Origin of the sequence: Pseudomonas sp. B5(2017), assembly GCF_002112825.1 — a bacterium.
Taxonomy (GTDB): domain Bacteria; phylum Pseudomonadota; class Gammaproteobacteria; order Pseudomonadales; family Pseudomonadaceae; genus Aquipseudomonas; species Aquipseudomonas putida_Z.
Genome location: NZ_NEIR01000024.1, coordinates 1 through 56,764, shown reverse-complemented (window position 1 = coordinate 56,764; position 56,764 = coordinate 1). Strand labels below are relative to the sequence as shown.

The window sequence follows — 56,764 nt, the reverse complement described above, 5'->3', positions numbered from 1 at the left end:
TTTACGGCCGGCGCCTGACGGTGGAGTTCCACCACAAGCTGCGTGAAGAGCAGCGATTCGCCTCCCTGGAGGCGCTGAAGTCGGCGATCGATGCGGATATCGCCGCCGCACGTGCACATTGGCACGCTCAACCGTTAACGAAGAGCCTGAAATGACCGACTACAAAGCCACGCTTAACCTTCCGGACACCGCCTTCCCCATGAAGGCCGGCCTGCCTCAGCGCGAACCGCAGATCCTGCAGCGCTGGGACAGCATTGGCCTGTACCAGAAGCTGCGCGAAATTGGCAAGGATCGTCCCAAGTTCGTCCTGCACGACGGCCCGCCCTATGCCAACGGCAAGATTCACATCGGTCATGCGCTGAACAAGATCCTCAAGGACATGATCGTCCGTTCCAAGACGCTGTCCGGCTTCGATGCGCCGTATGTGCCGGGCTGGGACTGCCATGGCCTGCCGATCGAGCACAAGGTCGAGGTCACCCACGGCAAGCACCTGTCCGCCGACCGCACCCGCGAGCTGTGCCGCGAGTACGCCGCCGAGCAGATCGAAGGGCAGAAGACCGAGTTCATCCGCCTGGGCGTGCTGGGTGACTGGGACAACCCGTACAAGACCATGAACTTTGCCAACGAGGCCGGCGAAATCCGCGCCCTGGCCGAAATGGTCAAGCAAGGCTTCGTGTTCAAGGGCCTGAAGCCGGTGAACTGGTGCTTCGATTGCGGTTCGGCCCTGGCCGAGGCCGAAGTCGAGTACGCCGACAAGAAATCGCAGACCATCGACGTTGCCTTCCCGGTTGCCGACGAGGCCAAGCTGGCTGCTGCCTTCGGCCTGGCTTCGCTGGCCAAACCGGCCGCCATTGTGATCTGGACCACCACCCCGTGGACCATCCCGGCCAACCAGGCGCTGAACATCCACCCGGAGTTCAAGTACGCCCTGGTCGACACCGGCGAGCGTCTGCTGGTACTGGCCGAAGAGCTGGTGGAGTCGTGCCTCAAACGCTACAGCCTGGAAGGCTCGGTCATCGCTACCGCCCAGGGTTCGGCGCTGGAACTGATCAACTTCCGCCACCCGTTCTACGACCGCCTGTCGCCAGTCTACCTGGCCGACTACGTCGAATTGGGCGCCGGTACCGGCGTGGTGCACTCCTCGCCAGCCTACGGTGAAGACGACTTCGTCACCTGCAAGCGCTACGGCATGGTCAACGACGACATCCTCACCCCGGTGCAGAGCAACGGCGTGTACGTCGACTCGCTGCCATTCTTCGGCGGCCAGTTCATCTGGAAGGCCAACCCGGCCATCGTCGAGAAGCTGAGCGAAGTCGGTGCGCTGATGCACACCGAAACCATCAGCCACAGCTACATGCACTGCTGGCGCCACAAGACCCCGCTGATCTACCGCGCCACTGCGCAGTGGTTCGTGGGTATGGACAAGCAGCCGACCACCGGCGAGCCGCTGCGCGAGCGTGCACTGAAAGCCATCGAGGACACCAAGTTCGTGCCGGCCTGGGGCCAGGCGCGCCTGCATTCGATGATCGCCAACCGCCCGGACTGGTGCATCTCGCGTCAGCGCAACTGGGGCGTACCGATCCCGTTCTTCCTGCACAAGCAGACCGGCGAGCTGCACCCACGCACCGTCGAGCTGATGGAAGCGGTGGCCAAGCGCGTCGAACAGGAAGGCATCGAGGCCTGGTTCAAGCTGGACGCCGCCGAACTGCTGGGCGCTGAAGCCGAGCAGTACGACAAGATCACCGACACCCTCGACGTGTGGTTCGACTCGGGTACCACCCACTGGCACGTGCTGCGTGGCTCGCATGACATCGGCCACGCCACCGGCCCGCGTGCCGACCTGTACCTGGAAGGTTCCGACCAGCACCGCGGCTGGTTCCACTCGTCGTTGCTGACCGGTTGCGCCATTGACGGCCACGCGCCGTACCGCGAGCTGCTGACCCACGGCTTCACCGTGGACGAGAACGGCCGCAAGATGTCCAAGTCGCTGGGCAACACCATCGAGCCGGAGAAGGTCAACAACACCCTGGGTGCCGATATCCTGCGCCTGTGGGTTGCCGCTACCGACTATTCCGGTGAAATGGCCGTTTCCGAGCAGATCCTGCAACGCAGCGCCGACGCCTACCGCCGTATCCGCAACACTGCACGCTTCCTGCTCTCCAACCTGTCCGGCTTCGACCCGGCCCGCGACCTGCTGGCCCCGGAAGACATGCTGGCGCTGGACCGCTGGGCCGTAGACCGCACCCTGCTGCTGCAACGCGAGCTGGAAGAGCACTACAGCGAGTACCGTTTCTGGAACGTCTACTCCAAGGTGCACAACTTCTGCGTGCAGGAGCTGGGCGGCTTCTACCTCGACATCATCAAGGACCGCCAGTACACCACCGGCGCCAACAGTGTCGCCCGCCGTTCCTGCCAGACCGCGCTGTACCACATCAGCGAGGCGCTGGTGCGCTGGATCGCGCCTATCCTGGCGTTCACCGCCGACGAAATCTGGCAGTACCTGCCAGGCGAGCGCAACGAGTCGGTAATGCTCAACGGCTGGTACCAGGGCCTGAGCGAACTGCCGGAAGGCACCGAACTGGACCGCGCTTACTGGGACCGCGTGATGGCCGTCAAGGCATCGGTCAACAAGGAGCTGGAAAACCAGCGTACCGCCAAGGTCATCGGCGGCAACCTGCAGGCTGAAGTCACCCTGTACGCCGACGAAGGCCTGAGCGCCGACCTGGGCAAGCTGGGCGACGAACTGCGCTTCGTGCTGATCACCTCGGCTGCCAGCGTGGTGCCGTTCGTGCAGGCGCCAGCCGAAGCCGTGGCCACCGAAGTCGAAGGCCTCAAGCTGCAAGTGGTCAAGTCCGGCCACGCCAAGTGCGGCCGTTGCTGGCACTTCCGCGCTGACGTCGGCCGCCACCCGGAGCACCCGGAAATCTGCGGCCGTTGCGTCGACAACCTGAGCGGTTCCGGCGAGGTGCGCCACTATGCCTAACCCTGCAGCGGGGCGCTTCGGGCGCCTTGCATGGCTTTGGCTGAGCCTGGTGGTACTGGTCCTTGACCAGGCCACCAAGCTGTATTTCAACAATGCCCTGACCATGTACCAGCAGGTTGTCGTCATCCCTGACTACTTCAGCTGGACCCTGGCCTACAACACCGGCGCGGCGTTCAGCTTCCTGGCGGAAAGCTCCGGCTGGCAGCGCTGGCTGTTCGCCCTGATCGCCGTGGTGGTCAGTGCCGTGCTGGTGGTGTGGCTCAAGCGCCTGGGGCGCAACGAGACCTGGCTGGCCGTGGCGCTGGCGCTGGTGCTGGGTGGCGCGATCGGCAACCTGTACGACCGCGTCGTGCTCGGCCATGTGGTCGACTTCATCCTGGTGCACTGGCAGAACCGCCATTACTTCCCGGCCTTCAACCTGGCCGACAGCGCCATTACCGTTGGTGCGGTGATGCTGGCGCTGGATATGTTCAAGAGCAAGAAGTCCGAGGATCCGGTCCATGACTGACACCCGTATCGGCCAGAACACCGAAGTCACCCTGCACTTCGCGCTGCACCTGGAAAACGGCGACACCGTCGACAGCACGTTCGACAAGGCCCCGGCCACCTTCAAGGTTGGCGATGGCAACCTGCTGCCAGGTTTCGAGAACGCCCTGTTCGGCTTCAAGGGCGGTGACAAGCGTACCGTCGTGGTGGCCCCGGAGAACGCCTTCGGCCAGCCCAACCCGCAGAACGTGCAAGTCATGCCGCGGTCCCAGTTCGAGGGCATGGAGTTGTCCGAAGGGCTGTTGATCATCTTCAACGACGCCGCCAACACCGAGCTGCCAGGTGTGGTCAAAGCGTTCGATGACGACCAGGTGACCATCGACTTCAATCACCCATTGGCTGGCAAGACCCTGACCTTCGAGGTGGAGATCCTCGAGGTGAAGGCCCTGTAAGCCTGGAGCCGAGCATGCAAATCAAACTCGCCAACCCTCGCGGCTTCTGCGCGGGGGTCGACCGGGCGATCGAGATCGTCAACCGCGCGCTGGAAGTCTTCGGCCCGCCGATCTATGTGCGTCACGAAGTGGTGCACAACAAGTTCGTGGTGGAAGACCTGCGTAACCGCGGCGCCATCTTCGTCGAAGAGCTGGACCAGGTACCGGACGATGTCATCGTTATCTTCAGTGCCCACGGTGTTTCCCAGGCCGTGCGCCAGGAAGCCGCTGGCCGTGGCCTGAAAGTGTTCGATGCCACCTGCCCGCTGGTGACCAAGGTGCACATCGAAGTGGCCAAGTACAGCCGCGACGGCCGTGAGTGCATCCTCATCGGCCACGAAGGGCACCCGGAAGTCGAAGGCACCATGGGCCAGTACGACGCCAGCAACGGTGGCGCCATCTACCTCGTCGAAGACGAGGAGGATGTTGCCAACCTGCAGGTGAAGGACCCGGACCACCTGGCGTTCGTCACCCAGACCACGCTGTCGATGGACGACACCAGCCGCGTCATCGACGCCCTGCGTGCGCGCTTCCCGAACATTGGCGGCCCGCGCAAGGACGACATCTGCTACGCCACCCAGAACCGCCAGGACGCGGTCAAGCAACTGGCGGACGAGTGCGACGTGGTACTGGTAGTCGGCAGCCCGAACAGCTCCAACTCCAACCGCCTGCGCGAGCTGGCCGAGCGCATGGGCACCCCGGCCTACCTGATCGACGGAGCCGAGGACCTGCAGCGTGGCTGGTTCGAGCAGACGGCGCGGGTCGGCATCACCGCCGGTGCTTCGGCCCCCGAAGTGCTGGTGCGTGGTGTGATCGAGCAGCTCAAGGCCTGGGGCGCCAGCGGTGCTGAAGAGCTGGATGGGCGGGAAGAGAACATCACCTTCTCAATGCCCAAGGAATTGCGGGTTCGGTCGCTGATCTGACCGCAGTTTGCGCGATCCCCATGTAGGAGCGGCCTTGTGTCGCGAACGGGCTGCAAAGCAGCCCCAGGATTTCAGCGTTAGCGCTGATATTTCCGGGGCCGCTTTGCGGCCCGTTCGCGACACAAGGCCGCTCCTACATTGACCGCGCTGATCTGCTAGTGGTGTCTTTGCATCGGGATTTTTTTGGCTCTCCCATATCTACCCTGACCCTGCCAGTCGATGCCATCACCACTTGATACTGGCTAGTTGCGGTCAAGCGCTCGCAAATCTCCATCGTTGAACCTAACCAATTACTGGTTGCCCCAAGCGGAACCCCTTGCGCACTGAATTTCAGCTGCTCACCGCGATTGCTCGTGATCTTCAGTGGCCGCGAAAGACGCTGCTCACGCAGCACCTGCTGGTTATGCTCCAGCATCACCCGCCAACCATTCCCCCAATTACCGTCCAACGCCTGCACCAGCACCGGCTGGCTTTGCAACATGGCATGGCTGCGCGCACTGCGCAGCGCCTGCGCCAGGTCTCGCGCAGCTGCCGCCCTGTGTAGGTCGTCGCTCAATCTGGCGTAGGCCGGCATGCCGAGCTGTGTCAGCAATACGGCCACCGCCAGGGCCGACAACATTTGTATCAGTGTTACACCTCGTTGCTTCACCGTGCATTCCTCCCTGGAAGTGCTTGGCTGTAGCTTCACGGTCGTTGGACCGGCGGTCCAGTCGCCCGGGTTCAATGCAATTGCAGGAAAAGTCGCAGGAGGTGCAGGGATGCACGCAAGACAACGGGGCATGACGCTTCTGGAAGTGTTGTTGGCGGTGGGTGTGGTGGCCGTGGGTATGTTCGCAGCGGCAGGCCTGCAACTGCAGGCATTGCAGGCTGCGGAGGATGCGCGTCGCGATGGGAAGGCGGCAATGGCGGCGCACAGCGAGCATGAAAGGGGGCGGCCATGAGCCGCGTCCAGCGTGGTTTCGGCTTGCTTGAGCTGATGCTGGCGCTGACCATCGGGTTGCTGCTGTTGGCGGCGGCCAGCCAGCTATTCACCTCGGCCCACCATACCTGGCGGCTGCAAAGCACGGCAGTACGCATGCAGGATGAAGCTCGCCTGGCATTGCTGCGAATGGCCCAGGATATCCGAATGACCGGGATGTTCGGCTGCTTGCGACTGCAGCCAAAGCACTTCGGCAGTTCGAGCGCAGAGCACGCATTCGCCCGGCCGATGGAAGTCGAAGCATCCACCCTTAGCCTGGTCGTGGCGGAGTTACCTGGGCAAGCCGGTGGGCCGCAGTGGTTCCTGCACACGGACTGTACTAGCAAAGTGTCTGTGGACGATGAGTTGAAGGAGGGCTACCCACAGGTTCACCCCATCAGCAGATATGTCTACCAACTCGAGGGCAATACGCTGAGATTCAAACGCAACAACAGCAATTTCCAGCCGCTGGTTGAAAATGTGCGGTCAATGCGTTTGCAGCGTGTGCAAATGGCACAGGGTGAGGGGGTGGATATTGCCCTGACGCTTTACGAACCCACGCTCGAACTTGAACAGCACCATGAACTGAGCGTCGCAATCCGCAACCCGGTGCCGGCCTCATGAGTCGTCAGCGTGGCATCGTCCTGTTGTTGGCCTTGGTCCTGAGCATGCTGCTGGGGCTGCTTGCGGCGTCGGCCCTGCGAGATGCGCTGGCGCAAACGCAGATGACCGGCTATCTGAGCGAAGGCCTGCTGGCGCTGGAGCAGGCCGAGGCCACGCTGCTGGCTGGGGCAGGCGAGCTCGAGCGGGCTCCCCCCGACCCTTGCGAGGCGTGCCCGCCACCCGCTCGACCGCATGACCTGAGCGGGCAGTGGCAGCGCACGCCAACCGGCTATTTCCATTTGCAGAATCTGGGTACCAGCGAATACGCCGCGCATATGCCGGAAGGGCAGCAGGTCACCCTGTACCGCATCACCGCCGTCAGCCTGCAAACCCAGTCACGGCATGTGCTGGAAGCGGTCTATGCCATGGGCGAGGACACGACCCGGCGCATTGCCTGGCGGCAGAGATTGCGAGGAGACTGACATGCAGCAAGGCTTGAGCCTGATCGAGTTGTTGATTGTGCTGGCCGTGACCGGCATTCTGGCAGCCATTGCCTACCCCAGTTACAGCGACCAGCTACGGCGAGCCGCGCGCAGCGAAGTGGTTGGCCTGCTGCATGATGCCGCCCTGCGCCTGGAGCGCCACCGCGTACGCACTGGCCAATACGCCGAGGGCGACCCGGCCTTGCCCGACGGTACCCGCTATTACAGCCTGCAGGCCCAGCGCGACAGCGACACCTTCACGCTGCGCGCCCGGCGGCTGCCGAGTGGGCTGATGGCGCAGGACCGCTGTGGCGATTTCCAGCTCGACCAGGCCGGCGTGCAGCGCAATCCGGGTGCCGTCGAAGACAGCGTGCACTGCTGGGGAAGCTGAAGGTTGAATGATGCCCGGTGCATCGCGGATTTACTTCAGGTGTTGGATCGACAGATGAGCAAGCAAGTAGTGGTGGTCGGTGGCGGGGTGATCGGCCTGCTGACGGCATTCAACCTGGCGGCGAAGGTCGGGCAGGTGGTGGTGTGTGATCAGGGTGAGGTCGGCCGTGAGTCGTCCTGGGCCGGCGGTGGCATCGTCTCGCCGCTGTACCCGTGGCGCTACAGCCCGGCCGTGACCGCCTTGGCACACTGGTCGCAAGACTTTTATCCACAGCTGGGCGAGCGTTTGTTCGCCAGCACCGGCGTCGACCCCGAAGTGCACACCACCGGCCTGTACTGGCTTGACCTGGACGACGAGGCCGAAGCGCTGGCCTGGGCCGAGCGTGAGCAGCGGCCGCTGAGTGCCGTGGATATTTCGGCGGCCTATGACGCGGTGCCGGTGTTGGGCCCAGGCTTCAAGCGTGCCATCTACATGGCCGGCGTGGCCAACGTGCGCAACCCGCGCCTGGTGAAGTCGCTCAAGGCGGCGTTGCTGGCGTTGCCCAACGTGACCTTGCGTGAGCACTGCCAGATTACCGGTTTTGTCCAGCAAGGCGGTCGCGTGACCGGTGTGCAGACGGCAGACGGCGTGCTGGCGGCGGATGAGGTGGTGCTCAGTGCCGGCGCCTGGAGTGGCGACCTGCTGCGTACGCTCGGCCTGGAGTTGCCGGTGGAGCCGGTGAAGGGCCAGATGATTCTGTTCAAATGTGCCGAAGACTTCCTGCCGAGCATGGTGTTGGCCAAGGGGCGCTATGCGATCCCTCGGCGTGATGGGCATATTCTGGTGGGTAGCACGCTGGAGCATGCCGGGTACGACAAGACCCCGACCGAGGAGGCGTTGGAGAGCCTGAAGGCCTCGGCGGTGGAGTTGCTGCCTGAGCTAGAGGGGGCCACGGTGGTGGCGCACTGGGCCGGGCTGCGGCCGGGGTCGCCGGAAGGTATTCCGTATATCGGGCCGGTGCCGGGGCATGCGGGGTTGTGGTTGAACTGCGGGCATTACCGCAACGGGCTGGTGCTGGCGCCGGCTTCGTGCCAGCTGTTTACCGACCTGTTGACCGGGGCAGAGCCGATCATTGACCCGGCGCCGTATGCGCCAGCCGGGCGGTTGAGCTGAGGGCCTCTTCGCGGGTAAACCCGCTCCCACAGGTACATCACAGGTTTCGAAAACCGTGCGATCCCTGTGGGAGCGGGTTTACCCGCGAAAGGGCCGGAGAGGCCAGTAGACATTTCAGCCGGTAATCGGTGCCTGCAAGTGCCGGCTAGGGTAATGCTGCTCATACACCTTGCACACCCGCAGCACCTGCTCATCGGCAAAGCGCCCGGCCACCACCTGCAGCCCCACCGGCAACCCCTCGCGGGTGAACCCGCACGGCACCGAAGCCGCCGGCTGCTGGGTCAGGTTGAAGGGATAGCTGAACGGCGTCCATTCCATCCACTGCGTCATCCCCGACCCCGGCGGCACATTGTGCCCGGCCTCGAATGCCACCAGCGGTAGCATCGGCGATACCAGCACGTCATGGCGCTGGTGGAAGGCATTCATCTTCGCGATCAACTCTGCCCGTGCCTCCAGGGCCTGGGTGTATTCGGCCAGACTGATTCGCGCTCCCTGTTCGGCGATCCAGCGCAGCCCTGGGTCAAGCAGCGCTCGCTGTTCATCGCTGAACGCACTCGCCAACCGCGCCGCCCCGGCAAACCACAGGGTATTGAACGTCTCCAGCGGGTCACCGAACCCTGGGTCGACTTCCTCAACCTGTGCGCCCAGCCGTGCCAGGCGCTGCACGGCCTGGGCCACCAGTGCCTGGACCTGCGGGTCGACCTGCACGTAACCGAAGTTGGCACTGTAGGCGATGCGCAGGCCGCTCAGGTCCTGTTCCTGGCCCAGCCACGGCGCCTGCCTGGGTGCGCCGGCCAACCCGTCACGGGCATCGGGGCGGGCGACGCAGTCGAGCATCAGTACCGAATCGTCGACGGTGCGCGTCATCGGCCCCAGGTGCGACAGCACGGTCATGGCACTGGCCGGCCATTGCGGTACGTAGCCGAAGGTCGGCTTGATGCCGAAGGTGCCGGTAAAGGCGCAAGGGATGCGAATAGAGCCGCCGGCATCGCTGCCCTGGTGCAGCACGCCCAGGTTCAGCGCGGCTGCCGCCGCGGCGCCACCGGACGAGCCGCCGGCGGTCAGCCGGGTATCCCAGGGGTTGCGGGTGATGCCGTACAGCGGGTTGTCGGTCACCCCCTTCCAACCGAACTCCGGCGTGGTGGTCTTGCCCACCAACACAGCGCTGGCTTCGCGCATGAAGGCCGTGAAGGGCGCATCGACTTCCCACGGGCCTGCGCCCGAGGTAGTGCGCGAGCCCTTGCGTGTGGGCATGCCCCGGGTCAGGGTCAGGTCCTTGATCGAGGCGGGTACGCCATCCAGCCGGCCGCAGGGCTCGCCACGCTGCCAGCGCTGTTCGCTGGCGCGGGCGGCGGCGCGGGCACCTTCGCCGTCGACATGGCAATAGGCGTTGACCGCCGGGTTGTGCAGGTCGATGCGCGCCAGCACATCGTCGATCACCTCGACCGGTGACAGTTGGCGGCGCTGGTACAACTCGAGCAGTTCGAGGGCGGTGAACTCGCCAATCGCGGTTTTCTGGGTCATCTCAACGGGCTCCCGGGTTGGCGGCCTGGAACATGGCGCGCAGCAGCACGTCGCAGCCATCGGCCAGGTCCTGTGGCGCGGCATTTTCGATTTCGTTGTGGCTGATGCCGCCCTCGCAAGGCACGAAGATCATCCCGGCCGGGCCCAGCTCGGCGAGGAAGATCGCGTCGTGGCCGGCGCCGCTGACGATATCCATGTGGCTCAGGCCCAGCTCCCGCGCGCCTTGGCGCACGGCGTCCACGCACTGCTCGGCGAAGTACAGCGGCGGGAAGTCGGCGGTTGGCGTCAGCTCGAAACTCAACCCGTGTCTTGCCGTGCTGGTTTCAATGGCCGCGCGTACTTCGCTGACCATGGCGGCGAGGTGCTCGGGGTCGAGGTGGCGCAGGTCGATGGTCATCTGCACCTGGCCGGGGATGACATTGCGCGAGCCCGGGTGCAGGTTCAGGCAGCCGACGGTGCCGCAGGCATGCGGCTGGTGGGCGTGGGCCACGCGGTTGACCGCAGCCACCACCTCGGCTGCACCGACCAGGGCATCCTTGCGCAGGTGCATCGGGGTCGGGCCGGCATGGGCCTCGACGCCGGTCAGTATCAGGTCGAACCATTTCTGCCCCAGGCAGCCCTGGACCACGCCAATGGTGGTGCGCTGGTCTTCCAGCACCGGGCCTTGTTCGATATGGGCTTCGAAGTAGGCGCCGACGGCATGCCCGGTGGGCACGCGCGGGCCGGCGTAACCGATGCGCTGGAGTTCCGCGCCTACCGACAGGCCCTGATCGTCGACCTTGGCCAGGGTCTCCTGCAGGCCGAACTTACCGGCGAACACCCCCGAGCCCATCATGCACGGCGGGAAGCGCGAGCCTTCCTCGTTGGTCCATACCACCACTTCCAGCGGGGCCTCGGTGGTCAGGTCCAGGTCGTTCAGGGTGCGCAGCACCTCGAGGCCGGCCATGACCCCGTAGCAGCCGTCGAACTTACCGCCGGTGGGTTGGGTGTCGATGTGGCTGCCGGTCATCACTGGTGGCAGGGCCGGGTTGCGCCCCGGGCGGCGGGCGAAGATGTTGCCGATGGCGTCGATGCTGACCGTGCAGCCAGCGTCTTCGCACCAGCGCACGAACAGGTCGCGGGCCTGGCGGTCGAGGTCGGTCAGGGCCAGGCGGCATACGCCACCCTTGGCGGTGGCGCCGAGCCGGGCCAGGTCCATCAGCGATTGCCAGAGGCGATCGCGGTTGACCAGCGGGCCTTGGTCGAGCAGGTGCTGCGAGGGATCGATGCGGGTGTTCATGGTTCATCTCTCCTGAAATGACTGGGTTGCTTGTACTGGCCTCTTCGCGGGTGAACCCGCTCCCACAGGGACATCACTGCCTTCAGGTCTGCGGGCCCCTACCACCAGGACGACGCGTTCACTGTGGGAGCGGGTTTACCCGCGAAGAGGCCAGTACAGGTAAACGAGGCCTGTATCAGGCGCTAAGGGCCAGGTAACGGTTCTTGATGCTCGGGTCCTCGCGGAACTGCGCCGCACTGCCCTGGTAGGCGACGCGGCCCTGTTCCAGCACGTAGTGGCGGTCAGCGAGGGCGTCGCAGACCATCAGGTTCTGTTCCACCAGCAGGATCGACAGGCCTTCGTCCTTGATCCGCCGCAGAATCCTCACCAGTTCGTCGACGATCACCGGGGCCAGGCCTTCGGTGGGCTCGTCGAGGATCAGCAGCTTGGGGCCGTTGAGCAGGGCGCGGGCGATGGCCAGCATCTGCTGCTCGCCGCCGGACAGGGCGAAACCGCCGTTGCGGCGCCGTTCCTTCAGCCGCGGGAACATGCTGTACACGTCTTCCAGCTGCCAGCGGCTGTCCTTGCGAACGGCAATCCTCAGGTTCTCCTCCACGCTGAGCTGGCGAAAGATGCCGCGGTGCTCCGGCACCAGGGCAATGCCGAGCCGGGCGATATCGAAGATTTCGCGGCCGACCAGCTGCTGGCCGTTGAAGCTGATCTGCCCTTGCCGTGGGCGGACGATGCCGAGGATGCTGCGCAGGGTGGTGGTCTTGCCGGCGCCGTTGCGCCCCAGCAGGGTCACCAGTTCGCCAGCCTCGACCTTGAGCGAGACGCCTTCGAGCACATGGCTCTTGTCGTAGTAGGAGTGGATCGAATCGACATTGAGCATCAGGCGGCCTCTCCAAGGTAGGCGGTGCGGACACGCTCGTCGTTGCGCACCTGTTCAGGGGTACCCTCGACCAGGATCTGGCCGTGGCTCATCACCGTGATGCGCTGGCTGATCGACATGACGATGCTCATGTTGTGCTCGATCAGCAGCACGGTGTGGTCGCGGCCGAGGTCGCTGATCAAGTCGGTCATCACCGGGATGTCGTCGATGCCCATGCCCGAAGTGGGTTCGTCGAGCATCAGCAGGGTGGGTTTGGCGCAGATCGACATGCCCACCTCCAGCACCCGTTGCTGGCCGTGCGACAGCTCGCCGGCCAGGGTCTCGGCGCGGGCGGCAAGCTTCAGGCGCTCCAGCACCTGGTCGGCGGTGTCCCAGTGGCTGCGCTTGTGCTCGACGCTGCGCCAGAAGTTCAGCGCACCCAGGCCATCGCGGCCCTGGGCGGCCAGGCGCAGGTTCTCGCGCACCGACAGGTTCTGGAACAGGCTGGTGAGCTGGAACGAACGGGCCATGCCCAGCGCCACGCGCCCGTGGGACGGCTTGTGGATGATGTCCTGGCCGTTGAACAGGATCTTGCCCGCGGTGGCCTGGCGCTCGCCGGTCAGGCAGTGGAACAGGCTGGTCTTGCCGGCGCCGTTGGGGCCGATGATGGTGTGGATGGAGCCGGCGCGAACCTTGAGGTCGACACCCGCAACCGCCTTGAACGGCCCGTAGGCCAGCTCCAGCTGGCGGGTTTCCAGGAGGTAGTCGCTCATCACAGAGTCTCCTTGGTCTTGGCCTGGGGTTTGTCATTGGCATTGCGGTTAGCCAGCAGGCGCTTGCCCAGTTCTGCCAGGCCGCCCCACAAGCCGCCACGCATGAACACCACCACCAGGATCAGGATCACCCCCAGCAGCATCAGCCAGCGCGGCCACAGCTCCGACAGCACGTCGCCCAGCAGCACGATGGCGCCGGCCCCCAGCAGCGAGCCGAACAGCGAGCCGGTGCCACCGACGATGGTCATGATCAGGATGTTCTCGCTCATCATCAGGTCGATGTTCGACAGCGGCGCAAAGTGCAGCAGCATGGCGTACAGCGCCCCGGCGATACCGGTGATGGCGCCCGACAGCATGAACACCAGGATCTTGAAGTGGCGGGTGTCGTAGCCGATGGCTGCGGCGCGGGTCTCGTTTTCGCGGATGGCCAGCAGGGTGCTGCCGAATGGCGAACGGATCACCCGCAGGGCGCCGGCAAAGATCAGCAGGAACAGCACCGCGACGAACACATAGAAGTGCCGTGGGTCGGCCAGGTCGACCAGCACATGGCCGGCGATTTCGATGTTGGGCCGGGGCACATCGAGCAGGCCGTTGTCACCGCCGGTCCAGCCGCTGAGGGTGTAGGCCAGGAAGTATGCCATCTGGCTGAAGGCCAGGGTCAGCATGACGAAGTAGATACCCGTGCGGCGGATCGCCAAGGCGCCTACCAGCAGCGCCAGGAAGGCACCGAACACGGCTGCGCCAAGCAGCGCGGCGAACATGCCCCACTGCAGGTGGATCATCAGCAGCGCCGCGCCATAGGCGCCTACGCCAAAGAAGATGCCCTGGCCGAACGACAGCAGGCCGGTGTAGCCGAGCAGCAGGTTGCAGGCCAGCGCCGCCAGGGCAAAGATCAGGATCTCGGTGGCCAGGGTGGCCGATGGCAGCAGCAGCGGCAGCGCCACCAGGCTGGCGACCACCAGCAACAGCAGGGCCGGGGCGCGGCCCTTGGCGACTGGCAATGGGTTTTTCTCGCTCATCTCAGGCTCTCCCGAACAGGCCATAGGGACGGACCAGGATCACTGCGGCCATGGCACCGTAGATCATCAGGCTGGCGCCTTGCGGCCAGAGGCTGGTCATCATGCTTTGCACCACACCCACCAGCAGGCCGCCGACCAGGGCGCCGCCGAACGAGCCCATGCCGCCGATCACCACCACCACGAAGGCGATGCCAAGGATTTCCGGGCCGACGAAGGGCTGGGCGCCACGCAGCGGTGCGAACAGCACGCCCGCCACGCCGGCCAGGCCCACCCCCAGGGCGAAGGTCAGGGAGAACAGGCGGAAGATGTTGGTGCCCAGCAGCGACACGGTTTCGGTGCTTTCGCTGCCGGCCCGCACCAGGGCGCCGAAGCGGGTGCGCTCCAGCAGCAGCCACAGGCCAAGGCCGATCAGCGCGGCGAAACCGATCAGGAACAGCCGGTAGTAGGGGTAGATGAAGTCACCGACGATCAGCACCCCGCGCAGCTCCGGCGGCACGGCGATGTTCTTGCCCACCGGGCCCCAGATCAGTACCGAGGCTTCCTGGATGATCAGCGCAATACCGAGGGTGACGAGGATCTGGAAGGTGTGCGGCAGGTGGTAGATGCGTTTGATCAGAAGACGCTCGACCGCCCAGGCCAGCGCCGCCACCACCAGCGGTGCGATCAGCAGGGCCAGCCAGAAGTTGCCAGTAATGGCCACGGCGGTGTAGCACAGGTAGGCGCCCAGCAAGAAGAACGCGCCGTGGGCGAAGTTGACGAAGTTGAGCAGGCCGAAAATGATCGTCAGGCCCACGGCGATGAGAAAGTAGATCATCCCCAGGCCCAGGCCGTTGAGCAGTTGGAACAGGTACAAATCGAGCATGAGCGTGCCCTCGACAGCGCGCGATGCGGCTGCCTGTACGAGTGTTTGTGACTGACGCCGCGGCTTCAGGCCAGGGCGCAACCGGTGTGGTCGACTTCGACGAACGAGCGGCCCGAGCTGATGACTTCGGCCAGGTCGTCCTCGTCGCGCATCTGCCCCTGGGGCTTGCCGCGCAGCAGGTAGTAATCCTTGAGCACCTGGTGGTCGCCCGGGCGGATCAGTTCTTCGCCGGTCGGGCCCTGGAAGCGCATGCCCTGCAATGCCGCGGACACGGCGGCGCCATCCAGGCTGCCGGCCTTGATGATGGCTTCGAGCATGACCTTGGTGCCGATGTAGTCGGCCGCCAGCGGGTAGTTGGGGTTGATGCCATAGGCCTTGCGGGTGGCAGCGACCAGCTGCTTGTTCAGTGGGGTATCGACCTGGTGCCAGTACTGCGCGCCCAGGTACACGCCTTCGAGCACGTCGCTGCCCAGCTCCTGGAACTGGTCGAGCCCGGCGGACCACACAATCAGCACTTTCATGCGCTCCTTGATGCCGAAGTTCACTGCCTGGCGCAGGGCGTTGGACGCCTGGCTGCCGAAGTTGAGCAGCACCAGCACGTCGGGCTTGGCGGCGATGGCGTTGGTCAGGTAGCCGGAAAACTCCTGCTCCTGCAGCGAGTGGTAGCTGTTGCCGATGTGTTCCACACCGAGCTCGGCGAACACCTTGCGGGCGTTGTCCAGCAGGGCATCGCCGAACACGTATTGCGGCGTGATGGTGTACCAGCGCTTGGCCTGTGGCAGCTGGCGGATCATCGGCACCAGCGTTTCGCGGATGGCGCCGTAGGTGGGCACCGACCAGCGGAAGGTCGAGGCATTGCAGTCCTTGCCGGTGATTTCGTCAGCGCCGACCGGGGTCATGAACACGCCGCCGGCCTTGTGGATTTCCTTCGACACCGCCAGTGCCGAGGACGACAGGGTGCAGCCCTGGAAGAAGCGAGCGCCATCCTGGCCGATGGCTTCCTGCACCTTGCGCACCGCCTTGCCGGCGTTGCCTTCGGTGTCGATGACCTTGTACTTGAGCGGGTGGCCGAGCAGTTGCGGGTATTCGGCGATGGCCAGGCGTGAACCCATGTCGGCGTACTTGCCGTAGCTGGCGAAGGCGCCAGACATGGACTTGAGCCCATAGAAGGTCAATGGTTGCTCGGCGAATGCCCGGTGCGCCCCCAAGGGGAGGCTACCTAAGGCACCCAGGGCAAGGCCTGCCTTGAGCAGGGTACGTCTTTGCATGAGTAACTCCTTGGTTGTGGTTATTAGGCAGGAGTGGCAATGACAAAGCGGGTACGGCCGGGCCTGTGTGCAGGCCTCTTTCCAGGCGGATCAGTGGTGGTGTTCGAACTCCAGCAGGAAGTTGCGGGCAACCTCGCCTTCCAGCGCGGTCATGTGGTGTTCGGCGTCGCACATGTGTTCGTGCATTAGCCGGCGTACGGCAGGCTCGTCGCTGGCGCGCAGGGCGGTCAGCAATTGCTTGTGGTAGGCGATGTTGGCAGCGGCGAACTGCTGGCGCTTGGGCAGGTAGGCCTTTTTCAGCACCACCAGGTCGCGCAGCAGGTCGTTGAGGAACACCGCCATGAAACGCAGCAACGGGTTGGGGCAGCGGTCGGCCAGCAGGGTGTGGAATTCCAGCTCCGCCAGGCGCTGTTCGCGCTGGCCTTCCTCGCTGTCTTCCGGTGCGCTGCAGAAATCGATGTTGGCCTGCAGCGCGGCGTAGTCGGCTTCGCTCAGCTTGCCCATTACCGATACCGCCAGCTCCACCTCGATGACCTTGCGCAACTGGTACACCTGTTCGCCGTCCAGGTGCTGGAAGTGCAGGTAGTTGCGCAGCGCGCGGCTGGCAGGTTCGGTGCCCACTTCATTGAGGTAGGCGCCGCCGCTCGGGCCTGTGCGGGTGCTGACCAGGCCCTCGACCTCCAGGGCCTTGAGCGCTTCGCGGGCGGTTCCCTTGGAGCACTCGAAATGCTCCATCAACTCACGCTCGGTGGGCAGGCGGTCGCCGGGGTGCAGCGCTTCGGTGACGATCGAGCGCTTGACCGATTCGACGATCACATCGGACAGCTTCTGGCGCTTGCGTTTGGGTTTGAGCATTTCGCTATTTTTCATATTTATGCGGATAAATAGGATTTAGCGAGTTTTGCCGGGGTGGGTCAATGCTGGTGGCGGGGGAGGGGTCGCAAATGGTGCGAAAGGGTCGGGGAGGGATAAGTGATGTTGGGATTCACCGCACAACCTGTGGGAGCGGGTTTACCCGCGAATGCTGCAGTGAAGCTACCGACGCATTCGCGGGTGAACCCGCTCCCACAGGGTACTTGTTCAGTTCTGGCGGCCTGGGCCCTGTTGCAGGTGCGCCTGGCTGCAATACCACTCGGTGCCCTGCTGCAGCGCCCGGTCATTGGGCAGGTGCACGCCGCAATGGGCGCAGCGCACCATCTTCAGCGGCGCATCCAGCTTGGCCTCGGGGTGCGACTGTTGGCTGGCTTTGAACTTGCGCCACAGCCAGAACGCGGCGGCGATCAGGGCGATCCAGAAAAGTAGGCGAACCATGGTGTCCAGCTTGTCGGTTGAAGAAGCCGACAGTCTAGGACGCGGCCAATAAAAAAGGGAGGCCCAAGGCCTCCCTTTCATGTACCGCTGCGTATCAGTCGAACAGACCAAAGGTCATGTAGCTGAACCAGGAGCGGTCTTTCTCGGCTTCCTTCGGCCCTTCCGGCACGATCGGGTCACCGTTTTCGTCAGTTGGCAGCAACTCACGTGGCATCTCGTCACGTGCGTCCTGGAACTGCTTGACCACGTCCTGGTTGGCGCGGGTTTCACCCGGCGGCAGCGGGGTTTCGGTTTCGATCAGGCCCAAGGTCGCCTTGGACAGCCAGCCGCGGCCGTCAGACTCGGTCTGCTTTGGCTGGAACTCGCCATCTGCCAGGCTCGGGTGGTCCGGGTAGTTGAGCTTGAGGGTTTCCAGGCTGGTGGCGGCCAGTTCGTCCAGGTGCATCTTCTGGTACGCCTCGACCATCACCGCCAGGCCGTCGCCGACCGATGGGGTTTCCTGGAAGTTCTCCACCACGTAGCGGCCACGGTTGGCGGCGGCTACATAGGCCTGGCGGCTCAGGTAGTAGTCGGCCACGTGGATTTCGTACGAGGCCAGCAGGTTGCGCAGGTAGATCATGCGCTGCTTGGCGTCGGGCGCGTAGCGGCTGTTGGGGAAGCGGCTGGTCAGCTGGGCGAACTCGTTGTACGAGTCGCGGGCAGCACCCGGGTCACGCTTGGTCATGTCCAGCGGCAGGAAGCGCGCCACCAGGCCACGGTCCTGGTCGAACGAGGTCAGGCCCTTGAGGTAGTAGGCGTAGTCGACGTTCGGGTGCTGCGGGTGCAGGCGGATGAAGCGCTCGGCAGCCGACTTGGCAGCCTCGGGCTCGGAGTTCTTGTAGTTGGCGTAGATCAGCTCGAGCTGCGCCTGGTCGGCATAGCGGCCGAACGGGTAGCGCGACTCCAGGGCCTTGAGCTTGTTCACGGCGCTGGTGTAGCTGGAGTTGTCCAGGTCAGCTTGCGCCTGCTGATACAGCTCGGCCTCGCTGAGGTTCTCGTCAATCACTTCTTTATTGGAGGAACAGGCCGCGGTGAGCCCGAGGATGGCGATCAGCAGCAGGTGTTTCACTTGCATGGCGGCTTGCGTCCCTTTGACGGCCGCTGTCTTGGGCGGTGCCGTCCTGTTATGATGAGCGCCCCGGCCAACCCCGGGACAAAAGAAGTCGTATTTAACCACAAGCTCGCAGCCGAAACCAAAGGCTGTGCGCCCGCCGAATCGAGCATGTCCGAGATCATTCAACTTAGCGCAGAGGTCCCGTCCGAACTGGGCGGTCAACGCCTCGACCAGGTCGCCGCCCAATTGTTCGCCGAGTACTCGCGTTCCCGGCTGACTTCGTGGATCAAAGAAGGCCGCCTGACGGTCGATGGTGCCGTGGTGCGCCCTCGAGACCTCGTCTATGGTGGCTCGCAACTTGTCCTGGAGGCCGAGCAAGAGGCCCAGGGCGAGTGGGTCGCCGAAGATATCGAGCTGGATATCGTCTACGAAGACGACCATATCATGGTGATCAACAAGCCTGCCGGGCTGGTTGTGCACCCGGCCGCCGGGCATGCCAGCGGGACTTTGCTCAATGCACTGCTGCACCACGTGCCTGACATCGTCAACGTACCGCGCGCCGGTATCGTCCACCGCCTGGACAAGGACACCACCGGCCTGATGGTGGTGGCCAAGACCTTGCAGGCGCAGACCCGGCTGGTCGAGCAGATGCAGGCGCGCAAGGTCAGCCGCATCTACGAGTGCATCGTGATTGGCGTGGTCACTGCCGGCGGCAAGATCGATGCCCCGATCGGCCGCCACGGCGGCATGCGCCAGCGCATGGCGGTCACCGACGGCGGCAAGCCGGCGGTCAGCCACTACCGTGTGCTCAAGCGCTTCCGCTCGCACACCCACGTGCGGGTCAAGCTGGAAACCGGCCGTACCCACCAGATTCGCGTGCACATGGCTCACGTTGGCTTCCCGTTGGTCGGCGACCAGACCTACGGCGGGCGCTTCCGCATTCCGCCGGCAGCCAGCCCGACCATGGTCGAGGCGGTGAAAACCTTCCCGCGCCAGGCACTGCATGCGCGCTTCCTGGCATTGGCCCACCCGATTACCGGTGAAGTCATGAAATGGGAATCGCCGCTGCCGGATGACTTCGTCTGGTTGCTGTCGCTGCTGAACCAGGACCGCGAGAGCTTTGTCGGATGAGTGGCCTGACGCAGTCGCTGCTGTTCCCCGACTGGCCGGCCCCGGCCTCGGTGCGCGCCTGTGTCACCACCCGCCAGGGCGGCATCAGCCTGCCGCCCTATGAAACCTTCAACCTTGGCGACCATGTAGGGGACGACCCTGCCGCGGTGGCCGAGAACCGTCGTCGCCTGAGCGACGAATTCGCCATCCAGCCGGCCTGGCTCAAGCAGGTGCATGGGCTGGTGGTGGCGGATGCCGACCCGGCCGTGGTGGCCGAGGCCGACGCCAGCTGGACCGACCAGCCTGGCATTGCCTGCACCGTGATGACTGCCGATTGCCTGCCTGCGCTGTTCTGCGACCGGGCCGGTACCCGCGTGGCCGCGGCGCATGCTGGCTGGCGCGGGCTTGCCGGTGGTGTGCTGGAGGCCACCTTGGATCGCCTGGCACTGCCGCCCGAAGAGGTGCTGGTGTGGTTGGGGCCGGCGATTGGCCCGCAGGCGTTCGAAGTGGGGCTGGAGGTGCGTGATGCCTTTACGGCTGTGCACCCGGAAGCGGCCAGGGCCTTTGTCGATGGTGCCCGGCCGGGCAAGTTGATGGCCGACATCTATGAGCTGGCGCGTATTCGTTTGGCGGCGCGTGGGGTGACTGCCGTTCATGGCGGTGGCTTGTGCACGGTCAGCGATGAGCGGTTCTTCTCCTATCGCCGTACCCCGCAGGGTGGGCGCTTTGCTTCCCTGGTGTGGCTGGAGCCGCGCTAGCCTGCACCGGCCTCTTCGCGGGTGAACCCGCTCCCACAGGATAATCACAGACCCTGAGAGCGGAGCAGTACTTGTGGGAGCGGGTTTACCCGCGAATGGCCCAGCACTAATCCAGCAGGTTGACCCCGGTCAACCCCGCTACGCTTGAATCTTCCAGAATCAGCCTTATCTATAAGGTCATCTCAGGCAGGTTTCTTCATAAACAGGCGCTGTCCATCGCTCCGACCTGCCCTTTAAAGGAAGGTACCCCATGCGAATAGACCGTTTGACCAGCAAGCTGCAGCTTGCAATATCCGATGCCCAATCCCTGGCCGTTGGCATGGACCACCCTGCCATCGAGCCCGTGCACCTGTTGCAGGCACTGCTCGAGCAGCAGGGCGGTTCGATCAAGCCGCTGCTGATGCAGGTAGGCTTCGACATCAACAGCCTGCGCCAGGCGCTGGTGAAAGAACTCGACCAGCTGCCGAAAATCCAGAACCCCACCGGCGACGTGAACATGTCGCAGGACCTGGCGCGCCTGCTCAACCAGGCCGACCGCCTGGCCCAGCAGAAGGGCGACCAGTTCATTTCCAGCGAGCTGGTGCTGCTGGCCGCCATGGACGAGAACAGCAAGCTAGGCAAGCTGTTGTTGAGCCAGGGCGTGACCAAGAAGGCCCTGGAAAATGCCATCAACAACCTGCGCGGCGGCGCGGCCGTCAACGACGCCAACGCCGAGGAATCGCGCCAGGCGCTGGACAAGTACACCGTCGACCTGACCAAGCGTGCCGAAGAAGGCAAGCTGGACCCGGTGATCGGCCGTGACGACGAAATCCGCCGTACCGTGCAGGTACTGCAACGCCGTACCAAGAACAACCCGGTGCTGATCGGTGAGCCTGGCGTAGGCAAGACCGCCATCGCCGAAGGCCTGGCCCAGCGCATCATCAATGGTGAAGTGCCCGACGGCCTCAAGGGCAAACGCCTGCTGGCGCTGGACATGGGCGCGCTGATTGCCGGTGCCAAGTACCGCGGCGAGTTCGAAGAGCGCCTCAAAGGCCTGCTGAACGAGCTGTCCAAGCAGGAAGGCCAGATCATCCTGTTCATCGATGAACTGCACACCATGGTCGGCGCCGGCAAAGGCGAGGGCGCCATGGATGCCGGCAACATGCTCAAGCCGGCCCTGGCCCGTGGCGAGCTGCACTGCGTTGGCGCGACCACGCTGAACGAGTACCGCCAGTTCATCGAGAAGGACGCGGCCCTGGAGCGCCGCTTCCAGAAGGTGCTGGTCGAGGAGCCGAGCGAGGAAGACACCATCGCCATCCTGCGTGGCCTGAAGGAGCGCTATGAAGTGCACCACAAGGTGGCCATCACCGACGGCGCCATCATTGCTGCGGCCAAGCTCAGCCACCGCTACATCACCGACCGTCAGTTGCCGGACAAGGCCATCGACCTGATCGACGAAGCGGCCAGCCGCATTCGCATGGAGATCGACTCCAAGCCAGAAGTGCTCGACCGCCTCGACCGTCGCCTGATCCAGCTGAAGGTGGAATCGCAGGCGCTGAAGAAGGAAGAAGACGAAGCGGCGAAAAAACGCCTGGAGAAGCTGACCGAGGAGATCGACCGGCTGGAGCGTGAGTACGCCGACCTGGAAGAAATCTGGGCCTCCGAGAAGGCTGAGGTGCAGGGCTCGGCGCAGATCCAGCAAAAGATCGAGCAGGCCCGCCAGGAGCTGGAGACCGCCCGTCGCAAAGGCGACCTGAGCCGCATGGCCGAGCTGCAGTACGGGGTGATCCCGGACCTGGAGCGCAGCCTGCAGATGGTCGACCAGCACGGCAAGACCGAAAACCAGTTGCTGCGCAACAAGGTCACCGAGGAAGAAATTGCCGAAGTGGTGTCGAAGTGGACCGGTATCCCGGTGGCCAAGATGCTCGAAGGCGAGCGTGAAAAGCTGCTGAAGATGGAAGAGCTGCTGCACCAGCGCGTGATCGGCCAGGGCGAGGCGGTAACCGCGGTGGCCAACGCAGTGCGCCGTTCGCGTGCCGGGCTGTCCGACCCGAACCGGCCGAGTGGCTCGTTCCTGTTCCTTGGCCCGACCGGGGTGGGCAAGACCGAGCTGTGCAAGGCGCTGGCCGAGTTCCTGTTCGACACCGAAGAGGCGATGGTGCGCATCGACATGTCCGAGTTCATGGAGAAGCACTCCGTGGCTCGCCTGATCGGTGCCCCACCAGGCTATGTAGGGTATGAAGAGGGCGGTTACCTGACCGAGGCGGTACGGCGCAAGCCATACTCGGTGGTGCTGCTGGACGAGGTGGAGAAGGCCCACCCGGATGTGTTCAACGTGCTGCTGCAGGTGCTGGAAGACGGCCGCCTGACCGACAGCCACGGGCGCACCGTGGACTTCCGCAACACCGTGATCGTGATGACCTCCAACCTGGGCTCGGCGCAGATCCAGGAATTGGTGGGTGACCGCGAGGCACAGCGTGCGGCGGTGATGGATGCGGTGGGTTCGCACTTCCGTCCGGAGTTCATCAACCGTATCGACGAAGTGGTGGTGTTCGAGCCACTGGGCCGCGAGCAGATTGCCGGCATTACCGAAATCCAGCTGGGCCGCCTGCGCAGCCGCCTGCTGGAGCGCGAACTGTCGCTTAGCCTGAGCCCGGAGGCGTTGGACAAGCTGATTGCCGTGGGTTACGACCCGGTGTATGGCGCACGGCCGCTGAAGCGGGCGATCCAGCGCTGGATCGAAAACCCGTTGGCGCAGTTGATCCTGGCAGGCAAGTTCATGCCGGGGACGGCGATTACCGCCAAGGTGGAAGGCGACGAAATCGTCTTCGGCTGATCTGTTTCACCATGAGCCCCGCATCTGCGGGGCTTTTTTTGCCTGTGCAGTACCTGTGGGAGCGGGTTTACCCGCGAAGAGGCCGGTACAGCCCCAGCAAATCCGGGCCTTTCCGGCTTCCTGGATAACTAGCTGAAATTTTTGAAATTTTTGCTTGCATCTAAAAACGAGTGCCCCTAATATACGCCGCGTTGTCAGGCACTAAGCGAATCACCAGCAACATCGGTGACCGCAAAACAACTTACAAATCAGTAAGTTGAATGAAAAAAAGTGGTTGACAAGCAAAACGAAGAATGTAGAATAGCCGGCCTCAGCAGCGACAACGCGAAAGCGGGTAGCCAAAGAGACCGAAGCTAACACAAGCTTCGAAGCTGTAAAGATGTACCGAAGTTCAGTTCCGCGATAGCTCAGTCGGTAGAGCAAATGACTGTTAATCATTGGGTCCCTGGTTCGAGTCCAGGTCGCGGAGCCAATCTCGGGGTGTAGCGCAGTCCGGTAGCGCGCCTGCTTTGGGAGCAGGATGTCAGGAGTTCGAATCCCCTCACCCCGACCATTTTCCGGGTCGTTAGCTCAGTTGGTAGAGCAGTTGGCTTTTAACCAATTGGTCGTAGGTTCGAATCCTACACGACCCACCATGTAAAAAGGGCATCTCAAGCGAGATGCCCTTTTTCTTTAAGTATCACGGGGTGTAGCGCAGTCCGGTAGCGCGCCTGCTTTGGGAGCAGGATGTCAGGAGTTCGAATCCCCTCACCCCGACCATTTCCGGGTCGTTAGCTCAGTTGGTAGAGCAGTTGGCTTTTAACCAATTGGTCGTAGGTTCGAATCCTACACGACCCACCATGAAAAAAAGGGCATCTCGCATGAGATGCCCTTTTTTTTGCCAGAATTTTGGGCCTGCGTTGCAGGCCATCGCGACACAAGGCCGCTCCTACAGCAAGCAGATATTGCGCGGTCTTTTGTAGGAGCGGCCTTGTGTCGCGAAAGGGGCGCAAAGCGCCCCCAGCAATCTTCAGTGTCAGTGCAACTTCAACCTAGGTTCGGTACCCCGGCCAATCTTGCTACCCAGCATCATCAACGCCGTACGGAAGAACCCGTACAACGCCATCTGGTGCATCCGGTACAGCGACACGTAGAACATCCGCGCCAGCCAGCCCTCCAGCTTCACGCTGCCCATCAGGTTACCCATCAGGTTGCCCACCGCCGAGAAGCGCGACAGCGACACCAGCGAACCGTAGTCCTTGTACTCATAGGTCGGCAGCGCCTTGTTCTCCAGCCGCGCCTTCAAGCTCTGCGCCAGCATCGAAGCCTGCTGGTGCGCCGCCTGGGCACGTGGCGGTACGTTGCGGTCGCTACCCGGTTGCGGGCAGGCGGCGCAGTCACCGAAGGCAAAGATATTGTCGTCGCGCGTGGTCTGCAGGGTAGGGCGCACCACCAGCTGGTTGATGCGGTTGGTTTCCAGGCCATCGATGTCCTTGAGGAAACCCGGCGCACGGATACCGGCCGCCCACACCTTCAGGCTGGCCTGGATCACTTCACCGTCCTTGGTTTTCAGGCCATCCTCGGTCACTTCACTGACGGCAGCGTTGGTCATCACCTTCACCCCGAGCTTTTCCAGGGTCTTGTGCACCGGCACGCTGATGCGCTCTGGCAGCGCCGGCAACACGCGCGGGCCCGCCTCGATAATGGTGATGTGCATGTCCTTGGGCTGGATGCGGTCCAGGCCATAGGCCGCCAGTTCGTGGGCAGCGTGATGCAGCTCGGCGGCCAGTTCCACACCGGTGGCACCGGCGCCGACGATGGCCACGCTGATCTTCTCGCTCGCCACGTCACCGGCATGGGCACGCAGGTAGTGGTTGAGCAACTGCTGGTGGAAGCGCTCGGCCTGCTTGCGGGTGTCGAGGAACAGGCAGTGCTGCGCCGCGCCCAGGGTGCCGAAGTCGTTGGTGTTGGAACCCACGGCAATGACCAGGGTGTCGTAGCCCAGGGTGCGCGCAGGCAGCAGCTCGCGGCCCTCTTCGTCGAGGGTGGCGGCCAGTTGAATCTGTTTGCCTTCACGGTCCAGGCCGCTCATGCGCCCCAGCTGGAAGTTGAAGTGGTTCCACTTGGCCTGGGCCACGTAGTTCAGTTCGTCTTCCGAGGAGTTCAGCGAGCCGGCGGCCACTTCGTGCAGCAGGGGCTTCCAGATGTGCGTGAGGTTGGCGTCGACCAGGGTGATCTCGGCCTGCTTGCGCTTGCCCAGGCTTTTACCCAGGCGGGTCGCCAGTTCCAGGCCGCCGGCGCCGCCGCCGACAATCACGATGCGATGAGTCATGGGGATATCTCATAAGGTTTACGGAATTCGTGGCCCCGGGGGCCGGCCGCAAACTGCACGAGGGGAGGGCGAGCGCGAAGCAGCTCATAGCACCAGTCCACTGAGCAGGCGGCTGATGAGACCCAACCCGATGGTCACGGCCACCACCAGCACAAGGAGCAGCCACGGCCGGAAGGGCCTGCGCTCGACTTGGTGCTGGGGGGCTCGCAGATACTCATCGACACGACGCTGATCTTCCGGATTCAGGCGGCTGGTCATGGTAGGGCCTCGTCAGGTAGACGTTTGTGACTGCGTAAACGCTACAGCGTTCACGCAAGCGCTTGAAACAAATGATAATGCTTTCTATCTCTGGCGCCGAGTGTACGCCATCGCAAACATTCGCTGCACTGGATCAAAGACTGATGCCCACGTCGAACACAATGCTCCGGCCCAGGTTGCCGCGCAGGAAGTCCGGCGCGTCGGGGTGGGCGAACAGCACCCGGGCAAAGGTCGGCCCGACCAGCGAAAGCGAGCGCCAACCCTGGCGCAGGTATTCGGTGGGCGGCGGGAAGTGGGTGTTGAGGTCGAGCACTTCGCGCTTGAGGCTGGCGAAGGCAATGATGTCCAGCTCGTTCAGCTCCAGCCCGCGTTCCCGGTAGTTGTGCGCCTTCTTGCGCAAGGTCGGCGCCAGCCGCCCCAGCAGCTCGGTGGCACTGATGCGCCGCGGGCGCGCCTCGCGGCGTACAAGCTGCGCCAGGGAGAATGCACTACGCCGGCGCTGCAGTTCTTCGCGCCATTCATCGTTTAGCCGGCGGCCCTCGTCGAGCACGAAAAACACCTCGAACGCCGCGTCGCGGAACAGTACGTCTGGCGGTTCTTGCCCGGCCGGTGTGAAGTCCTCGCTGCGGTAGGGGATGTTCAGCCCCTGCAACAGGCGTTGGCACACCCAACGCTCCCGCTCCCACTTGCGGGCGTTGGAGAGAAAGGCATTGGCTTGTTCCGCCTGGATGGTAAGCAGGCGCAGGTAGTCTGAGTCATCCATGCAGACAAGCTTAGCCGCTAATCGATGACGATAAGATGCTGTTTGTGCGCAGGAATCAGCCCGGTACCGGCGCACGGTTGCGCTACCCCTGCCAGATGAAACCGAGAATGGGTGTAGACTCGGCTTTATCCACATGGCTGCAAGGGGCATTCGTCAGGTGATCAGCGCGCAGGTGTTGTCCGGCACCACCCTTACGCTTGGCTGGCTGGGATATGTGCCGTTGCTGATCTGGGCGGTCAGCCAGGTGCGCTGGGTTGAGCTGTTCACTGACCGGCGCCGCCAGCATCTGCTGTTTGGCACGGTGTTCTGCCTGTTTGCCTTGTGGTTGGTGCGGCGCGATTTCGATACCGGTGTGTCGTACCACTTCATAGGCATGACGGCGGTCACGCTGTTGCTGGACTGGCCACTGGCGGTGCTTGGCGGGTTCATGGCCCAGCTCGGTTTGCTGGTGCTGGGGCGTCAGGACCTGGCGGCGCTTGGGGTGAATGGCTTGTTGCTGGTTGGCCTGCCGGTGCTGATCGCCGAGGCGTGCGCGATAGGGGTCGAGCGTGCCCAGCCGCGGAACCTGTTTGTGTATATCTTCTGTTCAGGGTTCTTCCCGGCGGCACTGACCGTGCTGGCCTGCCTGTTGGCTGCGCTGGGGCTGTTGTGGCTGGACGGGCGCTTCGCCATGCCGGAATGGCTCAGCGATTTTGTCGGCTACCTGTGGCTGATGATGTTCCCCGAAGCGTTCATCAACGGCACGGTGATCAGCGCGCTGGTGGTGTTTTGCCCGGAGTGGCTGGAAACCTTCAACCGGACGCGGTATCTGCAGGCGCCGTGGAAGGAGGATGATCGTTGATTCTCTGGTGGCTGTACTGGCCCTTTCGCGGGTGAACCCGCTCCCACAGGTATTGCAACAGCCTTAAGAACAGCGAGGTCCTTGTGGGAGCGGGTTCACCCGCGAAAGGGCCCCTGAAGGACAACTTGGCTATCGGATCAATGCCGCGGCTCCAGGTCCCCCGAGTACAGCTCATCCTCGGACTCTTCCGCCCCCGGAATCTTGTGCTCCTCCGCCGCCCAGGCGCCCAGGTCGATCAGCTTGCAACGGTCCGAACAGAACGGCCGGAACGGGCTTTTCTCGTTCCATTCCACAGGTGCGCCACAGGTCGGGCAATCGACGGTCAATGGCTGGCTCATGGCTGGCCTCCTCGTAAAGTCAGGTAAAAGTGGTGCAGGCGGTCAATCTGCTGATGCAGCGCGGCCAGGTCGCCGTCATTGACCACCACATCATCGGCATGGCGCAGGCGCTCCTCGCGGGCCAGCTGGGCCTTGAGAATGGCCTGCACCTGCTCGGCGCTGGTGTTGTCACGCGCCAGGGTACGCGCCACCTGCAGCTCCTGCGGCGCATCGATCACCAGCACCCGCTGGGTCTTCTGGTACTGGCCCGACTCGATCAGCAGCGGCGACACATACACCGCATACGGCGACTCCGCCTTGGCCAGGTAGCTGAAAATCTCCTGTCCGATCAGCGGGTGCAGCAATTGCTCCAGCCATTTGCGCTGCGCCGGGTCGGCGAATATCAGCTGGCGCAGTGCCGAACGATCGAGTTGGCCGTCCGCCTGCAGCACGCCGGTGCCGAAGCGCTCGACGATGCTGGCCAGGGCGGGTCGGCCAGGCTCGACAACCCAACGCGCCGCCTGGTCGGCATCGACCAGATGCACGCCAAGCTCGACGAAACGCTCGGCAGCGGCGCTCTTGCCGCTACCAATGCCGCCGGTCAGGCCGAGAATCCAGGGGGTAAAGGCCGCAGTGGTCATCAGAATCCAAGCAGGTTTGTGTATGAGGCGTATATTTCATCACCCCAGAGCACGGCAATCCACCCCGCAATCGCCAGATAGGGGCCAAACGGGATCGCCGTGCCCATGGCATGGCGGCGCAAGCGCAACAGGCACAGCCCAGCCAGCGCCCCGACCACCGACGACAGCAGCAGGGTCAACGGCAACACCTGCCAGCCACCCCAGGCCCCGATCAGCGCCATCAGCTTGAAGTCGCCATAGCCCATGCCCTCCTTGCCGGTAACCAGCTTGAACACCCAGTACACCGTCCACAGGCTGAGGTACCCGGCCACCGCGCCCCACAACGCACTGGTCAGCGGGACGTAGAGGCCGAAGGCGTTGACGATCAGCCCCAGCCACAGCATCGGCAACACCAGCGCATCCGGAAGCAACTGGTGCTCGGCATCGATCAGGCTCAGGGCCAGCAGGCACCAGGTCAGCGGCAGCGCCAGCAAGGCCTCGGGCGAAGCACCAAAGCGCCAGGCCACCACCAGCGACAGCAGCGCGCTGGCTAACTCCACCAATGGGTAGCGCGGGCTGATGCGGGTTTTGCAGGCTGAACAACGCCCGCGCAGGACCAGGTAGCTGATGACCGGAATGTTCTCCCATGCGCGAATCCGATGCGCACAATGCGGGCAGCGCGAGGCGGGTAGCCACAGGTCGAAACGCTCGTGCGGCGTGATCGGCAACTCCAGCATTTCCTGCGCCTCACGCTGCCATTGCCGCTCCAGCATGATCGGCAGGCGGTACACCAGCACATTGAGAAAACTGCCCACCAGCAGGCCGAGCACCGTGGCCAGGGTGAGAAAGTACGCCGGCTGCTCAGCCAGCAAAGTCCATAAAGTCATGTTCAGATCAAGCTACCCAACTGGAAGATCGGCAGGTACATCGCCACCACCAGGCCGCCCACCAGCAAGCCCAGGACCAGCACGATGGCCGGCTCCAGCAGGCTGGTCAACTGGTCCAGCGCCTGGCTGACCTGTTCCTCGTAATGGCTGGCGGCTTTTTCCAGCATCTGGTCCAGCGTGCCGCTGGACTCCCCGATGGCCGTCAGTTGCACCAGCAGCGGCGGAAACAGCGGCTCAGCGGCCATCGCCTGGTGCAGCCCCTGCCCATTGGCCATGCCCTGGCGCAGCCGCAACACCGCCTGTTCATGCAGGTCGCCACCACTGACCCTGGCCACCGTGCCCAGCGCATCCAGCAACGGCACCCCGGCGGAGTAGGACGTTGCCAGGCTGCGCGCAAAGCGCGCCAGCGCCGCCTGCCCCAGCAGCGTGCCGAACACCGGCAAACCCAGCACTCGGCGAGATATCCACAGGCGTGCTGGCGCGTGCTGCCGGTAGAGCTGGCGCATGGCAACACCCAGCACCACACCCATCACCAGCAACAGCGGCGCAAAGCGGCTCAGCCCTGTGGACAAGTCGATCACCCATTGGGTAAATGCCGGCAACGCCACGCCCATGCCAGAGAACATGCTCTCGAATTTCGGAATCACTTCCAGCAACAAGATCGCCGACACCCCCAGCCCCGTCAGCAACAGCAGCAGCGGGTAGATCATCGCCTTGCGCACCTTCTTGTGCAGCACCCGACGCTGCTCTAGCATGCCCGCCAGCTGTTCCAGCTGCCGGTCGAGCGTGCCGGACTGCTCACCCACCCGCACCAGGTTGCAGTACAGCGCATCGAACCAGCCCGGGTGGCGCTGCAACGCATCCGCCAGCCCCAGGCCCGAGGCCACATCCTGTTTCAATCTATCCAGCAATGCCGCCTGCGCCGCATCACAGCCACTGCGCCCCATCACCTCGAACGCCTGCAGCAGCGGCACCCCGGCCTTGAGCAAGGTCGCCAGTTGCCGGCTGAACCCCGCCGGGTCGGCCTTTGCCCGCCGTTTCGGCAAACTGAATGTCAGCCCACCGGCAGGCCGCAAACTGGCGACCTTGATGCCCTGGCGGATAAGCCCGGCACGCACATAGGCCGGGCTGCGCCCGGACGCTTGCCCGCTGACCGGCGCGCCGTTGGCGTCGGTGCCGTGCCAGGTGTAGAGGAGTGTGGATTGGGTCATGCAAAGGTCCTTTTTCTGCCCGTGCGACAAGCCTGGAAACAGCTTGCCGCGCCCATGCAAGGGCGTGCGTCCGAGATGCTCACTAGAGTAGTTCAGCGAAGACGACGCCCGAGCGGGCAGGGGTGACAAAAGGTGTCTGTTCAGGCCTACTGCGCCGCTGCCAGCCGGGGTCGAGCCTGACCTCAACGAGTACGCGTATCAAAAAGGAAAACGTTCATGAAAGGGCAACGCGGTATCACCCTGATCGAACTGATGATCGTCGTCGCGATCATCGGCATTCTGGCGACCATCGCCTTACCGATGTACACCAACCACCAGTCACGCTCCAAGGCCGCGGCCGGGTTGCTGGAGATCAGCGCGCTGAAGACGGCGATGGACCTGCGGTTGAATGATGGGAAGGATGTTGCGGATGTGGCCGGGCTGGGTGGCCAGCCGGCGACGGCGCACTGTGCGATCACGGCTAGCGGCAAGGCGGCGGATGGCACCGGGAGCATCGTGTGCACGCTGGTGGATGCGCCGGCTACTGTGCTCGGCAAGGCACTGACCCTGACGCGTTCGGCTACCGGGTGGGCTTGCACGACCAACATCGAGGAAGACCTGGCGCCGAAGGGGTGCAAGGCGCCTTGAGGGTGGGGCAATAAACTAGCGGAAACAGGGGTTTGCGTAACGGGTGCGAGCAGTGGTACGTTGCGCTACACGCCGGTGTAGCTCAGTCGGTAGAGCAGCGCACTCGTAACGCGAAGGTCGCAGGTTCGATTCCTGTCTCCGGCACCACATCCAGCTCCACTGCATTCCGCTGAATGCTTTGGAAGCCCTCTAAACCGGCCTTCTGGCCGGTTTTTCGTTTCCACGACCCTCCGTCGGGAACCAGCAAAATCCCCAATAACCGGGGGTATTTTTGGGGTACAGCGTCTTTCCTGAATGGAGAACGTACCCCTATGCCACGGCTAGCCACTCCGCTCAGCGACCTCAAATGCCGCACGGCCAAACCGCGTGATCGCGCCTATAAACTGTTCGACGGCGGGGGCATGTACCTGTACGTCACGCCCTGTGGCTCGAAGACTTGGCGGCTGCGGTATTTCAAACCCAACGGCAAGGAAGGCACGCTGATCATCGGCAAGTACCCCATCGTTTCGTTGGCCGTCGCGAGGATCAAGCGAGATGAGGCTAAGGCTTTGTTGCTCGACAACCTTGATCCGATGGAAGAAAAGCAGAAGGCCAAGATCGCTGCCCAGCGGGCGAGTCTTCTCTTCGAAACTGTCGCCTTGGAGTGGCACGTCGAAATGTCCCGGCGCTGGACCGAGGGCCACGCCAAGACGGTGCTGAGCAGGTTGCGCACCCATGTGTTTCCAATAATTGGCCAGCGGCCTATTGCTGAACTCGACACCCATGATCTCCTTGAGGTCACCCAGCGGATCAAGGATCGCGGCACCATGGATGTAGCCCTGCGTGTGCAGAACTATCTATCCACGATCATGCGGGGCGCGAAGCGGGCGCGGCAGATCACTCAAAACCCGGCGCTCGATCTGGCCGGCTCGATTCAAGCGCCGCGCACCGTGCACCGTCCTGCACTTTCGCTGAACCGCCTTCCTGAACTGTTGGATCGAATCGACAACTACACCGGTCGCGAGCTAACCCGGCTCGCAGTGCTGCTGACGCTGCATGTGTTCGTGCGCTCCAGTGAACTGCGCTTCGCTCGGTGGGATGAATTCGACCTGCAACGGGCGATGTGGGAGATCCCTGATACCCGTAAGCCGATTGAAGGCGTCCGCTATTCCACACGCGGAACCAAGATGAGTGGGGACATTCAGATAGTGCCGCTGTCGCCTCAAGTCATCGAAATCCTTGAACGGCTGCGCAGCTTGAATCGCTTCTCTGAACTTGTATTGCCCGGTGATCATAGGTACTGGAAACCCTTGTCGGAGAATACGGTTAACCAGGTGCTGCGCAATATGGGCTACGACACTACCAAGGACGTGTGCGGGCATGGTTTCCGGACCATGGCTTGTAGTGCCTTGCTCGAATCGGGGCTGTGGACGGATGCGGCGATTGAGCGGCAGATGAGCCATCAGGAGCGTAACCGCGTGCGCGCTGCTTACATCCACAAGGCCCAATTTCTGGAGCAACGTCGGTTGATCATGGCGTGGTGGAGTAACTACATCGATGCCAACAGATCGGGCCATATCACTCCGCATGAGTTTGCCCATCCGGTAGGCGACAACGTCACCGCCTTGCCAAATGGTCATGGCGCATTCAATCGCGGGTGAGCCTGCAAGATCGGTGCTGGCTGCTCTTTTACGCGGGTCCATCCAAACAGGGCTGCAAAGCCGCCCTGTTTGGATGGACCTCACTTTGAAGAACCACAAGCCACGACGTTGTCCGGGATTTACCACTCAATTCCACCGGTGGATAACCGCTTTTCACGTCCCAAGTAGCGCTCAATTTCGACCCTTGACCGAGTTTATCCACAGGCGTAGAACTGGCCGTGCAAGCGCTGTCGATGACAGCACCCCAGGTGACCCGAACCTTAAAGGTCACGCCGCTCTCGCGGTGGTTCTCCCCAAGGGCGATTCGCATCCGGCAGCTCGCCCGGTCACTACCCATGTGATGGATGCTCTTACACATATAGCGCTCGTGCGCCAGATACTCCGTACCTCGCTGCCCTGCAGCAACCTATCCGCTTGGCCGAAGATTGGCCGAAGATTGCGCCAACCTGTGCCCGTCTCTTTCTCTGGAAAGAGACGGGCACTTCTAACACTGCTGCAGCCCTGATCGCACATGGCTTTGCGGCATTCTCCCTCGTGACAATCGGCGTGACAAACGCCGATGTCACCAGCAACAGCCATGTAGATGATGGTGCCGCAGACCAAGGAATGGACTGCACCTGACTGACAGTCAGGTATGCCCCGGTCATCGCATTGCTGCTTGCACTTGGCTCAGGATCTTCAGGCGCTGGCCTCGTCAGCCAATGCTGCCTCCACCCGCCCACCGGTTACGGTGCTCAGGAGGCCAGATCGTGAGATGCCCTTGCTCTTGGTCGTAAAGAGTCGCCAGTCCCGCGCTAGAGGACATCCCCACAGGTCGCAGGGGCCTTGATCCCTGATAACACTCAGCATTCTTGGCGGGATGACGTGGGGCCGCTTGGTAGTTCGACAGAAGCGAATATAGAAATAATTTTGCCTTTTCAGGCAAAATTATTTCTATTCTATGCGTCGCTGAGATTTTTTCTAGGTTTGGAGCCTGATAATTTATCCTGATTTTTCTCCATGGTATCGAGAAATAGTTTGCGGAGTTAACTAGTGAAAACTTGTAAATTGTTGCGTAACATCATAACGGCTATGTAGCATCTTGAGGTCTGTTATTATGTGCGGTGGCTCTCCATGCAGACAGGTCTGAGTATATTTTACTCTGCCTGTACTCTTCATCTTCAATTCCTACGCGTAAGGCGGACTCAACTCTTGAATTGTCTACCTTGCTGAGAGAGCCTATTTCTTTCATGAGTCCCCCTACTAAAATGGAAACTGCGTCATGTCCTCTTACATAATTCCAGTCGTGAGTTGAGGGGAGGGCTGAGATCATATTGTTAAGATCCTCCGCAGTGTCAGCGACGCCCCGAGATAAACAGAAATCGATTACCTCATCAAAGTTGTAGTCCCATGTTGTTGAAAGTATAAAATTTTGAGGCTTTAAGCACTTAAGTGCAACGTCCCGATTAAGAACGTTGGCGGCCCTGATCTTGCCAAATTGTTCGCTCAATTCTCGGATGTGCTCGCGGACGGTCTTTCCTCTGCGTGCTTCGAAGTCATTAATTTTCTTAGGGTCTCCGTATTCTGAAAGTACCTTTTCCAGAGATTTCGATCTCAGTAGCAGTCCCTCTAGATCGCGAGGGTCCGTGGAGATGATATTGGATGGACGTGATTGTATGGGGACGAGCCAATCTATATCGGCGTCGACAATCCCCAGTACCCTACTGTTAACTGTGTCAGTTTGCAGCGCAGCTATAGCGTCAATTACATTGCGTTTTCCACCTGCTACTACAAGTTCTACATCGTCAAATTTTCTGTGCTGAAAAAAACGGATGTCACTAGGGCCCTCTACTAACCAGAAAAACCCTTGAAAGTCGGACTTTAGCATCATTATTTCGGCAATTATTATGCCAACATTTTTATTCCAAGGATTCATCAAGGTCTGCATCCAAAGACATCATTAGGTCGTAGCGGTGGCCAACTATATAAGGGGAGTGTGTCGCAACGATAGAGTAAAAATTATTGAATTTGGAAATTGAAAGAAGCTCTGGAAGAAATGCCTTCTGCCAGCTGACATGAAGAGATAGTTCAGGCTCGTCAATTAGTACTAGGCAGTTGTTTGGGACTTTGAAAAGGAGCTCGTGTAAGAGTACGATTTCGTGCTGCTCCCCTGAGGATAGTGCCTCCAAAGGGATATCTAAGTCGCCGGGGCCCACTGCTATTAGTCCCTTTTCACGGCTTAGTTTTATTTTCTTGTTTTTGAATTTTTCCTTCAGTCCGCCTAGCAGTAACTCAACTCGATCTGAAAGAGAGTCGAATACAGCTAGCTTTACTTCACTATCTCTGACATATAGGCTCATGATCTCTAGCTTGTGTGGTTCAACTTTGTCCAAGCTCTCCGAGTCAAAAGGGTGTATGTTTTCAGACTCTAATATTCCTTGCCCTTTAAGCTTTGCTAGCTTTCCAGCTAGCCCAGATAATCGACTTTTTAGTTCTGCCAAATCCATAGGTTTTGCAGGGCCCGATATAAACCGGTAGGGGAACGTCTGATCTAGTTCCTGCGATTGCGCCCCGTAATTTTTCAGAGCCGTATTAATACGGTAAGTTAATTGGGATGCGCAGTCTCGAACGGAGGAGACCATTTTAGGATCTTTGGACTTCCAGTTGTTACTATTTTTGTGCTCTCTGTATAGTCGGTTGGTCTCGACAAAGTAAACCTTTACATTGTCGAGTGTTGATTTTATGTAATCTACATTCTTTTTGTTTCTTGTGTTTGAAGGGCGGTCTAAGTATTTTGTCACTTCTTCGTCACTAACCTCTTCGCCGCTTCGTGCGTCTAGCCAAGAGTTAGGGCCGATGTGTTCAAACCATGGTGGAATTTCTCTGATGGTCGATGAGGAGTCGAAGTAGGTGTGGTTTGCTAATGGTCTTTTGTCATTCCGGATCTCTATTTCTAATCGGTTTGGTGCGTGGCGCCTGCGAAGTAGTTGTTCACGTGTAGCACCAATACGTTTAACTGTTACCGTCAAGCTGCTAGCTAGTCTCGCGGTAATAGTTGAGAAAGGGATCTCGCTTAGCGTCTCAAGCTTGTAACTAAATAAGTCGTGAATGCTCCGTAGTAAAGCAGTTTTGCCCACGCCATTCGGGCCATGAATAATGGTAAGGCCTTCCTCGTTAGAGAAGCTTATCTGATGGTTGTAAAGCCCGTAAAGATCATTTATTTCGAAGCTAAGCAGCCTGTCATCCATTGTGTACTACTCAGTAGGTTGTACTTGAATTAATGTCCATGATTATATTTGCGGGTCGGTAAAGCACGGGAGGGTAAGTGGATTTTATAAAATATACTCTGCTGGATGTTTTTTCTGTTCTGTACGTGCAAGACTGAGCGAGTCACCTGTAACGACTGTAAGTAATGCATTGAGTACATAGTTGGCGCCGGCGATTGCTTGGCGGTTTTGCTATTTCGTCTAGAGTATGGATATCCGTCCATGGCCATTCACTCTTGTTAACGATAGAACAGGCACTTCCTGTAATTTTCAATCAGGTCTACTCACAGCTAGCAGACCTAGATCCTTGGTGATCTTAAATTGACATCACGCAGGCGTGACTATGCCGGATGGCTCCGCAGCGAGCAAGCATGAATTGGCCCATGAACACTTGGGACAGGGCTGCCAGCGACTGGCCAAGGCTCAATGTTCTGTCGAAAAAAGGTGTCGCAGACACCGCATGACACAAGCCAGTGAGACCATAGAGCCATAAATTTTTGCAAGCTGTCGAAGCGTGTCACCATTCTGCGGTTCTCTTTGAGCCAGCCGAACATTCGCTCGATCACAATACGGTGGCGGTAATTGAGACGATCAAACAGGCGGGGCAATCCTAGCTTAGGTTTGCGGTTCATCGAGCGTTATGGGATAACCGGTTACGTGTGATATCGATAACAAACGCGCTGCAGTGCATCAGCATCGTAGCTCTTGGAGGCCAAACCCAGCGGCAGCGCTTGCGAGGTCGGCCGCGTTTGCTCGTCGGGATACAGACCGTCGTCCGGCAAAGGTTGTGCATAGCTGATATGGCTGGCTTGACTGCCAGAAAGGAGGAACCGCAATGCACGCCGTTGGCGTCGAAGAGCATACGAAGCTTGTTGGTGAGGCCACCTCGGCTGCGGCCTAGAGCGTGATTGTCGGGTTCATCAGCGAGCGTCTTTTGGCCGTTTTGCCTTTTCCTACCTGGGATTTTAAGCGGGCGGTCGTTGTTTTCATTGAAGCCAAAATTTTCCCAGTTCGATTCCACGGAAAGCCATAACTAGCTGATTTGTTTGTAGGTGTCCTATGAGGTACATCTAAAAATCCACCAAACTCCAGCCCCACGAAAACCGGGCCCTCACTGCCAACAACCGTCCGTCTGTCTCCGCACCAGATCTTGTTGGCACGATGCAGGTTTTCCTGGTTTCGGCCCTTCCAAAAATGCCCGCCTTGTGCGGGTATTTTTGTTTCTGCCACATTCTGCTTTTGGCCGATCAGGCTACCTTCAGCCCACCACTTCGCTTGAGTGAATGGTCCGCGGCTTTTCACTTCCGATTGCACGGGTTTCAGGATAATGGGTGGCTCGCATTTGGCTTTCGCCCAGTGTTTTAGGGGCGTTTAGCGAATTTTTTTTAGATAGTGCTTTCACCGGTTAGAGATATTTTCAGCTTGCCAAGCCTTCCATCATGATCTACAGCTGCTGACCCCGCCTGGCCATCACACAACCCGTAGACCCACTGCATACCCTTCGGGAGATGGCGCTGCCCTTTGGGCTGCAACGCGGGCCATGGTCACCACCACAGCTAAGGGATGGTGGATATCTCCACGCCCCTACGGCAAAGGTGTCTCCGAAACGGAGATACCCTGAACGCTGTGGGCATTTCCTTGGTCTGGCCAGCCTCCACGAAACTACCAATATCGATCGACTCGATACGCGCCAGTGTGTGGAAAACGACACTGTGGGCTGGTTCTCGACGCGGTACAGAGCCGGGCAAGTACGTCCGCCGCCGTCCGCGGGAACCAAGTAGACCTGGCAGCGGAACAGGGGCAGACCTAGGGCGACCTGACCCTGGCGGCGAACGTGCGTCAGGCCAGGATGGGCCAGCAGGTCTGACGAGAAAGCGCAGGAGCAACGAAAATGTGCAGGTGGCGCAGGCCCAGCAGGTGACCGAGCTACGTGCCGTGAACTACCCGTATCAGATAATCAGGCGCCCAGCTCTCCAGCCTGAGCATCGCGACTAGTGTCTTCCCGAGTGCTGTATCGGCCGCCATCAGTCACTGAAAGCGGCCATGATTGCGTCCACGACCACACGTACTCTGGTGGTGTGGGCCAAGTCCTGATGTAGAACCAGCCACGCTTCATAGGACTTGGCCCGATGACGATCAGGCCATAACCGCACCAGTTCAGAATCACGCCGGGCTACATATTCTGGTAACTCGCCTAAGGCCAGACCAGCGCGTACGAAGGTCGCCAGCATCAGGCTTGAATCCAGTTCAGCGACCACGCGGCCTTGAGCTCTGGATTCGCCTGCCAGTGTCTCGTCCTGGCGCACTGTCACACCTTCTTGGTAAAGCGCAATGTCGTGGCCTGCGAAAGCTTCTCCAAGCCTCGGCTCCCCGTGTTGCTCCAAGTAACTCCGGGTTGCGTACAGGCCAACATCCCAGCGAGCGAGTTGTCGCACGATCAGGTCGGGTTGCTCCGGTCGCAGGGTGCGCACGGCAACATCGGCTTCCCTGCGTCCTAGGTCGAGCAGCCGTGTGGTAGTCGTCAAGATCACGCGCACCTCGGGGTGGCTGGCACGTAGCCGTTCGATGGCCGGTACAACGAAATCCACGGCGAGTGCATCGGTGGTTGTCACACGCACCTCGCCAGAGGCGTGCGTGTCGGTGCCTTCACCGCGCCGCTCGAAGGAGACGGCCATGCGCTCCATGCCTTCGGCCATACGCACTACCTGCTGACCGGTGTCGGTCAACACCAAGCCACCAGTGCTGCGCAGGAACAGCCGACTGCCCAGAGCCTGCTCCAACCCGGCCAGGCGCCGGCTTACCGTAGTCTGGTCGATGGTCAGATGTTGGGCCGCACCGCGGAGGGTGCCGGCACGCTGTACCGCCAGGAAAATCCGTATGTCGTCCCAGTTCATCTCCGTTCTTCACCTTGCTGCGAATATGCAGCCATAGAATGCTATTTCATGCATTTTCGCATTTTAGGCATCTCCTTAACATAGTGTTCATTCCGTTGAACCCTTGATCTGCAACTAATCCAAACCGGTTGCTTGGGAGCGCCATGCCTCGTTTATCTTTTATCCTGACCGTTGCCATGCTGAGTACCTTTGGTCTCATTGCTTCGGATATCTACCTTCCCGCCATGCCGAGCATGACCACCGAGTTCGATATCGCCGACTGGCAAATGCCGCAGACGGTTTCTTTCTACCTGCTGGCACTGGCTATCTCGCAACTGGCTTACGGTCCGTTGTCTGACCGTTACGGCCGCAAGCCAGTAGTGCTGGCCGGTGGTGTGCTCTACCTGATCGGTTCTCTGGGCTGCGCGGCGTCGGGCAGCTATGTAGGCTTCCTGGCTTGGCGTATGGTTGAAGCGGTTGGAGCGGCAGCGGGACTGGTCATCGGCCGGGCGCTTATCGCCGATACCTGCGATAAGCGCATCTCGGCCAAGGTCTATGCGGTGGTTTATCCATTAGTGTCGCTGTCGCCGGCTTTGGCTCCGGCTATTGGCGGGCATTTGGCCGTCGCGTTTGGGTGGCGGGCCGACTTCCTGTTCGTGGCGGCCTTTGGCGCTGTGGCGCTGCTGATGGCGTTGACGTTACTGCCTGAAACGCTGCCCGTGTCGGCGCGCACTCGGACTTCTCCTTTTGCCGGATTTAGCCATGTGTTACGCGACCGGACCTTTCGCCGCTATACGCTGGTGGTCTGCACGATCTACTGCGCGTGGTTCGTATATCTGACACAGTCGCCGTTCCTATTCGTACGGGCGGGATTGAGCGAAGAACAGAGCGGCTGGCTGTATTTGCCGCTGACGGCAGGCATCGTTGGCGCGAACTTGCTGGCGAAGCGATTGCTTGACCGCTGGCCACCGTCGGCATTGCATGTTTTGTACTCGGCGGCGCAGCGTTTCTCACTGCCGCGGCATTGGGGTGGTCTGGCGCGGCGGCTGTGGTACTGCCAATGTGCCTGGTCAGCCTTGCTAACGGATCGTCGCTGTCGCTGGCGGTCTCCGGTGCCATCGCCAGCGAGCATGGGTATGCGGCTACCGCGTCGGGATTGGTTGGGTTCTGCCAGATCGGCAGCGCTGCGCTTATGGCAATGGGCGTAAGCGCGGCTTTCGGCACGAGCTTTAGCGTACTCGGCGGCGCGGTACTGGTGTTTAGTCTGCTCGCATTGTCCGTATGTTTACCATCTCTCTGCAAACAACATCGGGCGCATAGTTGATAGCCCCATGAGATAGCCCTTACAAGGTTTCTTCAGGATGGCCTTTGGTATTGGCTCAGGCGCTTCGGTCTGTCGATACGTTTGGTAGGCACTGGCTATCCCTGCCGCGTGAGTGAGAGCGGTATCATCCCAGCGGCTGAACATAGCATCAACCCGTGTTCAACCAGCGAGTAACCTTGCTGGTAATTCTGTGCTGATGGCCAACGGCAATTCACAGAGCGTAAATGAGGTTACCCCAGCAGCCGAAGTACAAATTCATGAGATGGATACCTCAGTTTGGGAATGCAGCACCGGGTTTGATTTCCGAGCAGCTTTGATGTACATCGCCGTTCCACCTTGCCGCATATCGATCTCGAACAACTCTGAGGTTCGGATGAGATCGCTAAGGGTCCGATGCCCGTAGTTCACGGCTGAAAACGAGCTGTTGTTGCGGATAAAATTACCGACCTGGCTGAGGCGCGACCAGCCTGTGTCATCGGCGGTCTTCTCTGCAGCCGTTCTCAGCAAGCGCACTAGTGCCGTGTCACTGCGTAGCTCGTTTCGGGTGCGTTTACTGCATTTAGACGCTTCGCCTTCATCAGCTTTCTCGTGATCATCACCAAGCAGGTTCTCTGTGTAGATGAACTGCGAGCAGGCATCTACAAAAGGCTTCGGCGTCTTCTTCTCCCCAAAGCCGTAGACCGGCAAGCCGCTTTCCAGCAGCCGAAGCACCAACGGTGTGAAATCGCTGTCGCTTGTCATGAGTGCAAAGGCATCGACGTTTTTGCTGTATAGCAAATCCATTGCATCAATGATCATCGCTGAGTCAGTGGCATTCTTGCCCTTGGTGAAAGCGAATTGCTGCATGGGGCGGATGGCGAACGGGTGGATCTTCTCGACCCAGCCAGCGAGGAGAGGAGAACTCCAGTTCCCGTGTGCATGCCTGATGTTGACCATGCCGTACTTGGCCAACTCATCGAGCACGCCCCCTATGGATGCATGGCTCACATTGTCGCAGTCAATCAGCAGTGCTATCCGTTTCGACTCCTCGGTGTACCCCGGTCAGTCCCTGTGTAACCAAACTCTAGCTCAACTGCCCTGGCAGCACTTTCAATGTTCATATCGTGCACCTCATCTCACCTTGGGGATTTCAGCTGAGCCTAGTTCGCTGCATTCGAAGTTTGAATGGGGATTTTGATGCAGATTGATCGGGTGTGGATTTATGGTTGCGTTCAACGCTGTTCGCACATAATTCAGAGACGTTTCCTACAGCTTTGACACTTGCTTGGCCGAAATACATGAGGCTAAATTTCCTCCGTCGCGGAAAATTCCGTGACCGGGCGTAGGAACCCGTTGGTAAACTTGGCGCACGCACTAGGCGCCCCTGCACCACAGCTGGCGCTTTTTTTGTGCCTGCCGTGCTGTGTCATGGCGGCTGTGTGTGGGCAGGCTTCGGCCTGGCCGGGTTTCCAAGTTTCCCGGTATTCCTACCCCATGCACAGCTGCCACCCAATCCCGTAGGAAGGATCGTGGCAGCTCCAACTCAAACTTGGAGTTTCATGCATGCTTATCTCAAGTCCGTTCAGGATCCTCGCATTCGTTCTCCACCGCCGTTCCTCGACGGCCCGCAGCGATCTCACCTCCAGTCAATCTCGCTCCGTCTCTGCAGCCAGGGAGGTGCACCATGACTGACCAAGAACGCCTATCCACCATCCAAAGCTACGCCTGGACCCTCGAACTGCTAGGAGAAGCCCTTGTCCAGCACGACGAAATGCTGGAGTGCGAACACAACCCACACCTCAGCTTTCGCAACACTGCCGGTATCCATCAGGCGATCCGGATCATCAGCCGTTTGGCCAGTGAGCAGTGTGGGAAGGTGATGGAGCGAAACGGGCTGGATTCTGTTAGTTAGGCAGGATCATTGATGAGCGGCGGGCCAGACATTACCGAATGGCCCTCGCTAAAGGCCGCCTGGGGTTTATTCCTGTCATGTCGGGTATGGGGCTGCTGCGCAGCCCATCGCAGGCAAGCCAGCTCCTACACGAACCGCGCTAACCTTGGGGCATCTGCTATGCCTGCGGCAGTGGCCTATTCTCTCGTCAGCGCTCCTGCACTTCAGCTAACCGGTATGAGCTGAAGCGCGTTGCCACCCGGTGAGTAAAAGCATCGGGTTGAGTGGCACGCCTTCCCATCATTGGGGCAAGGTATTCAAGTAAGTGGAGACGCATTACACGTCCACTATTTGCTTGACCCAAGTGAAAACGACCGAGGAATGTGCGTGGATCAGAACAAAGAGAGTTTGAAATCAACCAACCCAATCGCAGGGCTACCGGGAGCGGTCTTCGATAAAGCGTGGGAGGTCCGTTGGGCCTTGAAACTGACGTATGTGTGTTTGTTCATGGATATCGCACTGATGTGCGTCTTGCATACGACCTTGCTGCACCTCTCCGGTGACATGGCAATGATATGGGAGAATATCGGCCGAATTTTCGTATGTGTCATGATTTTCTGTTTGGTGGTGTCGCTATTCATCCCGGTCCTGGCTCGGCTCACCCTCATTCTGGGTACATTTCTACCTTGGCATTGGCTCGAAAGCGGTCGAGAGGTATCGCTCCTCCACAACCATGTGACGTATAGCTCCCTGCGGGAGCATAGCCTTCGTGAGGGTAGTGAGTTCTTGTACAAATACTGGAGTAGCCATTACGCGGAGCGTGAAGAGTGGCGGGAGCAACGGTTTCAGGCTGGCGTGCTGGTGTTCGGCTTGGCATTGCTGGCAATCGCCAACGCCAGAGTCGGAGTTTATTACGACATACCTGGCTTGATGTCTTATGTCACCACATGGTTCGGTGTTCAGGGCTGGTTGGTAATGGGGCTCATCGTTGTTTGCATCCTTTATTGGGCGTGGTGGGCATCAGAAGCGTTCGACCAGATATATTGCCCTCCATTGGCCGATAAGCTGCGAGCTGAGGATGACTATAAATTCCGACCACGAGTTCGGGGCGATTCTGATGATGACTCTACTCGTTAGAAGACGATGCTTTGATTAGCAGGTGACCTTCCTGAATGGCAGAGCTAAGCCTGCCATGTCATGTCTGGGTAGTCCGAGGGCGGCCATCTGAGGGTTACTGCCGGTAAGGTCGCGTTATTGGGGCTGCTGCGCAGCCCATCGCGACACAAGGCCGCTCCTACAGGAACCGCGTATTTCTTGAGGTTTCGTTGTATCTGTGGCGTCAGGTTTGCCGGTGAGACAGGCCCGGATGGGTGGTACGAGCTTCGCCCGGCTCGCAAGTGAAGTTGCTTCTAGAGACTGCGGGTTGACGCCTTTCCGGCAGTGTCGATGGTGCAGCTATATAGTCCAGCCTGGGCAAGCAGAATTCCGCAGGTACAGGGCAAGTCTTGACCTTTCAAGTGATACCTGACCCAGTTGTCCCAAGTCCTGGGACACGGTACATAAAGAACGAGTAATTCGCTACGGCGCAAGTGTTGAAGTTGATATTTCCTTCGATGTCATTACTTGTGGTGTCAGATTTGAGTGATCGAAGGGAAAGAATCAGTAGTTTCCGTAGAATGACCAAGGCGTCTGATTGATGTTTGTTGCTTCGCGTCATTGGGGCTGCTGCGCAGCATCGCAGGCAAGCCAGCTCCTACAGTGACTGCGTAAGCCTTCAAGATTTTGTTCATGGGCATGGGCAGGTATGGAAACCGTCCCAAGCTGGCGCTATCACTGTGGGTACGGCTTTTGTTGCCAAGCCGTCACCGTGGCGAATGGTACAGGCCTCACATCACCTTCGAGTGGCCTTTTCGCCTCAGCGGGCAATACTTCTGTGTATTGCAGGCGTGTTCCTGGTGGCGCGCGCCGCTGGGAGGTGTCACGTGAATAAACTGACAATCGTGGGTGCCGGCATGGTCGGCGAGGCGGCGGCGCAGATCATCGCCCGGGAAGAGTTGTGCCGTGAGCTGGTGTTGATGGATGTGCAGGGCGAAATGGCGCAAGGCAAGGCGTTGGATGTGTGGCAGGCGGCAGTCGAGTCGGGTTCCGATACCCGGGTTCACGGCGGCGCCAAGGCTGACATGCTGGGCGGGTCTGAGCTGGTGGTGATTACCGCAGGCGTGCCGCGCAAGCCTGGGCAGTCGCGTCAGGACGTGCTGAGCATCAACCTGCCGATTATCGATAGCATCATGGCGGACATCAAACAGCATGCGCCAACGGCGACGGTGCTGGTGGTGTCGAACCCGGTCGATGTGCTGACCTATCGCGCCTGGAGCCTCAGCGGGCAGGGGCGCAGCAAGGTGTTCGGCCAGGCAGGGGTGCTGGATACCGCGCGCATGAAGTGTTTCATCGCCGAGCAGACCGGGTTTTCTGCCCGGGATATCACGGCGCTGGTCCTGGGCGGGCATGGCGACAGCATGGTGCCGCTGATGCGCTATTGCCAGATCGGCTCGGTGCCGCTGTCGCACTTTCTTTCCAGCGAGCAGATCGAGCAGATCGTCGAACGCACCCGCAAGGGTGGTGGCGAGATCCTGGGGCTGAAGAAGCTGGGTAGCGCCTGCGATGCGCCGGGCGTGGCGATTGCGCAGATGGTGGATGCGATCGCCAATGGGCGAAACCGCATCTTGCCGGCGGTGGCGATTCTGGAGGGCGAGTACGGGCGAACGGATATCGCCATGGGTGTGCCCTGTGTGCTGGCAGGGGAGGGGCTGGCGCGGGTGATCGAGTTGCCGCTGGATGCGCAGGAGCAGCTGATGTTCGACCATTCTGCAGATCAGGTGGCGCGGGATATCGCTGAGATGAAGGCCTTGTAAGCGAGGCCGAGCGCCTTGGGGCGGGGGGCGCGGTCAATTGTAGGAGCGGCCTTGTGTCGCGAAAGGGCCGCGACGCGGCCCCCGGATGTTAGCACTGCCGCAGATATCGAGGGGCTGCTCCGCAGCCCTTCGCGGGCTCGCCCGCTCCCACAGGTTCATCGCAGGCCTGGGGACTTGCGCTGCACCTGTGGGAGCTGGCTTGCCGGCGATGAGGCCAGCGTAGGCAGCACAGACTGTTGCTCTGGCGTGCGCTGGCGGTTCAGCGCACCAGCAGCGGCACTGCCCGCACGTAAACCAGTTCACACACCAGCTCCACCAGCGTCTGGGTAATCACCGCAGCGGCGGCCAGCCCGCGCATTTCTTCGGGCAGCGCCAGCGCCAACGGCAACACCACCAGCGAGTTGCGCGTGGCGGCGCTGAAGGTGACCGAGCGTGCCTCGGTCACCGGCAAGCGCAGCAAGCGCGATGCAACGAACCCAAGCACCGGCGCCAACAGCATGAAGCCGATGTACACCGGAATCACCGGCAGCAAACGGTCGAAATCACGCAGCACCACGGCAATCTGCGAGGCGATCACTACCACCAGCACCAGGGCCATGGCGGGTACCGGCATCCACGCCCAGGCGTCGTTCCAGGTCGAGACCGTGCGCGAGCGACGGGCGCCGGCGCTGGTGAGCACGGCAAGCGCCATAGGCAGCACGATCAGCAGCACGAAGGCTTCCACGAACGGGGTGATGGAGATGGCCACTTTGCTGCTGTCGCCCAGCATCAGGGCCAGGTAGAGCGGCAGCAGTGCCAGTTGCAACAATAGCAGCACGGGGGTGGCGGCCAGGGTCAGGCGGGAGTCGCCTTTGCCGATGTGGGTGAACACCACCACGTAGTCGATGCACGGTGTCAGCAGCACCAGCAAGGCGCCGACGAGTATCGCCGGGTGTGCCACCAGCCCTCGGGTGATGGCCCATACCAGCAGCGGCACGAAGATGAAGTTGGCCAGCAGCAAGGCGCTGATGAAGCGGCGGTTGCTCAGGCCTTGGCGCAGGTCGAGGAAAGGGATCTGCAGGAACATCGCGTACATCAGCACGGCGATGGCGGGGGTAACCAGGACTTCCAGGTGGCGCGCAGTGTCGCTGGCCAGCACGCCGAAGGCGACGGCGGCCAGCACGGCGGCGAAGTAGATCGGGATCTGTTGGGTTTCGAGCTGTTCTCTGGTCAAGGTAGGCCCTGTGTCCGTTGGTGGAAAGGGACACAGGTTAATACGCTTCGCCCCTTGAGGGTGCGCCTTCAATTACTTGTCCAGGCCTCTCAGCCTGCGCTCAACCAGTCCACGTCCCGCTCCTGAATGATCAAGGTCACATCTCCTTGATGAGCGGCAGGATAAGAAGCCAGGAAGGCACCGACGGGATAAAGGTAATGGGCCTCGACTGGGTGCCCTTCGGCGCTTGCCATTTGCACACCGCACTCAGAACCCTCGCACCGTGCCAGGTCGAATGGTCGACCACTTTGGATATCGATCAGCTTCCACAGACCAGGATCACGGTCTGTTATGGGCTGAGCCGTTATCAAGCCGTTGGCGTTGCTGAAAATGCCTTCACCAAAATATTTGCCGCTGCGCACATAGAGCCTGTAGCCGTCATCGAAATGGCGAAAGTACAGTAGAAGTGGTAGTGCGTCGGGGCCTTTGTCAAAAGTGATCAGCCCGGTGTCTTTGCCCAGTTCCCAGTCTTCATCCGTGCAATCAAGCATGCCTAGAGCACGACTACCATCGAGGCCGGGGCCAAGGCCATTGGTGGGGCTGGTAAGGATGATGGGGCCTTTGCAGATACTGCCGAGTGTATTGAGTGGGCAGCCGGCTATCTGCAGGAATGCGGTGAATGACAGTGATTTATGATCGGTCATGGCGTATCTCCGAAGGGGGACAAGAAGCGGCAAGTTATCCCTGTCTTGGTAATGCACCCATTCGGAACCGGTTCCGCGCAGTGGCGGTAAACGAACAAGCCCGGCACTAGGCCGGGCTTGTTCACTGCAGGCTTGCGCCAATCAGTTGCCGTAAACCGGCAGCTTCTTGCAGATGGCCTTGACCTTCTCACGCACGGCGTCGATCACCGCTTCGTTGTTCAGGTCAGCCAGGATGTCGCAGATCCAGCCTGCCAGCTCGCGGCACTCGGCTTCCTTGAAACCACGGGTGGTAACGGCTGGGGTGCCGAAACGCAGGCCCGAGGTGACGAACGGGGAACGTGGGTCGTTCGGTACCGAGTTCTTGTTGACGGTGATGAAGGCTTTGCCCAGGGCGGCGTCAGCGTCCTTGCCGGAGATTTCCTGCTTGATCAGCGACAGCAGGAACAGGTGGTTCTGGGTGCCACCGGAAACCACGTCGAAACCACGCTCGATGAATACGCTGGCCATGGCCTGGGCGTTCTTCACGACCTGCTGCTGGTAAGCCTTGAACTCAGGCTGCAGGGCTTCCTTGAAGCAGATGGCCTTGGCAGCGATGACGTGCTCCAGCGGGCCACCCTGGGCGCCAGGGAAGACGGCGGAGTTCAGCTTCTTCTCGATCTCTTCGTTCTTGCGAGCGAGGATCAGGCCGCCGCGCGGGCCGCGCAGGGTCTTGTGGGTGGTGGTGGTGACCACGTCGGCGAACGGAACTGGGTTCGGGTACACGCCAGCGGCAACCAGGCCGGCAACGTGGGCCATGTCGACGAACAGGTAGGCACCGACCTTGTCGGCGATGGCGCGGAAGCGGGCGAAGTCCAGAACCTGCGAGTAGGCCGAGAAACCGGCAACGATCATCTTGGGCTTGTGCTCGACAGCCAGGCGCTCGACTTCGTCGTAGTCGATCAGGCCGTTGCCGTCGATGCCGTACTGGATGGCGTTGTACAGCTTGCCCGAGGAGCTTACCGAAGCACCGTGGGTCAGGTGGCCACCGTGGGCCAGGCTCATGCCCAGGATGGTGTCACCGGCCGACAGCAGGGCCAGGTAGACGGCGGCGTTGGCCTGGGAGCCGGCGTGCGGCTGGACGTTGGCGTAGTCGGCGCCGAACAGTTCCTTGGCACGGTCGATGGCCAGCTGCTCGACGACGTCGACATACTCGCAACCACCGTAGTAGCGCTTGCCCGGGTAGCCTTCGGCGTACTTGTTGGTCAGGACCGAGCCCTGGGCCTCCATGACTGCCGGGCTGGTGTAGTTTTCCGAAGCGATCAGCTCGATATGCTCTTCCTGGCGCAGAGCTTCTTGCTGCATGGCTTCGAAGAGCTCGGCGTCGTACTTGGCAATGGTCAAATCACGGCTGAACATGGCGGTCCTCAAGGATCGGGGTGAATTGGGGGGGCATTCTAACCGATTGATTCGCGGCTGGCATATGAAGTGGCATCAAGTCGCGGACCAATGGGCTTCATGTTGCATCCCGCGCCGTGTCTGGGCTGGGCGGGAACTGGAGTTGACTCGAAGGTCCGTTTTTACAGGTGCGCTTCTCAGGCCGGGCGCGGTCCCTGTAGGAGCGGCCTTGTGTCGCGAAAGGGGCGCGCAGCGGCCCCACGATTGCAGCGTTGCTGCCGAAATCGTCGGGACCGCGTTGCGGTCCTTTCGCGACGCAAGGCCGCTCCTACAAGAGTCCGCGCACGCCAGGAGGCGTCGGGGTCAATGGAACATGAACAGCTTCTCGTTGGCGAACTGCGCCTCGAACTGATGCGCCGGCATCGGCCGGCCGAACAGGTAGCCCTGCACCTCGTCGCAACCATGCTCGCGCAGGAACTCCAGCTGCTCGTGGGTTTCCACGCCTTCGGCAATTACCGCCAGGTTGAGGCTATGGGCCATGGCGATGATCGCCCGGGCAATCTGCGCATCCTGCTCGCCTTCAGGCAGGCCGTCGACGAAGGTGCGGTCGATCTTCAACACATCGATCGGGAACTGCTTGAGGTAGTTCAGCGACGAGTAACCGGTGCCGAAGTCGTCCACCGCGATGCTCAGGCCGAGGTTTTTCAGGCTGGCGAGAATCTGCATGGCTTCGTTCACTTCGCGCATCAGGATGCTTTCGGTCAGCTCCAGCTCCAGGCACGCCGGTGGCAGGCCGGTTTCTTCCAGAATGGTGGCGATGCGCGTGCCCAGCTGGCCGTCGGAGAACTGCCGTGCCGAGATGTTCACCGACACCTTGGGCACGCGCACCTTGGCCTTGTGCCAGGCCTTGAGCTGGCGGCTGGCCTCGCGCAGCACCCAGTCGCCCACGTCCACCACCAGGCCCAGTTCTTCGATCACCGGGATGAAATCGCCCGGCGGCACCAGGCCGCGGGTCGGGTGGCGCCAGCGCAGCAGGGCTTCGGCGCCGGTCAGGCGCTTGCCGTCGCCGCTGAACTGCGGCTGGTAGTAGAGGATGAACTCGTTCTGCTCCATGGCATGGCGCAGGTCGCTCTCCAGCTCCAGGCGTTCCAGGGCACTGGCGTTCATCTCCGCCTGGTAGAACTGGAAGTTGTTCTTGCCGCGCTCCTTGGCGTGGTACATGGCGGTGTCGGCGTTTTTCATCAGCTGGCTCAGCTCGCTGCCGTCCTGCGGGCTGAGGGCGATGCCGATACTGGCGGTGACGAAGAACTCGCGGTTTTCCAGCACGAACGGCCGCACCAGGCTGCCGAGGATGTTCTCGGCCACGTGGATGGCGCGGTTGAGTGCCATCTCGCGGGTAGCGCGCGGTTGCAGCAGCAGGGTGAACTCGTCGCCGCCCATGCGCGCCACGGTGTCGTCGTTGTCCACGCAGGCCAGCAGGCGCTGGGCCATGTCCTTGAGCATGCGGTCGCCGGCAGCGTGGCCGAGGGAGTCGTTGATCGGCTTGAAACGGTCCAGGTCGAGGAACATCAGCACCACCCAGGCCTTTTGTCGCTCGGCCTGCTGCAGGGCGTTGTACAGGCGGTCCTGGAACAACGTGCGGTTGGGCAGGTGGGTGAGGGCGTCGTAGTAGGCCAGGCGGTGGATGCGCTGTTCGCTGGCCTTGCGCTCGCTGATGTCGGTGAAGAAGCACACGTAGCTGGCCAGGTCGCCTTCGTCGTCCAGCACCGCGGTAATGCCGACCCAGGCCGGGTAGTGGTCGCCGTCGCGGCGCTTGAGCCACACCTCGCCTTCCCAGCTGCCGCGCTGGTACAGCTGCTTGACCACGTAGCGCAGGTGGCCTTCCTGCTGCTCGTCGACGGTAAGCATGCCCGGCAACTGGTCGAGCACCTCGCTGACGGCGTAGCCACTGACGCGGCTGAACGCTTCGTTGGCCTGGACGATATAGCCGGCCGGGTCGGTGATGAGGATGGCCGAGGTGGAGTGCTCGAATACCGTCGCGGCCATGCGCAGGTCTTTTTCGGCGCGGCGTTGCTGGCTGATGTCGCGGCCCACCCCGAGCACGCCTTCGAAGCGTTCTTCATCGTCCCACACCAGCACCAGGCGCAGTTCGATGGGGATCTTGCGGCCATCCGCGCGCAGGCAGTCGAACAGGAACAGCTGGGTGGGCAGCTGGCTGCGTAGCTGGGCCAGCTGGGCCGGGTCGCCCATGGCCTTGCTGACGCGCTCCATCAGGCTGTAGATACCGGTGAGCTGGGACGGGTTGGCGACGATCGACTGCCAGCCGTTGGCGAAGATCCAGTCGACCTGGTAGCCCAGCACGCCCTGCACCGAGGGGCTCACGTAGTTGAGCTGGAGCAGCCTGTCGGTGGAGAAGATCACGTCGCTGATGCTTTCGGCGAGCATGCGGTAGCGCTGTTCGCTGTCGCGCAGCGACTGGCTGGCCTCGATCTGCACCGTCACGTCCTTGCCCACGCCGATGATGCGCGTCACCAGGCCATCGGCGTCGCGGGTCAGCACTTGTTCGCGGATGTCGTAGCAGCGCCAGCCGCCATCCCGGTGGCGGAAGCGCAGCTGGCAGTGCAGCGGTTGGTCATGGCCGCTGTCGCGCTGTTGCTGGCGCAGCGCCTGGTAGTGCGCGGCGTCCTCGGGGTGCAGCAGCAGCTCCCAGAAGCGGTCGCCCATCTGCGCCAGCTCGGTACGGTCGTAGCCCAGCGTCTGGCCGAGGTGGCGGTTGCTGAAAATCATTCGCTGGCTGAGCACGTCCTGCACGTACAGCTGGTCGGGCACGGTGCGCACCACGTCCGACCAGAAGCTTTCGCGCTCCAGCAGCGACAGCTCCACCTGCTTGCGGCTGGTGATGTCGCTGATGCTGAGGATGACCGCCTGGTAGTCACGGCGCTGCTGCGGCAGGCGGGCCATCAGCCACAGGTGCAGCTCGCCACCCAGTGGCGCCGGCAGGCGCACTTCCAGCTCCAGCAGCGGGCGCTGCTCGATCAGCGCGTCGATCAGTTGCATGCCGATGCTGTCGCGGCCATCGCCAGTGCCGTCGATCAGGCGCTGCCAGGCACCTTCGTGGCTGTCGATATTCAACAACTGGCGGGCCACCTGGTTGATCTCGGTGATCTTCAGCTCCAGCAGCAGCGAGCGGCGCAGGTTGGGGTCCAGGGCCAGGCTGTGCTTGAGCGCGGCACGGTTGCGCAGGTGGTAGCGGTCGAGTTGGCCGGGCAGGCTGGACAGGTCGAGCACGCACAAGGCCACGCCGGTGCCTTCGAAGATTTCCTGGTAGCGCCGGCGGTCTTCCTGCAGCGCCCGTTGGCGGCGGCGCATGTTGATCAGGGCCAGCACCGGCAGCAGGGCGCAGAACAGCACCAGCAGGCATTTGCCGAGCAGCGCCGGCAGCAGCTTCTGCTGGGCCAGCTTGGCGTCGAACAGGCCGCGCAACTGCCAGGTACTGTTTTCGATGAAGGCCAGCATCACGCTTTGCAGCGGCTCGTTGCTGGTGTCGGCTGGCGCATGGCTTTGCAGTACCTCGCCGTTGCGGCTGTTTTCCAGCAGCCACAGCGGGTGGCCGGCACCATCCAGATGGAGGGTGAGGGTGCGGTAATAGTCCGGCGACAGGCGTAGCAGCCAGTAGCCGCGGCCCTGTTCGGTGGCCTGGCGTAGCAACAGGTAGAGGGTGCGGTTGTCGGCCGAATTGGTGAAGAAGTACGGGCTGCCCTGGTTCAGCCTGAGCAGCTCGTCAAGCAAATGGCGGTCGGGGCTGCCGGCCAGGCTGTCGGCCTGCACCTGCCCGGTAGCGTCTAGCCAGGCCATGCTCTGCAGGGCCGGCAGGCGCTCGCGCAGGGTACCCAGCAGGCTGGGCAGGGCCGAGGGCGTCGGCGCCTTGACGTAAGGCTGCACCACATTCACGGCCTGCTGGGCCTTGAACGCCATGTTCAGGCTCAGGTGGTCGGCCAGTTCGGCGGTGGCATCCAGGCTCTGTTTGCGCAGGTCGGCCTGGGTATGGTTGAACTGGGCGAACAGCTGCCACAGCAGCAGGCCCAGCAGGATCAGGGCCAGCAGCGCCAGCGCACCCTTGATCGACCCGCGCAGCGAGGCGACGGGCGCCTGTGGCGCGGAACGCAATGACGACGGATGAGTAAGATTGGTCAAGCGTTGATCCTGCGATTGGGCTGGCGATGGCAGGGATGGATCATGCACGGTGTGTGCCGGTGTCTGGTTGCCAGACAGCGGTGGCGCACTATAAGGCCGGACACCCGAAACGAGCTAGCATGCCTAGGATTATGGCAAAGTGCCAGCCAATATGACCGGTGGTGCCTGCCCGGTGGTTCGGCAAGCCCCTGCAACCTGTGCGAGAATAGCGCCCGCTTCAAATGACAACGCATCGGAGATGTTCGGTTTTGGTTACTCACTTTTCCTCCAATGGCCTCGATTCCGCCTGCGGGCGCAGCAGTCAGACCCTTGTCAGCACTGCCGTGACCGAGGACGTATCCTGCAAGTCTTGCCAGCGTTCGCTGAGCAAACCCGAGGCGGCAGCTGTCGCCAAGAGCAAGAGCCCTTCGCTGGCTGAACTGCGCAAGACCGCCAAGGCGGCAGCAGAGCCAGCAGTTACCGTGGCCGAGGCCAAGCCGGCGGCGAAGGTCGTCAGCAGTGTGCCTGCGGCCGCCAAACCGGCCAAACCGGCCAAGGCTGCCGAGCAGCAACCGGCTCGCAGCGGTGGCTTCAGCGTGAAGTCCGCCTGGGCCGCGCGTCTGGCCGAGCAGGGCGACCGTTGCCGCTTGCCGCGGGGCAAGGCCAAGCAGCGTCACGTCTGAGTCATCTGCAGCTGTACCGGCCCTTTCGCGGCTAAAGCCGCTCCCACAGGGATTATCACTGCCTTCGAGAACTGTGCAGTACCTGTGGGAGCGGCTTTAGCCGCGAAGAGGCCGGTACAGGCAATAGATTCCCCCCGATCCCACCCCCACCATCCGCCCCTCCTATGCAACGCCGCGCGTTGGCGTAGAATGGTCGACTTTGTTCAATGACACCCCGTAAATACATCCCCCTGGCCAGCGCGCCGGGGCGATCGTCGATGTCTTTACCTATCTGATTAGAGGGCTTGGTTTTGGCTCAATACGTCTACACCATGCATCGGCTGAGCAAGGTCGTGCCGCCGAAGCGGGAAATTCTCAAGAACATTTCCCTGTCGTTCTTCCCGGGCGCCAAGATCGGCGTGCTCGGCCTGAACGGCGCCGGTAAATCGACCCTGCTGCGGATCATGGCGGGCGTCGACAAGGAATTCGACGGCGAAGCCCGTCCGATGCCCGACATCAACGTTGGCTACCTGCCGCAGGAACCGCAACTGGACCCGAACAAGTCGGTGCGCGAAGTGGTCGAGGAAGCGGTCAGCGTGATCAAGGACGCCCAGGCACGCCTGGACGAGGTCTACGCCGCCTACGCCGAACCGGATGCCGACTTCGACAAGCTGGCCGCCGAGCAGGCCAAGCTGGAAGCCATCCTGCAGGCCGCTGACGGCCACAACCTTGAGCGCCAGCTGGACGTTGCCGCCGACGCCCTGCGCCTGCCGGCCTGGGACGCACGCATCGAGCACCTGTCCGGTGGTGAGAAGCGCCGCGTGGCCCTGTGCCGCCTGCTGCTGTCGGCCCCCGACATGCTGCTGCTGGACGAACCGACCAACCACCTGGACGCCGACTCGGTGGCCTGGCTGGAGCGCTTCCTGCACGACTTCCCGGGCACCGTGGTAGCCATTACCCACGACCGTTACTTCCTCGACAACGTCGCCGGCTGGATCCTGGAACTGGACCGCGGCGCCGGCATCCCGTACGAAGGCAACTACTCGGGCTGGCTGGAAGCCAAGTCCGAGCGCCTGGCGCAGGAATCCAAGCAGCAGAGCGCCCACGAGAAGGCCATGAAAGAGGAACTGGAATGGGTGCGCAAAGGCGCCAAGGCCCGCCAGTCCAAGTCCAAGGCCCGTCTGCAGCGCTTTGAAGAAATGCAGTCGCAGGAATTCCAGAAGCGCAGCGAAACCAACGAGATCTACATCCCGGCCGGTCCGCGCCTGGGCGACAAGGTCATCGAGTTCAAGAACGTCACCAAGGGCTACGGCGACCGCGTGCTGATCGACAACCTGTCGTTCTCCATGCCTAAAGGCGCCATCGTCGGCGTGATCGGTGGTAACGGTGCCGGTAAGTCGACCCTGTTCCGCATGCTGATGGGCAAGGAACAACCGGACTCGGGCAGCATCGAGATCGGTGAAACCGTGCAGCTGGCCTGCGTCGACCAGAGCCGCGAGGACCTGGACGGCGGCAAGACCGTGTTCCAGCAGGTTTCCGACGGCTCCGACATGATCCGCATCGGCAACTACGAGATCCCGTCGCGTACCTATGTGGGCCGCTTCAACTTCAAGGGTGGCGACCAGCAGAAGTTCGTCAAGGACCTGTCCGGTGGTGAGCGTGGCCGCCTGCACCTGGCCCTGACCCTGAAGGAGGGCGGTAACGTCCTGCTGCTCGACGAACCGTCCAACGACCTCGACGTCGAAACCCTGCGTTCGCTGGAAGAAGCCCTGCTGGACTTCCCGGGCGCGGCGATCGTGATCTCCCACGACCGTTGGTTCCTGGACCGTGTGGCTACCCACATCCTGGCGTACGAAGACGACTCGAACGTGGTGTTCTTCGAGGGTAACTACACCGAGTACGAAGCTGACCGCAAGAAGCGCCTGGGCGATGCTGCTGCCCAGCCGCACCGTGTACGGCACAAGAAGCTGGCCCAGTAAGCCGGTGTTCTGACGCACAAGAATGGGGCCATTTGAGGCCCCATTTTTGTGCCTGGCTGGAAAGTGGTGCTGGCTTCATTCGCGGGCATGCCCGCTCCCCCAGGAGCCTCTGGAACCCGAGGCCTGTGATGAACCTGTAGGAGCGGGCGAGCCCGCGAATGAAGCCGCCGCCGACCCTGGTTTTGTATACACTTATAGAAAACGCACCAAATAATTTCAAAAAAACGACATTTCGCCCTATTCCGGTGCGATTGCTTCTTGGTACATTCGTGAAAAAACCAATAAGTCCAATCCTCTTGGTGAGATGTCTACCATGATCGAATCTGTCGACAATTTCCTCGCGCGCCTGAAGCAACGCGACCCGGCCCAACCTGAATTCCACCAGGCTGTGGAAGAAGTGTTGCGCAGCCTGTGGCCATTCCTCGAGGCCAACCCGCATTACCTGCAGGCCGGCATTCTGGAGCGCATGGTCGAGCCCGAGCGCGCGGTGCTGTTCCGCGTGTCCTGGGTCGATGACCAGGGCAAGGTGCAGGTCAACCGCGGTTACCGCATCCAGATGAGCAGCGCCATCGGCCCGTACAAGGGCGGCCTGCGCTTCCACCCGTCGGTCAACCTGGGCGTGCTCAAGTTCCTGGCCTTCGAGCAGGTGTTCAAGAACTCCCTCACCTCGCTGCCCATGGGCGGCGGCAAAGGCGGCTCGGACTTCGACCCCAAAGGCAAGAGCGACGCCGAAGTCATGCGCTTCTGCCAGGCGTTCATGAGCGAGCTGTACCGCCACATTGGCGCAGACCTGGACGTCCCGGCCGGCGACATCGGCGTGGGTGCCCGCGAAATCGGCTTCATGTTCGGCCAGTACAAGCGCCTGGCCAACCAGTTCACTTCGGTGCTGACCGGCAAGGGCATGACCTACGGCGGCAGCCTGATCCGCCCGGAAGCCACCGGCTACGGCTGCGTGTACTTCGCCGAGGAAATGCTCAAGCGCCAGGACAAACGTATCGATGGCTGCCGCGTGGCGATTTCCGGTTCGGGTAACGTGGCCCAGTATGCTGCGCGCAAGGTCATGGACCTGGGCGGCAAGGTGATTTCGCTGTCCGACTCCGAAGGCACCCTGTACGCCGAAGCCGGCCTGACCGATGCCCAGTGGGATGCGGTGATGGAGTTGAAGAACGTCAAGCGTGGCCGCATCAGCGAACTGGCCGCGCAGTTCGGCCTGGAGTTCCGCAAGGGCCAGACCCCGTGGAGCCTGCCGTGCGACATCGCCCTGCCGTGTGCCACGCAGAACGAGCTGGACGCCGAAGACGCCCGCACCTTGCTACGCAATGGCTGCATCTGCGTGGCCGAAGGCGCCAACATGCCGACCACCCTGGAGGCTGTGGATATCTTCCTGGAAGCGGGCATCCTGTATGCCCCGGGCAAGGCCTCCAACGCCGGCGGCGTGGCCGTGTCGGGCCTGGAGATGTCGCAGAACGCCATGCGCCTGCTGTGGACTGCCGGTGAGGTGGACAGCAAGCTGCACAACATCATGCAGTCCATTCACCATGCTTGCGTGCATTACGGTGAAGAGGCGGATGGCAGCATCAACTATGTCAAAGGTGCGAACATCGCAGGCTTCGTGAAAGTGGCTGATGCGATGCTGGCGCAGGGCGTCGTTTGATCTGAGGCCGTTGGGGCCGCTTTGCGGCCCTTTCGCGACACAAGGCCGCTCCCACAGGGAAATGCGTACTCCTGTGGGAGCGGCCTTGTGTCGCGATGGGCTGCAAAGCAGCCCCCAGGTCCTCAACCTTCACCCAAAACCTCAACCACTTCGATCACTTGCTCCCCCACCGGCCGCCGCCAGACCACCTCATCCC

The 56,764-nt window shown here is 61.6% G+C and carries 50 protein-coding genes, 6 tRNA genes and 1 pseudogene (1 of these 57 cut by a window edge); 29 read left to right on the top strand and 28 right to left on the bottom strand.

The features are described from left to right. The 5 genes in view from ribF to ispH are tightly spaced (at most 14 nt apart) and all read left to right on the top strand, a layout consistent with a single transcriptional unit that may run on beyond the window. Positions 1-155, top strand: the end of a protein-coding gene (gene ribF, locus CAG00_RS26560; RefSeq protein WP_025337594.1) for a bifunctional riboflavin kinase/FAD synthetase. 796 nt of this gene lie to the left of the window's left edge; the window shows 155 of its 951 coding nt (coding positions 797-951); its start codon lies beyond the left edge, outside the window; its stop codon occupies positions 153-155. Further along, complete coding sequence (ileS, locus tag CAG00_RS26555) at positions 152-2,983, top strand: isoleucine--tRNA ligase (protein ID WP_085665720.1); 2,832 nt, start codon at positions 152-154, stop codon at positions 2,981-2,983. The genes ribF and ileS overlap by 4 nt, the downstream gene beginning before the upstream one ends. Then, on the top strand, positions 2,976-3,491 hold the full coding sequence (gene lspA, locus CAG00_RS26550) for a signal peptidase II (protein ID WP_025337596.1): 516 nt from the start codon (positions 2,976-2,978) through the stop codon (positions 3,489-3,491). Before ileS ends, lspA begins: the two co-directional genes overlap by 8 nt. Beyond that, on the top strand, positions 3,484-3,921 hold the full coding sequence (fkpB, locus tag CAG00_RS26545) for an FKBP-type peptidyl-prolyl cis-trans isomerase (RefSeq protein WP_003258215.1): 438 nt from the start codon (positions 3,484-3,486) through the stop codon (positions 3,919-3,921). Before lspA ends, fkpB begins: the two co-directional genes overlap by 8 nt. Positions 3,922-3,935: 14 nt before the next feature. After that, positions 3,936-4,883: a 4-hydroxy-3-methylbut-2-enyl diphosphate reductase gene (gene ispH, locus CAG00_RS26540; RefSeq protein ID WP_025337597.1), complete on the top strand. Its 948-nt coding sequence runs from the start codon at positions 3,936-3,938 to the stop codon at positions 4,881-4,883. Between the two features lie 133 nt (positions 4,884-5,016). Here ispH and CAG00_RS26535 read toward each other — a convergent pair whose 3' ends face one another. Next, positions 5,017-5,532, bottom strand: a complete 516-nt coding sequence (locus tag CAG00_RS26535) for a GspH/FimT family pseudopilin (protein ID WP_085665719.1) — start codon at positions 5,530-5,532, stop codon at positions 5,017-5,019. Between the two features lie 109 nt (positions 5,533-5,641). Here CAG00_RS26535 and CAG00_RS26530 point away from each other — a divergent pair, with 109 nt between their 5' ends. The 5 genes from CAG00_RS26530 to thiO are packed head-to-tail and all read left to right on the top strand — an operon-like array spanning position 5,642 to position 8,469. Continuing rightward, on the top strand, positions 5,642-5,824 hold the full coding sequence (locus tag CAG00_RS26530; RefSeq protein ID WP_075043654.1) for a prepilin-type N-terminal cleavage/methylation domain-containing protein: 183 nt from the start codon (positions 5,642-5,644) through the stop codon (positions 5,822-5,824). Beyond that, positions 5,821-6,465: a PilW family protein gene (locus tag CAG00_RS26525; RefSeq protein WP_085665718.1), complete on the top strand. Its 645-nt coding sequence runs from the start codon at positions 5,821-5,823 to the stop codon at positions 6,463-6,465. The genes CAG00_RS26530 and CAG00_RS26525 overlap by 4 nt, the downstream gene beginning before the upstream one ends. Then, positions 6,462-6,926, top strand: coding sequence for a hypothetical protein (locus CAG00_RS26520; protein ID WP_085665717.1), 465 nt, complete (start codon positions 6,462-6,464; stop codon positions 6,924-6,926). The genes CAG00_RS26525 and CAG00_RS26520 overlap by 4 nt, the downstream gene beginning before the upstream one ends. 1 nt (position 6,927) lies before the next feature. After that, positions 6,928-7,317 (top strand): type IV pilin protein, encoded by a 390-nt coding sequence (locus CAG00_RS26515; protein ID WP_013970758.1) that lies wholly within the window; start codon positions 6,928-6,930, stop codon positions 7,315-7,317. Positions 7,318-7,371: 54 nt separating this feature from the next. Next, on the top strand, positions 7,372-8,469 hold the full coding sequence (gene thiO / locus CAG00_RS26510; protein WP_085665716.1) for a glycine oxidase ThiO: 1,098 nt from the start codon (positions 7,372-7,374) through the stop codon (positions 8,467-8,469). Positions 8,470-8,583: 114 nt separating this feature from the next. Here the strand turns inward: thiO and CAG00_RS26505 are convergent, their stop codons facing one another. The 10 genes from CAG00_RS26505 to CAG00_RS26460 form a co-directional block, all read right to left on the bottom strand. Continuing rightward, on the bottom strand, positions 8,584-9,993 hold the full coding sequence (locus CAG00_RS26505; RefSeq protein ID WP_085665715.1) for an amidase: 1,410 nt from the start codon (positions 9,991-9,993) through the stop codon (positions 8,584-8,586). Between the two features lies 1 nt (position 9,994). Then, positions 9,995-11,272 (bottom strand): Zn-dependent hydrolase, encoded by a 1,278-nt coding sequence (locus tag CAG00_RS26500; RefSeq protein ID WP_085665714.1) that lies wholly within the window; start codon positions 11,270-11,272, stop codon positions 9,995-9,997. A gap of 175 nt (positions 11,273-11,447) precedes the next feature. After that, positions 11,448-12,143, bottom strand: a complete 696-nt coding sequence (locus CAG00_RS26495) for an ABC transporter ATP-binding protein (protein WP_047934069.1) — start codon at positions 12,141-12,143, stop codon at positions 11,448-11,450. Continuing rightward, positions 12,143-12,895: an ABC transporter ATP-binding protein gene (locus CAG00_RS26490; protein ID WP_085665713.1), complete on the bottom strand. Its 753-nt coding sequence runs from the start codon at positions 12,893-12,895 to the stop codon at positions 12,143-12,145. The genes CAG00_RS26495 and CAG00_RS26490 overlap by 1 nt, the downstream gene beginning before the upstream one ends. Next, a complete protein-coding gene (locus tag CAG00_RS26485) occupies positions 12,895-13,914 on the bottom strand; it encodes a branched-chain amino acid ABC transporter permease (protein ID WP_039614951.1) in 1,020 nt (339 codons plus the stop codon). Before CAG00_RS26485 ends, CAG00_RS26490 begins: the two co-directional genes overlap by 1 nt. 1 nt (position 13,915) lies before the next feature. Then, positions 13,916-14,776 (bottom strand): branched-chain amino acid ABC transporter permease, encoded by an 861-nt coding sequence (locus CAG00_RS26480; protein ID WP_039614952.1) that lies wholly within the window; start codon positions 14,774-14,776, stop codon positions 13,916-13,918. A 65-nt stretch (positions 14,777-14,841) separates the two neighbouring features. Further along, positions 14,842-16,044, bottom strand: a complete 1,203-nt coding sequence (locus tag CAG00_RS26475) for an ABC transporter substrate-binding protein (protein WP_085665712.1) — start codon at positions 16,042-16,044, stop codon at positions 14,842-14,844. 90 nt (positions 16,045-16,134) lie between these two features. After that, the gene (locus tag CAG00_RS26470) at positions 16,135-16,899 is read right to left on the bottom strand and encodes a FadR/GntR family transcriptional regulator (RefSeq protein ID WP_047934916.1); all 765 of its coding nucleotides are present in this window, start codon (positions 16,897-16,899) and stop codon (positions 16,135-16,137) included. Positions 16,900-17,124: 225 nt separating this feature from the next. Further along, positions 17,125-17,355: a PP0621 family protein gene (locus CAG00_RS26465; protein WP_085665711.1), complete on the bottom strand. Its 231-nt coding sequence runs from the start codon at positions 17,353-17,355 to the stop codon at positions 17,125-17,127. Between the two features lie 94 nt (positions 17,356-17,449). Further along, positions 17,450-18,469: an outer membrane protein assembly factor BamD gene (locus tag CAG00_RS26460; protein WP_025337604.1), complete on the bottom strand. Its 1,020-nt coding sequence runs from the start codon at positions 18,467-18,469 to the stop codon at positions 17,450-17,452. 147 nt (positions 18,470-18,616) lie between these two features. Here CAG00_RS26460 and rluD point away from each other — a divergent pair, with 147 nt between their 5' ends. The 8 genes from rluD (at position 18,617) to CAG00_RS26420 (ending at position 23,971) form a co-directional block, all read left to right on the top strand. Next, entirely contained in the window at positions 18,617-19,579 is a 963-nt protein-coding gene (rluD, locus tag CAG00_RS26455; RefSeq protein ID WP_025337605.1) for a 23S rRNA pseudouridine(1911/1915/1917) synthase RluD, read from the top strand. Next, positions 19,576-20,316: a peptidoglycan editing factor PgeF gene (gene pgeF / locus CAG00_RS26450; protein ID WP_085665710.1), complete on the top strand. Its 741-nt coding sequence runs from the start codon at positions 19,576-19,578 to the stop codon at positions 20,314-20,316. The genes rluD and pgeF overlap by 4 nt, the downstream gene beginning before the upstream one ends. A 250-nt stretch (positions 20,317-20,566) precedes the next feature. Beyond that, entirely contained in the window at positions 20,567-23,131 is a 2,565-nt protein-coding gene (clpB, locus tag CAG00_RS26445; protein ID WP_025337607.1) for an ATP-dependent chaperone ClpB, read from the top strand. A gap of 396 nt (positions 23,132-23,527) precedes the next feature. Next, positions 23,528-23,603: transfer RNA gene (locus CAG00_RS26440), tRNA-Asn, on the top strand. A 4-nt stretch (positions 23,604-23,607) separates the two neighbouring features. After that, positions 23,608-23,684, top strand: a tRNA-Pro gene (locus CAG00_RS26435). A 6-nt stretch (positions 23,685-23,690) separates the two neighbouring features. After that, positions 23,691-23,766, top strand: a tRNA-Lys gene (locus tag CAG00_RS26430). A gap of 47 nt (positions 23,767-23,813) precedes the next feature. Further along, positions 23,814-23,890, top strand: a tRNA-Pro gene (locus CAG00_RS26425). A 5-nt stretch (positions 23,891-23,895) separates the two neighbouring features. Continuing rightward, positions 23,896-23,971, top strand: a tRNA-Lys gene (locus CAG00_RS26420). Positions 23,972-24,146: 175 nt separating this feature from the next. Here the strand turns inward: CAG00_RS26420 and CAG00_RS26415 are convergent. The 3 genes from CAG00_RS26415 to CAG00_RS26405 form a co-directional block, all read right to left on the bottom strand. Then, the gene (locus tag CAG00_RS26415; RefSeq protein WP_025337608.1) at positions 24,147-25,442 is read right to left on the bottom strand and encodes an NAD(P)/FAD-dependent oxidoreductase; all 1,296 of its coding nucleotides are present in this window, start codon (positions 25,440-25,442) and stop codon (positions 24,147-24,149) included. Positions 25,443-25,526: 84 nt separating this feature from the next. Next, positions 25,527-25,700, bottom strand: a complete 174-nt coding sequence (locus CAG00_RS26410) for a DUF3094 family protein (RefSeq protein ID WP_013970765.1) — start codon at positions 25,698-25,700, stop codon at positions 25,527-25,529. A 133-nt stretch (positions 25,701-25,833) separates the two neighbouring features. Beyond that, a complete protein-coding gene (locus CAG00_RS26405; protein WP_013970766.1) occupies positions 25,834-26,463 on the bottom strand; it encodes a DUF1780 domain-containing protein in 630 nt (209 codons plus the stop codon). A 133-nt stretch (positions 26,464-26,596) separates the two neighbouring features. Here CAG00_RS26405 and CAG00_RS26400 point away from each other — a divergent pair, with 133 nt between their 5' ends. Further along, positions 26,597-27,304: an energy-coupling factor ABC transporter permease gene (locus CAG00_RS26400; RefSeq protein ID WP_085665709.1), complete on the top strand. Its 708-nt coding sequence runs from the start codon at positions 26,597-26,599 to the stop codon at positions 27,302-27,304. Between the two features lie 137 nt (positions 27,305-27,441). On the opposite strand, the gene yacG is transcribed toward CAG00_RS26400, so the two are convergent. Genes yacG through CAG00_RS26380 form a run of 4 tightly spaced genes read right to left on the bottom strand, consistent with a single transcriptional unit; the run spans position 27,442 to position 30,339 of the window. Continuing rightward, positions 27,442-27,642, bottom strand: a complete 201-nt coding sequence (gene yacG / locus CAG00_RS26395) for a DNA gyrase inhibitor YacG (protein ID WP_003260624.1) — start codon at positions 27,640-27,642, stop codon at positions 27,442-27,444. Next, complete coding sequence (coaE, locus tag CAG00_RS26390) at positions 27,639-28,262, bottom strand: dephospho-CoA kinase (protein WP_085665708.1); 624 nt, start codon at positions 28,260-28,262, stop codon at positions 27,639-27,641. Before coaE ends, yacG begins: the two co-directional genes overlap by 4 nt. Further along, positions 28,262-29,128 (bottom strand): A24 family peptidase, encoded by an 867-nt coding sequence (locus CAG00_RS26385; RefSeq protein ID WP_085665707.1) that lies wholly within the window; start codon positions 29,126-29,128, stop codon positions 28,262-28,264. Before CAG00_RS26385 ends, coaE begins: the two co-directional genes overlap by 1 nt. Before the next feature lie 2 nt (positions 29,129-29,130). Next, positions 29,131-30,339 (bottom strand): type II secretion system F family protein, encoded by a 1,209-nt coding sequence (locus CAG00_RS26380; protein ID WP_085665706.1) that lies wholly within the window; start codon positions 30,337-30,339, stop codon positions 29,131-29,133. A gap of 216 nt (positions 30,340-30,555) precedes the next feature. On the opposite strand from CAG00_RS26380, the gene CAG00_RS26375 reads away from it, so the two are divergent. The 3 genes from CAG00_RS26375 to CAG00_RS26365 all read left to right on the top strand — a co-directional run bounded on the left by CAG00_RS26375 (position 30,556) and on the right by CAG00_RS26365 (position 32,606). After that, positions 30,556-30,966 carry a pilin gene (locus tag CAG00_RS26375; protein WP_085665705.1) on the top strand — a complete coding sequence of 137 codons (411 nt, stop codon included), beginning with the start codon at positions 30,556-30,558 and terminating at the stop codon, positions 30,964-30,966. 71 nt (positions 30,967-31,037) lie between these two features. Then, positions 31,038-31,113, top strand: a tRNA-Thr gene (locus CAG00_RS26370). A 164-nt stretch (positions 31,114-31,277) separates the two neighbouring features. Then, complete coding sequence (locus CAG00_RS26365) at positions 31,278-32,606, top strand: integrase arm-type DNA-binding domain-containing protein (RefSeq protein WP_085665704.1); 1,329 nt, start codon at positions 31,278-31,280, stop codon at positions 32,604-32,606. Positions 32,607-33,675: 1,069 nt separating this feature from the next. On the opposite strand, the gene CAG00_RS26355 is transcribed toward CAG00_RS26365, so the two are convergent. From CAG00_RS26355 to CAG00_RS26340, 5 genes and pseudogenes are all read right to left on the bottom strand, one after another. Then, entirely contained in the window at positions 33,676-34,533 is an 858-nt protein-coding gene (locus CAG00_RS26355; RefSeq protein WP_085665702.1) for a DUF4435 domain-containing protein, read from the bottom strand. Next, entirely contained in the window at positions 34,505-35,833 is a 1,329-nt protein-coding gene (locus CAG00_RS26350; RefSeq protein ID WP_085665701.1) for an AAA family ATPase, read from the bottom strand. Before CAG00_RS26350 ends, CAG00_RS26355 begins: the two co-directional genes overlap by 29 nt. Before the next feature lie 441 nt (positions 35,834-36,274). Further along, positions 36,275-36,791 (bottom strand): annotated as a pseudogene (locus CAG00_RS29175) (IS5/IS1182 family transposase); the annotation flags it as partial. Next, positions 36,749-37,165, bottom strand: a complete 417-nt coding sequence (locus CAG00_RS28670) for a hypothetical protein (RefSeq protein WP_139832842.1) — start codon at positions 37,163-37,165, stop codon at positions 36,749-36,751. The pseudogene CAG00_RS29175 and the gene CAG00_RS28670, both read right to left, overlap by 43 nt. A gap of 710 nt (positions 37,166-37,875) precedes the next feature. Next, the gene (locus CAG00_RS26340) at positions 37,876-38,745 is read right to left on the bottom strand and encodes a LysR family transcriptional regulator (RefSeq protein WP_085665699.1); all 870 of its coding nucleotides are present in this window, start codon (positions 38,743-38,745) and stop codon (positions 37,876-37,878) included. 143 nt (positions 38,746-38,888) lie between these two features. Between CAG00_RS26340 and CAG00_RS26335 the strand changes: the two genes are divergently transcribed. Beyond that, the gene (locus tag CAG00_RS26335; RefSeq protein WP_256579165.1) at positions 38,889-39,932 is read left to right on the top strand and encodes a multidrug effflux MFS transporter; all 1,044 of its coding nucleotides are present in this window, start codon (positions 38,889-38,891) and stop codon (positions 39,930-39,932) included. A gap of 371 nt (positions 39,933-40,303) precedes the next feature. On the opposite strand, the gene CAG00_RS26330 is transcribed toward CAG00_RS26335, so the two are convergent. Continuing rightward, positions 40,304-41,053: an NYN domain-containing protein gene (locus CAG00_RS26330; RefSeq protein ID WP_256579166.1), complete on the bottom strand. Its 750-nt coding sequence runs from the start codon at positions 41,051-41,053 to the stop codon at positions 40,304-40,306. A 658-nt stretch (positions 41,054-41,711) separates the two neighbouring features. Here CAG00_RS26330 and CAG00_RS26325 point away from each other — a divergent pair. From CAG00_RS26325 to CAG00_RS26315, 3 genes are all read left to right on the top strand, one after another. Further along, on the top strand, positions 41,712-41,939 hold the full coding sequence (locus CAG00_RS26325) for a hypothetical protein (protein ID WP_085665697.1): 228 nt from the start codon (positions 41,712-41,714) through the stop codon (positions 41,937-41,939). Between the two features lie 366 nt (positions 41,940-42,305). Next, a complete protein-coding gene (locus CAG00_RS26320) occupies positions 42,306-43,055 on the top strand; it encodes a hypothetical protein (RefSeq protein ID WP_139832841.1) in 750 nt (249 codons plus the stop codon). A gap of 845 nt (positions 43,056-43,900) precedes the next feature. Beyond that, the gene (locus tag CAG00_RS26315) at positions 43,901-44,830 is read left to right on the top strand and encodes a malate dehydrogenase (protein ID WP_085665696.1); all 930 of its coding nucleotides are present in this window, start codon (positions 43,901-43,903) and stop codon (positions 44,828-44,830) included. A gap of 259 nt (positions 44,831-45,089) precedes the next feature. Here CAG00_RS26315 and CAG00_RS26310 read toward each other — a convergent pair whose 3' ends face one another. From CAG00_RS26310 to CAG00_RS26295, 4 genes are all read right to left on the bottom strand, one after another. Then, complete coding sequence (locus tag CAG00_RS26310) at positions 45,090-46,043, bottom strand: arsenic resistance protein (RefSeq protein ID WP_085665695.1); 954 nt, start codon at positions 46,041-46,043, stop codon at positions 45,090-45,092. A gap of 89 nt (positions 46,044-46,132) precedes the next feature. Beyond that, positions 46,133-46,726 (bottom strand): hypothetical protein, encoded by a 594-nt coding sequence (locus CAG00_RS26305; protein ID WP_085665694.1) that lies wholly within the window; start codon positions 46,724-46,726, stop codon positions 46,133-46,135. A gap of 141 nt (positions 46,727-46,867) precedes the next feature. Then, complete coding sequence (gene glyA / locus CAG00_RS26300) at positions 46,868-48,121, bottom strand: serine hydroxymethyltransferase (protein WP_025337620.1); 1,254 nt, start codon at positions 48,119-48,121, stop codon at positions 46,868-46,870. Between the two features lie 342 nt (positions 48,122-48,463). Then, positions 48,464-52,294 carry a GGDEF and EAL domain-containing protein gene (locus tag CAG00_RS26295; protein ID WP_085665693.1) on the bottom strand — a complete coding sequence of 1,277 codons (3,831 nt, stop codon included), beginning with the start codon at positions 52,292-52,294 and terminating at the stop codon, positions 48,464-48,466. Positions 52,295-52,542: 248 nt separating this feature from the next. On the opposite strand from CAG00_RS26295, the gene CAG00_RS26290 reads away from it, so the two are divergent. The 3 genes from CAG00_RS26290 (at position 52,543) to gdhA (ending at position 56,568) form a co-directional block, all read left to right on the top strand. Then, on the top strand, positions 52,543-52,956 hold the full coding sequence (locus CAG00_RS26290; RefSeq protein ID WP_085665692.1) for a hypothetical protein: 414 nt from the start codon (positions 52,543-52,545) through the stop codon (positions 52,954-52,956). 290 nt (positions 52,957-53,246) lie between these two features. Next, complete coding sequence (ettA, locus tag CAG00_RS26285; RefSeq protein ID WP_015268893.1) at positions 53,247-54,914, top strand: energy-dependent translational throttle protein EttA; 1,668 nt, start codon at positions 53,247-53,249, stop codon at positions 54,912-54,914. Between the two features lie 313 nt (positions 54,915-55,227). Next, entirely contained in the window at positions 55,228-56,568 is a 1,341-nt protein-coding gene (gdhA, locus tag CAG00_RS26280) for an NADP-specific glutamate dehydrogenase (protein WP_015268894.1), read from the top strand. Positions 56,569-56,764 lie beyond the last annotated feature (196 nt).

What these genes read in the sequence shown, in the direction of transcription:
- CAG00_RS26515 (WP_013970758.1), top strand. Translation starts at nt 6,928, where the DNA reads ATGCAGCAAGGCTTGAGCCTGATCGAGTTGTTGATTGTGCTGGCCGTG.
- coaE (WP_085665708.1), bottom strand. Translation starts at nt 28,262, where the DNA reads ATGACCACTGCGGCCTTTACCCCCTGGATTCTCGGCCTGACCGGCGGC.
- CAG00_RS26475 (WP_085665712.1), bottom strand. Translation starts at nt 16,044, where the DNA reads ATGCAAAGACGTACCCTGCTCAAGGCAGGCCTTGCCCTGGGTGCCTTA.
- CAG00_RS26400 (WP_085665709.1), top strand. Translation starts at nt 26,597, where the DNA reads ATGGCTGCAAGGGGCATTCGTCAGGTGATCAGCGCGCAGGTGTTGTCC.
- CAG00_RS26325 (WP_085665697.1), top strand. Translation starts at nt 41,712, where the DNA reads ATGACTGACCAAGAACGCCTATCCACCATCCAAAGCTACGCCTGGACC.
- CAG00_RS26350 (WP_085665701.1), bottom strand. Translation starts at nt 35,833, where the DNA reads ATGGATGACAGGCTGCTTAGCTTCGAAATAAATGATCTTTACGGGCTT.
- CAG00_RS26305 (WP_085665694.1), bottom strand. Translation starts at nt 46,726, where the DNA reads ATGACCGATCATAAATCACTGTCATTCACCGCATTCCTGCAGATAGCC.
- pgeF (WP_085665710.1), top strand. Translation starts at nt 19,576, where the DNA reads ATGAGTGGCCTGACGCAGTCGCTGCTGTTCCCCGACTGGCCGGCCCCG.
- CAG00_RS26380 (WP_085665706.1), bottom strand. Translation starts at nt 30,339, where the DNA reads ATGACCCAATCCACACTCCTCTACACCTGGCACGGCACCGACGCCAAC.
- CAG00_RS26505 (WP_085665715.1), bottom strand. Translation starts at nt 9,993, where the DNA reads ATGACCCAGAAAACCGCGATTGGCGAGTTCACCGCCCTCGAACTGCTC.
- yacG (WP_003260624.1), bottom strand. Translation starts at nt 27,642, where the DNA reads ATGAGCCAGCCATTGACCGTCGATTGCCCGACCTGTGGCGCACCTGTG.
- CAG00_RS26460 (WP_025337604.1), bottom strand. Translation starts at nt 18,469, where the DNA reads ATGCAAGTGAAACACCTGCTGCTGATCGCCATCCTCGGGCTCACCGCG.
- CAG00_RS26415 (WP_025337608.1), bottom strand. Translation starts at nt 25,442, where the DNA reads ATGACTCATCGCATCGTGATTGTCGGCGGCGGCGCCGGCGGCCTGGAA.
- CAG00_RS26470 (WP_047934916.1), bottom strand. Translation starts at nt 16,899, where the DNA reads ATGCTCAAACCCAAACGCAAGCGCCAGAAGCTGTCCGATGTGATCGTC.
- CAG00_RS26495 (WP_047934069.1), bottom strand. Translation starts at nt 12,143, where the DNA reads ATGCTCAATGTCGATTCGATCCACTCCTACTACGACAAGAGCCATGTG.
- CAG00_RS26340 (WP_085665699.1), bottom strand. Translation starts at nt 38,745, where the DNA reads ATGAACTGGGACGACATACGGATTTTCCTGGCGGTACAGCGTGCCGGC.
- lspA (WP_025337596.1), top strand. Translation starts at nt 2,976, where the DNA reads ATGCCTAACCCTGCAGCGGGGCGCTTCGGGCGCCTTGCATGGCTTTGG.
- CAG00_RS26365 (WP_085665704.1), top strand. Translation starts at nt 31,278, where the DNA reads ATGCCACGGCTAGCCACTCCGCTCAGCGACCTCAAATGCCGCACGGCC.
- clpB (WP_025337607.1), top strand. Translation starts at nt 20,567, where the DNA reads ATGCGAATAGACCGTTTGACCAGCAAGCTGCAGCTTGCAATATCCGAT.
- CAG00_RS26530 (WP_075043654.1), top strand. Translation starts at nt 5,642, where the DNA reads ATGCACGCAAGACAACGGGGCATGACGCTTCTGGAAGTGTTGTTGGCG.
- CAG00_RS26525 (WP_085665718.1), top strand. Translation starts at nt 5,821, where the DNA reads ATGAGCCGCGTCCAGCGTGGTTTCGGCTTGCTTGAGCTGATGCTGGCG.
- CAG00_RS26485 (WP_039614951.1), bottom strand. Translation starts at nt 13,914, where the DNA reads ATGAGCGAGAAAAACCCATTGCCAGTCGCCAAGGGCCGCGCCCCGGCC.
- fkpB (WP_003258215.1), top strand. Translation starts at nt 3,484, where the DNA reads ATGACTGACACCCGTATCGGCCAGAACACCGAAGTCACCCTGCACTTC.
- CAG00_RS26375 (WP_085665705.1), top strand. Translation starts at nt 30,556, where the DNA reads ATGAAAGGGCAACGCGGTATCACCCTGATCGAACTGATGATCGTCGTC.
- CAG00_RS26520 (WP_085665717.1), top strand. Translation starts at nt 6,462, where the DNA reads ATGAGTCGTCAGCGTGGCATCGTCCTGTTGTTGGCCTTGGTCCTGAGC.
- glyA (WP_025337620.1), bottom strand. Translation starts at nt 48,121, where the DNA reads ATGTTCAGCCGTGATTTGACCATTGCCAAGTACGACGCCGAGCTCTTC.
- CAG00_RS26385 (WP_085665707.1), bottom strand. Translation starts at nt 29,128, where the DNA reads ATGACTTTATGGACTTTGCTGGCTGAGCAGCCGGCGTACTTTCTCACC.
- CAG00_RS26410 (WP_013970765.1), bottom strand. Translation starts at nt 25,700, where the DNA reads ATGACCAGCCGCCTGAATCCGGAAGATCAGCGTCGTGTCGATGAGTAT.
- CAG00_RS26480 (WP_039614952.1), bottom strand. Translation starts at nt 14,776, where the DNA reads ATGCTCGATTTGTACCTGTTCCAACTGCTCAACGGCCTGGGCCTGGGG.
- rluD (WP_025337605.1), top strand. Translation starts at nt 18,617, where the DNA reads ATGTCCGAGATCATTCAACTTAGCGCAGAGGTCCCGTCCGAACTGGGC.
- CAG00_RS26490 (WP_085665713.1), bottom strand. Translation starts at nt 12,895, where the DNA reads ATGAGCGACTACCTCCTGGAAACCCGCCAGCTGGAGCTGGCCTACGGG.
- CAG00_RS26335 (WP_256579165.1), top strand. Translation starts at nt 38,889, where the DNA reads ATGCCTCGTTTATCTTTTATCCTGACCGTTGCCATGCTGAGTACCTTT.
- CAG00_RS26500 (WP_085665714.1), bottom strand. Translation starts at nt 11,272, where the DNA reads ATGAACACCCGCATCGATCCCTCGCAGCACCTGCTCGACCAAGGCCCG.
- ileS (WP_085665720.1), top strand. Translation starts at nt 152, where the DNA reads ATGACCGACTACAAAGCCACGCTTAACCTTCCGGACACCGCCTTCCCC.
- CAG00_RS26355 (WP_085665702.1), bottom strand. Translation starts at nt 34,533, where the DNA reads ATGCAGACCTTGATGAATCCTTGGAATAAAAATGTTGGCATAATAATT.
- gdhA (WP_015268894.1), top strand. Translation starts at nt 55,228, where the DNA reads ATGATCGAATCTGTCGACAATTTCCTCGCGCGCCTGAAGCAACGCGAC.
- ispH (WP_025337597.1), top strand. Translation starts at nt 3,936, where the DNA reads ATGCAAATCAAACTCGCCAACCCTCGCGGCTTCTGCGCGGGGGTCGAC.
- CAG00_RS26465 (WP_085665711.1), bottom strand. Translation starts at nt 17,355, where the DNA reads ATGGTTCGCCTACTTTTCTGGATCGCCCTGATCGCCGCCGCGTTCTGG.
- thiO (WP_085665716.1), top strand. Translation starts at nt 7,372, where the DNA reads ATGAGCAAGCAAGTAGTGGTGGTCGGTGGCGGGGTGATCGGCCTGCTG.
- CAG00_RS26405 (WP_013970766.1), bottom strand. Translation starts at nt 26,463, where the DNA reads ATGGATGACTCAGACTACCTGCGCCTGCTTACCATCCAGGCGGAACAA.